57 protein-coding genes (2 of these 57 cut by a window edge) are annotated in these 57,671 nt (G+C 35.0%); 8 read left to right on the forward strand and 49 right to left on the reverse strand.

The features are described 5' to 3' along the window. The 6 genes from H9636_RS01990 to H9636_RS02015 all read right to left on the reverse strand — a co-directional run. On the reverse strand, window positions 1-392 hold the 5' portion of the coding sequence (locus tag H9636_RS01990) for a ComF family protein (protein ID WP_191705982.1). Its footprint begins 214 nt before the window's first position; 392 of the gene's 606 nt are visible here — the first part of the coding sequence; its start codon is at window positions 390-392; its stop codon lies beyond the left edge, outside the window. After that, window positions 389-1,825 (reverse strand): DEAD/DEAH box helicase, encoded by a 1,437-nt coding sequence (locus H9636_RS01995; RefSeq protein ID WP_225230024.1) that lies wholly within the window; start codon window positions 1,823-1,825, stop codon window positions 389-391. The genes H9636_RS01990 and H9636_RS01995 overlap by 4 nt, the downstream gene beginning before the upstream one ends. Before the next feature lie 125 nt (window positions 1,826-1,950). Beyond that, window positions 1,951-2,796, reverse strand: a complete 846-nt coding sequence (locus H9636_RS02000; protein ID WP_191705983.1) for a DegV family protein — start codon at window positions 2,794-2,796, stop codon at window positions 1,951-1,953. Between the two features lie 197 nt (window positions 2,797-2,993). Further along, window positions 2,994-3,515: a nuclear transport factor 2 family protein gene (locus H9636_RS02005; protein WP_191705984.1), complete on the reverse strand. Its 522-nt coding sequence runs from the start codon at window positions 3,513-3,515 to the stop codon at window positions 2,994-2,996. 346 nt (window positions 3,516-3,861) lie between these two features. Continuing rightward, window positions 3,862-4,536, reverse strand: a complete 675-nt coding sequence (locus H9636_RS02010; RefSeq protein WP_191705985.1) for a response regulator transcription factor — start codon at window positions 4,534-4,536, stop codon at window positions 3,862-3,864. A 47-nt stretch (window positions 4,537-4,583) separates the two neighbouring features. Continuing rightward, window positions 4,584-5,738 (reverse strand): sensor histidine kinase, encoded by a 1,155-nt coding sequence (locus tag H9636_RS02015; protein WP_191705986.1) that lies wholly within the window; start codon window positions 5,736-5,738, stop codon window positions 4,584-4,586. A 169-nt stretch (window positions 5,739-5,907) separates the two neighbouring features. On the opposite strand from H9636_RS02015, the gene H9636_RS02020 reads away from it, so the two are divergent. Continuing rightward, window positions 5,908-6,540: a YigZ family protein gene (locus tag H9636_RS02020; RefSeq protein ID WP_191705987.1), complete on the forward strand. Its 633-nt coding sequence runs from the start codon at window positions 5,908-5,910 to the stop codon at window positions 6,538-6,540. A gap of 203 nt (window positions 6,541-6,743) precedes the next feature. Continuing rightward, a complete protein-coding gene (locus tag H9636_RS02025) occupies window positions 6,744-7,808 on the forward strand; it encodes an LCP family protein (RefSeq protein WP_191705988.1) in 1,065 nt (354 codons plus the stop codon). A gap of 154 nt (window positions 7,809-7,962) precedes the next feature. Here H9636_RS02025 and H9636_RS02030 read toward each other — a convergent pair whose 3' ends face one another. Further along, window positions 7,963-9,024 (reverse strand): glycosyltransferase family 4 protein, encoded by a 1,062-nt coding sequence (locus H9636_RS02030; RefSeq protein WP_191705989.1) that lies wholly within the window; start codon window positions 9,022-9,024, stop codon window positions 7,963-7,965. A 581-nt stretch (window positions 9,025-9,605) separates the two neighbouring features. Here H9636_RS02030 and brnQ point away from each other — a divergent pair. After that, window positions 9,606-10,910 carry a branched-chain amino acid transport system II carrier protein gene (gene brnQ / locus H9636_RS02035; protein ID WP_191705990.1) on the forward strand — a complete coding sequence of 435 codons (1,305 nt, stop codon included), beginning with the start codon at window positions 9,606-9,608 and terminating at the stop codon, window positions 10,908-10,910. A gap of 51 nt (window positions 10,911-10,961) precedes the next feature. Here the strand turns inward: brnQ and H9636_RS02040 are convergent, their stop codons facing one another. The 3 genes from H9636_RS02040 to H9636_RS02050 form a co-directional block, all read right to left on the reverse strand. Beyond that, window positions 10,962-11,543 carry a TetR/AcrR family transcriptional regulator gene (locus tag H9636_RS02040; RefSeq protein ID WP_191705991.1) on the reverse strand — a complete coding sequence of 194 codons (582 nt, stop codon included), beginning with the start codon at window positions 11,541-11,543 and terminating at the stop codon, window positions 10,962-10,964. 222 nt (window positions 11,544-11,765) lie between these two features. After that, entirely contained in the window at window positions 11,766-13,301 is a 1,536-nt protein-coding gene (murJ, locus tag H9636_RS02045) for a murein biosynthesis integral membrane protein MurJ (protein WP_191705992.1), read from the reverse strand. Continuing rightward, window positions 13,298-14,398 (reverse strand): glycosyltransferase, encoded by a 1,101-nt coding sequence (locus tag H9636_RS02050; protein ID WP_191705993.1) that lies wholly within the window; start codon window positions 14,396-14,398, stop codon window positions 13,298-13,300. Before H9636_RS02050 ends, murJ begins: the two co-directional genes overlap by 4 nt. Before the next feature lie 306 nt (window positions 14,399-14,704). Between H9636_RS02050 and H9636_RS02055 the strand changes: the two genes are divergently transcribed. Next, window positions 14,705-16,162, forward strand: coding sequence for an O-antigen ligase family protein (locus H9636_RS02055; RefSeq protein WP_191705994.1), 1,458 nt, complete (start codon window positions 14,705-14,707; stop codon window positions 16,160-16,162). 436 nt (window positions 16,163-16,598) lie between these two features. After that, window positions 16,599-18,059: a carbon starvation CstA family protein gene (locus tag H9636_RS02060; RefSeq protein ID WP_191705995.1), complete on the forward strand. Its 1,461-nt coding sequence runs from the start codon at window positions 16,599-16,601 to the stop codon at window positions 18,057-18,059. A 123-nt stretch (window positions 18,060-18,182) separates the two neighbouring features. Here the strand turns inward: H9636_RS02060 and H9636_RS02065 are convergent, their stop codons facing one another. The 3 genes from H9636_RS02065 to H9636_RS02075 form a co-directional block, all read right to left on the reverse strand. Continuing rightward, window positions 18,183-18,914 carry a WecB/TagA/CpsF family glycosyltransferase gene (locus H9636_RS02065; protein ID WP_191705996.1) on the reverse strand — a complete coding sequence of 244 codons (732 nt, stop codon included), beginning with the start codon at window positions 18,912-18,914 and terminating at the stop codon, window positions 18,183-18,185. Between the two features lie 77 nt (window positions 18,915-18,991). Next, window positions 18,992-20,263: a nucleotide sugar dehydrogenase gene (locus H9636_RS02070; protein WP_191705997.1), complete on the reverse strand. Its 1,272-nt coding sequence runs from the start codon at window positions 20,261-20,263 to the stop codon at window positions 18,992-18,994. A gap of 647 nt (window positions 20,264-20,910) precedes the next feature. Beyond that, complete coding sequence (locus H9636_RS02075; protein ID WP_191705998.1) at window positions 20,911-21,384, reverse strand: IDEAL domain-containing protein; 474 nt, start codon at window positions 21,382-21,384, stop codon at window positions 20,911-20,913. Window positions 21,385-21,870: 486 nt separating this feature from the next. Between H9636_RS02075 and H9636_RS02080 the strand changes: the two genes are divergently transcribed. Continuing rightward, complete coding sequence (locus tag H9636_RS02080) at window positions 21,871-23,472, forward strand: hypothetical protein (protein WP_191705999.1); 1,602 nt, start codon at window positions 21,871-21,873, stop codon at window positions 23,470-23,472. Continuing rightward, window positions 23,469-26,318, forward strand: coding sequence for a DEAD/DEAH box helicase (locus H9636_RS02085; protein WP_191706000.1), 2,850 nt, complete (start codon window positions 23,469-23,471; stop codon window positions 26,316-26,318). The genes H9636_RS02080 and H9636_RS02085 overlap by 4 nt, the downstream gene beginning before the upstream one ends. Window positions 26,319-26,773: 455 nt before the next feature. On the opposite strand, the gene H9636_RS02090 is transcribed toward H9636_RS02085, so the two are convergent. Further along, a complete protein-coding gene (locus H9636_RS02090) occupies window positions 26,774-27,190 on the reverse strand; it encodes a single-stranded DNA-binding protein (protein WP_191706189.1) in 417 nt (138 codons plus the stop codon). Window positions 27,191-27,443: 253 nt separating this feature from the next. Here H9636_RS02090 and H9636_RS02095 point away from each other — a divergent pair, with 253 nt between their 5' ends. Next, window positions 27,444-27,869, forward strand: coding sequence for a YwpF family protein (locus tag H9636_RS02095; protein ID WP_191706001.1), 426 nt, complete (start codon window positions 27,444-27,446; stop codon window positions 27,867-27,869). Between the two features lie 72 nt (window positions 27,870-27,941). On the opposite strand, the gene H9636_RS02100 is transcribed toward H9636_RS02095, so the two are convergent. The 35 genes from H9636_RS02100 to H9636_RS02270 form a co-directional block, all read right to left on the reverse strand. Continuing rightward, the gene (locus tag H9636_RS02100; RefSeq protein ID WP_191706002.1) at window positions 27,942-28,412 is read right to left on the reverse strand and encodes a hypothetical protein; all 471 of its coding nucleotides are present in this window, start codon (window positions 28,410-28,412) and stop codon (window positions 27,942-27,944) included. Window positions 28,413-28,567: 155 nt separating this feature from the next. Continuing rightward, a complete protein-coding gene (fabZ, locus tag H9636_RS02105) occupies window positions 28,568-29,005 on the reverse strand; it encodes a 3-hydroxyacyl-ACP dehydratase FabZ (protein WP_191706003.1) in 438 nt (145 codons plus the stop codon). Window positions 29,006-29,082: 77 nt separating this feature from the next. Next, complete coding sequence (locus tag H9636_RS02110; protein WP_191706004.1) at window positions 29,083-29,364, reverse strand: DNA-directed RNA polymerase subunit beta; 282 nt, start codon at window positions 29,362-29,364, stop codon at window positions 29,083-29,085. Window positions 29,365-29,417: 53 nt separating this feature from the next. Continuing rightward, window positions 29,418-30,257: a flagellar hook-basal body protein gene (locus H9636_RS02115; RefSeq protein ID WP_191706005.1), complete on the reverse strand. Its 840-nt coding sequence runs from the start codon at window positions 30,255-30,257 to the stop codon at window positions 29,418-29,420. A gap of 17 nt (window positions 30,258-30,274) precedes the next feature. Beyond that, window positions 30,275-31,111 carry a flagellar hook-basal body protein gene (locus H9636_RS02120; protein WP_191706006.1) on the reverse strand — a complete coding sequence of 279 codons (837 nt, stop codon included), beginning with the start codon at window positions 31,109-31,111 and terminating at the stop codon, window positions 30,275-30,277. A 47-nt stretch (window positions 31,112-31,158) separates the two neighbouring features. Beyond that, entirely contained in the window at window positions 31,159-32,157 is a 999-nt protein-coding gene (gene mreB / locus H9636_RS02125; protein WP_191706007.1) for a rod shape-determining protein, read from the reverse strand. A gap of 219 nt (window positions 32,158-32,376) precedes the next feature. Then, the gene (locus H9636_RS02130; RefSeq protein WP_122971477.1) at window positions 32,377-32,634 is read right to left on the reverse strand and encodes a sporulation transcriptional regulator SpoIIID; all 258 of its coding nucleotides are present in this window, start codon (window positions 32,632-32,634) and stop codon (window positions 32,377-32,379) included. A gap of 294 nt (window positions 32,635-32,928) precedes the next feature. Further along, on the reverse strand, window positions 32,929-33,588 hold the full coding sequence (locus H9636_RS02135; protein ID WP_191706008.1) for a M23 family metallopeptidase: 660 nt from the start codon (window positions 33,586-33,588) through the stop codon (window positions 32,929-32,931). Between the two features lie 67 nt (window positions 33,589-33,655). Beyond that, the gene (gene spoIID / locus H9636_RS02140; protein WP_318240982.1) at window positions 33,656-34,444 is read right to left on the reverse strand and encodes a stage II sporulation protein D; all 789 of its coding nucleotides are present in this window, start codon (window positions 34,442-34,444) and stop codon (window positions 33,656-33,658) included. 347 nt (window positions 34,445-34,791) lie between these two features. Then, entirely contained in the window at window positions 34,792-36,105 is a 1,314-nt protein-coding gene (gene murA, locus H9636_RS02145) for a UDP-N-acetylglucosamine 1-carboxyvinyltransferase (protein WP_191706010.1), read from the reverse strand. A gap of 405 nt (window positions 36,106-36,510) precedes the next feature. Continuing rightward, window positions 36,511-36,753, reverse strand: a complete 243-nt coding sequence (locus tag H9636_RS02150; protein ID WP_191706011.1) for a DUF1146 family protein — start codon at window positions 36,751-36,753, stop codon at window positions 36,511-36,513. 75 nt (window positions 36,754-36,828) lie between these two features. Beyond that, window positions 36,829-37,236 carry a F0F1 ATP synthase subunit epsilon gene (locus H9636_RS02155; protein ID WP_191706012.1) on the reverse strand — a complete coding sequence of 136 codons (408 nt, stop codon included), beginning with the start codon at window positions 37,234-37,236 and terminating at the stop codon, window positions 36,829-36,831. 23 nt (window positions 37,237-37,259) lie between these two features. Further along, window positions 37,260-38,675, reverse strand: a complete 1,416-nt coding sequence (gene atpD, locus H9636_RS02160) for a F0F1 ATP synthase subunit beta (protein ID WP_191706013.1) — start codon at window positions 38,673-38,675, stop codon at window positions 37,260-37,262. Window positions 38,676-38,791: 116 nt separating this feature from the next. Continuing rightward, window positions 38,792-39,655, reverse strand: coding sequence for an ATP synthase F1 subunit gamma (gene atpG / locus H9636_RS02165; protein WP_122971470.1), 864 nt, complete (start codon window positions 39,653-39,655; stop codon window positions 38,792-38,794). A 50-nt stretch (window positions 39,656-39,705) separates the two neighbouring features. After that, window positions 39,706-41,214: a F0F1 ATP synthase subunit alpha gene (atpA, locus tag H9636_RS02170; RefSeq protein ID WP_122971469.1), complete on the reverse strand. Its 1,509-nt coding sequence runs from the start codon at window positions 41,212-41,214 to the stop codon at window positions 39,706-39,708. A 28-nt stretch (window positions 41,215-41,242) separates the two neighbouring features. Further along, window positions 41,243-41,779, reverse strand: coding sequence for a F0F1 ATP synthase subunit delta (locus H9636_RS02175; protein ID WP_191706014.1), 537 nt, complete (start codon window positions 41,777-41,779; stop codon window positions 41,243-41,245). Beyond that, window positions 41,776-42,297 (reverse strand): F0F1 ATP synthase subunit B, encoded by a 522-nt coding sequence (gene atpF / locus H9636_RS02180; RefSeq protein ID WP_191706015.1) that lies wholly within the window; start codon window positions 42,295-42,297, stop codon window positions 41,776-41,778. Before atpF ends, H9636_RS02175 begins: the two co-directional genes overlap by 4 nt. Window positions 42,298-42,508: 211 nt before the next feature. Then, complete coding sequence (gene atpE / locus H9636_RS02185) at window positions 42,509-42,721, reverse strand: F0F1 ATP synthase subunit C (protein WP_036200106.1); 213 nt, start codon at window positions 42,719-42,721, stop codon at window positions 42,509-42,511. A gap of 70 nt (window positions 42,722-42,791) precedes the next feature. Further along, window positions 42,792-43,505 carry a F0F1 ATP synthase subunit A gene (atpB, locus tag H9636_RS02190; RefSeq protein ID WP_191706016.1) on the reverse strand — a complete coding sequence of 238 codons (714 nt, stop codon included), beginning with the start codon at window positions 43,503-43,505 and terminating at the stop codon, window positions 42,792-42,794. 30 nt (window positions 43,506-43,535) lie between these two features. Continuing rightward, entirely contained in the window at window positions 43,536-43,907 is a 372-nt protein-coding gene (locus tag H9636_RS02195) for an ATP synthase subunit I (protein ID WP_191706017.1), read from the reverse strand. 642 nt (window positions 43,908-44,549) lie between these two features. Continuing rightward, window positions 44,550-45,179 (reverse strand): uracil phosphoribosyltransferase, encoded by a 630-nt coding sequence (gene upp / locus H9636_RS02200; RefSeq protein WP_191706018.1) that lies wholly within the window; start codon window positions 45,177-45,179, stop codon window positions 44,550-44,552. 236 nt (window positions 45,180-45,415) lie between these two features. Beyond that, window positions 45,416-46,675, reverse strand: coding sequence for a serine hydroxymethyltransferase (gene glyA / locus H9636_RS02205; RefSeq protein WP_191706019.1), 1,260 nt, complete (start codon window positions 46,673-46,675; stop codon window positions 45,416-45,418). A 165-nt stretch (window positions 46,676-46,840) separates the two neighbouring features. Beyond that, window positions 46,841-47,398 (reverse strand): TIGR01440 family protein, encoded by a 558-nt coding sequence (locus tag H9636_RS02210; RefSeq protein WP_191706020.1) that lies wholly within the window; start codon window positions 47,396-47,398, stop codon window positions 46,841-46,843. A 7-nt stretch (window positions 47,399-47,405) separates the two neighbouring features. Continuing rightward, on the reverse strand, window positions 47,406-47,843 hold the full coding sequence (gene rpiB, locus H9636_RS02215) for a ribose 5-phosphate isomerase B (protein ID WP_191706021.1): 438 nt from the start codon (window positions 47,841-47,843) through the stop codon (window positions 47,406-47,408). Window positions 47,844-48,210: 367 nt separating this feature from the next. Then, window positions 48,211-48,651, reverse strand: a complete 441-nt coding sequence (locus H9636_RS02220; RefSeq protein ID WP_191706022.1) for a low molecular weight protein arginine phosphatase — start codon at window positions 48,649-48,651, stop codon at window positions 48,211-48,213. Window positions 48,652-48,670: 19 nt separating this feature from the next. Beyond that, window positions 48,671-49,183, reverse strand: a complete 513-nt coding sequence (locus H9636_RS02225; protein WP_191706023.1) for a manganese efflux pump MntP — start codon at window positions 49,181-49,183, stop codon at window positions 48,671-48,673. Between the two features lie 130 nt (window positions 49,184-49,313). Continuing rightward, a complete protein-coding gene (locus H9636_RS02230) occupies window positions 49,314-50,351 on the reverse strand; it encodes an L-threonylcarbamoyladenylate synthase (protein WP_191706024.1) in 1,038 nt (345 codons plus the stop codon). Window positions 50,352-50,445: 94 nt separating this feature from the next. Beyond that, window positions 50,446-51,078 (reverse strand): stage II sporulation protein R, encoded by a 633-nt coding sequence (locus H9636_RS02235; RefSeq protein ID WP_191706025.1) that lies wholly within the window; start codon window positions 51,076-51,078, stop codon window positions 50,446-50,448. A gap of 45 nt (window positions 51,079-51,123) precedes the next feature. Next, the gene (gene prmC, locus H9636_RS02240) at window positions 51,124-51,987 is read right to left on the reverse strand and encodes a peptide chain release factor N(5)-glutamine methyltransferase (RefSeq protein ID WP_191706026.1); all 864 of its coding nucleotides are present in this window, start codon (window positions 51,985-51,987) and stop codon (window positions 51,124-51,126) included. After that, window positions 51,974-53,050: a peptide chain release factor 1 gene (prfA, locus tag H9636_RS02245; RefSeq protein WP_191706027.1), complete on the reverse strand. Its 1,077-nt coding sequence runs from the start codon at window positions 53,048-53,050 to the stop codon at window positions 51,974-51,976. Before prfA ends, prmC begins: the two co-directional genes overlap by 14 nt. Window positions 53,051-53,232: 182 nt before the next feature. After that, on the reverse strand, window positions 53,233-53,805 hold the full coding sequence (locus H9636_RS02250) for a thymidine kinase (protein WP_191706028.1): 573 nt from the start codon (window positions 53,803-53,805) through the stop codon (window positions 53,233-53,235). Between the two features lie 290 nt (window positions 53,806-54,095). Beyond that, on the reverse strand, window positions 54,096-54,296 hold the full coding sequence (rpmE, locus tag H9636_RS02255; RefSeq protein ID WP_122971454.1) for a 50S ribosomal protein L31: 201 nt from the start codon (window positions 54,294-54,296) through the stop codon (window positions 54,096-54,098). Window positions 54,297-54,497: 201 nt separating this feature from the next. After that, window positions 54,498-55,781 (reverse strand): transcription termination factor Rho, encoded by a 1,284-nt coding sequence (rho, locus tag H9636_RS02260; protein WP_191706029.1) that lies wholly within the window; start codon window positions 55,779-55,781, stop codon window positions 54,498-54,500. A gap of 192 nt (window positions 55,782-55,973) precedes the next feature. Further along, complete coding sequence (gene glpX / locus H9636_RS02265) at window positions 55,974-56,936, reverse strand: class II fructose-bisphosphatase (protein ID WP_191706030.1); 963 nt, start codon at window positions 56,934-56,936, stop codon at window positions 55,974-55,976. A gap of 97 nt (window positions 56,937-57,033) precedes the next feature. Then, on the reverse strand, window positions 57,034-57,671 hold the 3' end of the coding sequence (locus H9636_RS02270; RefSeq protein ID WP_191706031.1) for a UDP-N-acetylglucosamine 1-carboxyvinyltransferase. The gene runs 643 nt beyond the window's last position; the window shows 638 of its 1,281 coding nt (coding positions 644-1,281); its start codon lies beyond the right edge, outside the window; it ends in the stop codon at window positions 57,034-57,036.

Raw genomic sequence — 57,671 nt, forward strand, 5'->3', positions numbered from 1 at the left:
TTTTCAAGATAGTGGGTAAAAGGAACATTCGCCTCGTTTAACAATTCATCGACTGGAGAAAAAGTTCTTTCCTTTAGTTTGAGAGGATGCATTGGTATCGGTACGATAATGGCATTTTGTTTTGATAAATGATGGTGAATTTGTTCTCTAAAGACTTTAGCTAGAATGATATCATGTAGAAATTTATAACGGTGAAGGTAGTCTTTCATTGCTTCATTGTATTGATAAAGGGAGGTGACTGCTTTTTCTTTATTTTCGTAAGGCTTGAATTTGTTTTCACAATCTGTGCATATCGTTTTAGGAAAATGATTTGTTAATAGTAACTTCCAAGTAACAGGCTCATTTAATGGTGTGTTACATAAAAGACAGTTCATTACTTCAGTGCCCTTCATTTAAATCCCTCCCCAAAACCTTCTCTATTAAGACGTATAATTTCATTTCGGGCTTCATCCATTTCCGCCGTAATTCCGTGATGAAAAAATACAATATCCCCTGTTGGAAATTGACTATTCCGTCCAACACGACCGCTTATTTGTATAAGAGCACTAGAAGTGAAAATTTTGGACTCCGCTCCTACTACAGCAACTTGAATATTTTTAATCGTAATTCCTCTCTCTAAAATAGTTGTTGTGAGTAAACCCGGCACTTCTTCCTTTCGGAGTTTTAATACTTTCTCTTTTCGCTCTTCATCTTCCGCATGAACACTTACAATTCGTTTATCTAGTTGTTGAAAGAGGGACGTCGCCATGTGCATTAGACGGATTGTAGGAAAGAAAATTAAAAAGGGTTCTTTATTAGTAAGACGGGCTTTCGTCCACTCCTCCAGTTTAGTAGGAATATCTCCCTTTTGAATTTTTTTGTCGTAAGACCATAATGACTCATATCTAGGTACTGGTAACGGATATCCATGATATCTTCTTGGAATAAAAGAAACTCCCCATTTTTCACGTTTCACTCTTGATAATATTTGAGGAGAAGGTGTTGCAGTAACTAATGTAATCGGGGCATCTTCTTTTTTCGCTTTAACCACCGCTTTCTGTAGCGTACGATCATACGTATAAGGAAAGGCATCGGCTTCATCCACAATAACGACATCAAATGCATTTTCAAAACGGTAAAGTTGATGGGTTGTCGTAATGACAAGTTGTGGAAATCCTTGTTGAACAGGTACACTTCCATACAATGCATGTAAATTAGTTTTAGGAAATACTTTTTGAAAACGCGGATACAATTCTAATACGACATCCGTTCGAGGAGTGGCGATACAAACCCGTTTTCCTTGATTAAGAGCAAATTCAACAGCAGGGAAAAGAATTTCAGTTTTTCCCGCCCCACAAACCGCAAAAATTAAATGATGCCTCCCTGTCTTTATACTCTCTTGTAATTGTTGGGCTGCTTCATGTTGCGCTTCTGTATATTTCCCCTCCCATACAAGCTTATGGGATAGAGGATAGTGTGAACTTGGTCCATTCCACGTTAATAAATCAGTACAACTTGTTACCCTTCCCATATTGATACAATGTCTGCAGTATACACATACCTTTTCACAGCGCGCACAATTATAGTGAACGATTTCATGCTGATTTGTATTGTGACATCGATTACAACGATAAATTTGGCGTTGTAAAAAACCTTTCCGGAAAAAAGAAATACCAGGTTTTATGTTGAAAAATTGATGTTCGATATACTTTTCGATCTTTTCTTGTGAAAAAGGAGTATGATTCCTTGTCCAAATACGTCCTATGAAAAAATCTCGAATTTTTGGTTCAACCACTATCCCTTTATAGTTAAATTTTTGTTGTACTTTACATAACCGATTTCTCAATAGAATCACTCCTTCATTTCTTAATAAAAAAACTTTAATTTGGCAAATTTTCAAAACAAAAAACAGCCTCTACTAACTAGTAGAGACTGTTTAACCATTGGTTACTTTATTAAATCATTTCAACGTTAAATCTTTTTTACCCATCCAAGTCCAAGGGAACCTTCACCTAAATGAGTTCCTATAACCGGGCCAAAATAGCTTAATCGGAATTCGACATTTGGATACTTTGCAGCTAATTCATTCATCCAATCACGTCCTTCACTTTCGCAATTAGCATGAATAATCGTTGCGATTAGCTCGTCCTTTTCTGAGGCATCCTTTGCAAGTAATTCTTCCACACGTCGTAGCGCTTTTTTCTTCGTACGAATTTTCTCAAATGGGACAATCACTTTATTTTCAAAATGCAGGACTGGTTTTATTTGCAATAATCCACCTACTAAAGCAGCAGCAGCGGAAAGTCTCCCACCTCGTTGTAAATGAGAAAGATCATCTACGACAAAATAAGCACGCATCATTCTTCTCATTTCTTCTAATGTGCTTAAAATTTGATCTGCTGTAGCTCCTTGCTGTGCCATTTCAGCAGCTTTTAGTACATAATATCCTTGAGGGGAACAAGAGATTTCACTATCAAAGGCATGTACCTTTATACCATCTACCATTTGACCAGCTTGGACCGCTCCTTGATATGTACCACTGATGCCACTTGATAAGTGGATGGAAATTACTTCATCATAATCCTTTGCTAATTGTTCAAACAACTCAACAAATTTTCCGATTGGAGGCTGTGTTGTTTTCGGAAATTCTTTAGCTACACGGACTTTATCATAAAATTGTGAAGCGGTAATCTCAACTTCTTCTTCATAACTACCATCATCTAAGTTAACGCTAAGAGGAATCATTCGAATGTTGTAGCGTGCTCTTTCTTCGGGCGTTATATATGCTGTACTATCTGTAACGACTGCAATTCTCATGAATATCCCACTCTCCTAATAAAAAATATATTACCTTATTACAAAATGTATGTGAACTCCCCAACCCTAATAATTGTAGATTATTGGAAAACTATAATTTTAAACTTCTTGCGTTCCCAAAAAAGAAAGCGCTCCGTATACTTAAACAATTGTACACGAAACGCTATGATATTAAAGATATTTTCAAGAAATAACTATTAAGATTCGTTGCCAATATAATAAACGCTCGTTACTTTCCATTTACCATCTTCTTTTACAAAAACAGTAACTTGACGTCCACTACTTGCAAGTTCAGTATTTGTTTTAATCTCTGTCATTTTAATATCAAGATTTGCATATACTTGCGCTTCTTCTTCGTTATATTTCACAATCGTTATATCTGAAGGTGTTCTTTTAATATTATATTGGCCAAAAGCAGTTTTTGCTGCTTTAATATCTTCATCGTATTCAAAACCTTGTGGATTTTTAGAAAGGGTTTTCGTATAACGATCGATATCCTTTTCGTTAAAGGCTGTTATATATTCATTAAAAGCTTCAATAATCTGTTTTTCTTCCTTTTCTGGTATATCGGCTGCCTTTTCAATTTTATCACCGAGTACTTCAAAACCTACCGTATTTTCATTAGCAGATTCACTCACTGTTTTTTCGTTTGTTTCTTCTTTATTATTACAGGCAGCTAGCATAAACAAAGCTAATACCAGTATCAACCATTTTTTCATAAACTTTAAACCTCCCGCGCGAATATTGTAGCATAGTTGTCAAACTATGGCTAATTTCGTAAAAAATCATCGAATTTGTAACCAAATTTTATCATTTGTTACTGATTATCCGTTAGTAAGACGTTTCCTAGTCCTTTTAGTTTCCTTAACTAGGAATAAGAAGGTCAATTCATAAAAACAGCTATTCCATATTTAATTGGACTTTTATTTGTACGTTGTTTACGAATAGTCTACTTAATATAAGAGGTAATACTAATAAGCCCAGTCTCTACTAAAATAGACAAAAAAATTCCAACCAACAATAAGTGTTGATTGGAACCGTGTATTTTTAAATATTAGCTATAAATTATCTTACCTCTACCCAACCATTTTTAATTGCCGTTACAACTGCTTGTGTCCGGTCATTAACATTCATTTTTTGTAAAATACTTGATACATGGTTTTTTACCGTTTTCTCAGAAATAAATAATGTTTCACCGATTGTACGATTGGATTGTCCATCTGTTAACAGCTGAAGTACTTCACATTCTCTTTTTGTAAGTAAATGGAAAGGACGGCGAATTTCTGTTTGGTGGAAGTTCCCTTTATTTTCATGTTCGCTTAAGCGACGGAACTCAGCTACTAAATTTTTCGTTACTTTTGGATGTAAATACGAACCACCTCTAGCCACTACTTTAATTGCTTCTACGATTTCATCTGCATCCATTTCTTTTAACATATACCCGAGGGCTCCAGATTTTAACGCATGTGTCACATAACTTTCATCATCATGGATAGATAGCATAATTACTTTTGCATCAGGAAATTCAGTAATTAAATCTGCTGTTGCTTCCACACCATTTTTTCCAGGCATATTAATATCCATAAGTACTACATCAGGGAAATGATTACGGTAAATATTCACTACATCCGTACCATCATCACCTTCTGCAACTACCTCAAATGAATCTTCGAAATCTAAAATTCGTTTAACTCCTTCTCGGAATAATTGGTGATCGTCAATAATTATAATTTTCGTCATAAAATCCTTCCCCCTACAATAAATAACATCTTCGATTATTTCTCAATTTAATTGTTTATTTCTGGAAATGGTATTTTAAAGAAGACTGTAGTCCCTTTACCGATTCCACTTTGAATTTCCATATTACCTTTTAATAGGTCAATTCGTTCTTTCATTCCGATAATACCAAAAGATTGGTCTTTTACACTAGTTTTATCGAAACCTTTTCCATTATCTTTTACTAAAATATTAACATTTTTTCGAAGCCACTCTATTTTTACCCAAATTTCCGAAGCATTGCCATGTTTAATAGCATTATTTACACTTTCTTGTACTAAACGAAAAATTGATACTTCGTAATCTGAGGGTAGTCTTTTTTCATTACTATAAGATTGGAAGTGTATATTAAGACCTTTATTATAGTCCATAATAGTCGACAAGTACTTTTTCAAAGTTGGTACAATGCCTAAATCATCCAATGCCATAGGACGTAAATCGTAAATAATTCGACGTACTTCCGATAAGGCATCCCTTACAGTCGTTTTTAATTCTGCTATTTCTTGAATTGCGGCTTCAATGCCCTTTTCTCTGTAAGTTCTTTCAATTATATCAGAACGCATTAAAACGTTAGCCATCATTTGGGCAGGACCATCATGTATTTCCCTGGATAAACGTTTTCTTTCTTTTTCCTGTGCTGCAATTATTTTAATACCAAAATCTTGCTTTATTTTAGCTTGTTCCAATGCAGCACTAACATTTTTCAAATCGGATGTTAAATAGTTCAACACTACGTTCACTTGATTTACAATGTGATCAGCACGATCAATTGTTTCGTATAATGTTTTTAATCTAAACTCTAAATCGTCTCTTTTTTCACGTAAACTCTTCTCTTCGGATCGAGTTAAAGATAGTCTAATTTGAAGATCATTAGCCGCTTCATAAGCTTCTCTTACTTCTTCTTCCGAGTATTGATTAAAAAACTTGCTTACCAATACAAGACGTTGTTTAGCCATTTGGGTTCTTTTCTCTAAATGATCGCTTTCATCTATGATTATTTTTATTTTCTCTTTAATAATCTCTAGTTCTGCCTTCATTTCTTCAAAGCTTCTACGGCTTTGTTCACTTATAATGAATATATCATTTTTAGAATTCGTGATGGTTTCAATCATGCGATTGAATATGACGTCAAGTGAACCTATGTCAACTTTATCGTTTGAAAACATACCTTTTCCCCAATCTAATTGGTGTTATTATTAAAACAATAAAAGTTTTTTTAAATTGAAAACCAGTAGATGTAATTGTTTATAGATATTATAACATTTTAATATTATTTTTTAAGTAAATATCTTACTATAGTATATTTCATTTTTGTTAAAAAAAGGAGAAATTATAATGCGAAAAGACTATAAAACAGTAAAAGGCTTCGGAGAGAGGGAAATTGTTCTCTCCAAATCTCGTTTTATCGCCTATGTAAATAGGGCTGAATCGGAGGAAGAAGCAATTGAATTTATAAATTCCATTAAAAAAAAGCATCCGAATGCAACACACAATTGCTCTTGCTATATGGTTGGGGAGCATGATCAAATTCAAAAAGCAAATGATGATGGGGAACCTAGCGGAACTGCTGGCGTCCCTATGCTAGAGGTTCTAAAAAAACAAGGTTTAAAAGATACAGTTGTTGTTGTGACACGCTATTTCGGCGGAATCAAACTAGGTGGCGGAGGATTAATTCGCGCATATGGGAAAGCAACAACGGAAGGAATCGAATCAGCACAAGTTGTAGAGCGAAAGTTGCATCATGTGATGAAAATTTCCATAGATTATACTTGGTTAGGAAAAGTCGAAAATGAAATTCGAAACTCTCATTACAATTTAAGTGACATTCAATATGCCGACTCTGTTCATCTATTGGTGGATGTATTACAAAAAGATGAACAAACATTTACTAATTGGATTATTGAAATCACAAATGGTCAATCTTCTATTAAATGTGTCGATAAAAAATTTGTAGAATTCACCATCTAAACCTATTAAAATTTGTTTTACTGTCATTCGACATCATAGTATAATTAGTCGTATTGAATTATTTTTATTTTGCAGATTATGAGTTTTGTATTTTAACTATGCTGAAAGTTTTACCAACAATACCTTACTATTCGGTTCGACATACTAAAAATGAATCCAATCGTAATGAAAATTGTGATTCCAACGTTTAGAGGAGAGTTTAGATGAAAAAATCAAGATCAGATATATATATTCAAAAGAGGAAACCGAAGAAGAAATTTTCTCGTTTTCTCAAAGTATTTTTAATAATAGCTGCCTCGCTTATCCTATGTGTAGCATGTTACGGTGTGTATTTAGTAAAAAAGGCAGAAAATGCTGCGAATAAATCCTACGAAAAAATTAACGATCGGGAATATTCCGAAATGCGTGAAGCAAAAGTGGAACCCCTTGAAGACAATGTCTCCATTTTATTTATCGGTGTTGATGACAGTGAGGCAAGAGAACAAGGATCCGACCATTCTCGTTCTGACGCTCTTATATTAGCTACATTAAATAACGAATCAAAAACTGTTAAAATATTAAGCATCCCCCGTGATTCTTATGTTTATATTCCCTATGTAGGTCATAATGATAAAATTACCCATGCCCATGCATTTGGTGGAACACTTGCGACAATTGAAACAGTTGAAGAATTATTCGATATTCCAGTTGACTACTATGTCAGAATGAACTTTAATGCTTTCATAGATGTTGTCGATAGTTTAGGAGGAATCGATGTTGACGTTGATATCCCTTATGCCTTTTATGAAAGAGATGAAAATGACAAGAAGACGATTTATTTAGAACCTGGTTATCAACATTTAAATGGTAGTGAAGCACTTGCTTTAGCAAGGACTCGTAAACACGATAGCGATATTATGCGTGGTAAACGTCAACAGGATATTATAAAAGCAATTGCACAAAAAGCAACTTCAGTAACATCCATTACAAAATATGATGATGTCATCGATGCCATTAGTAACAATATGAAAACAGATATGACATTTAGTGAAATGAAAACATTTATTAATTATTTCTCAGAAGGAGTTCCTGCAATTGAATCGTTATCATTAGAAGGCTCCGATGATACATCTTCAGGTACATACTATTACCAACTAAATGAAGAATCAATAAATGAAATTTCACAAATATTAAAAGGAAGTCTTGGTTTAATTCCAGATACATCTAATCTCTCTGAAAATAGTACTGAGACTGACATTACTGAAACGACGTCTAATTCAAACCCTTAAGCTATATATTTAAAACTCCCAATGAATAGATTTGGGAGTTTTTTTTGAATATCACACCCTCTAAAAGAACATTGAATAATTTCAACATAAAAAGCTACTACCTCGAACGTTTGGACGTTCTAAAGTAGTAGCTTTTTATGTTGTATAACTATACTCATTTATTAAATAATTTTGCCAAGTTGATTAATGGACGATAATTCTTTCCTGCCAGACCAATCACTTCAACAAACAATTCAATCAGTACTAAAATGACTGCAATTAAGAAAATGGCGCCCCAAAGCTTTGCAACAGAAATCGTCACTGCAGCAAGTCCAAATAATGTGGCAATACCATAAATTAATAGAACTGTTTGACGATGAGAAAATCCTAAACCAATTAAACAATGGTGTAAATGGGATTTATCTGGAGCAGTCCACTTTTGTTTATTGCGAAAACGACGGACAATTGCAAAGAATGTATCAGAGATTGGTACACCTAGCATAATGACTGGAACGATAAATGAAAACATAGTTAAACTTTTGAATCCAAGTAAAGAAAGAACTGAAATCATAAAACCTAAAAATAAGGCTCCGGTGTCACCCATAAAAATTTTAGCAGGATAAAAGTTGTAGAATAAAAATCCGATTGTACTACAAGCTAATATAGCAGCTGTGGCAACAACAAACATATCTCCCATAATAAAAGCCATACATGATAAGGTTACAAGGGCGATTGTAGAGACTCCAGCAGCTAGACCATCTAAGCCATCGATTAAGTTAATCGCATTCGTAATTCCAACGATCCATATAATTGTGAAAGGAATACTAAGTAATCCAAATTCTAATTTACCGCCAAAAGGCAAATTAATAAAATTAATTTGTATATCTCCAACAAATACAATAATCAATGCGGCAATTAACTGTCCAAAAAATTTAGCTTTTGCTGAAATTTCAAACACATCATCTAACATGCCTGTTAACACAATTATCTTTGCACCTAAAATAATCGCAATTGGCATTAAATATGAATTATCCCCACCTGGTAAGGGTCTTAATATAGCTAGTCCCACTAAAAATGCAATAAATATTGCTAAACCACCAAGTCGAGGCATGATACGTGTATGGACTTTTCGATAGTTTGGCGCATCTACTGCACCGATACGGAATGCTAAACGTTTCACAAGTGGAGTAATTAAAATGGCAACGATAAATGCCATGACTAAAGACACGTAAATCATGTCTCTCCTCCTCAAGAGTAAAATATATGCAGTCTAAATCTAAAATATTATACCATGAAATAGTACTAATAATAACTACATTTCATTACAAAGAATAAACAAATTGATTAAATTACATTTACAGGTTGCATCAGTTACCTTTCATATTATTTTCACCACTCTTAAAGATCTTCATACCACTTTACAATGAAGAAACCATCAAATTAATTTGTTTCTTTGAACCATATTAAGGAATTTCAATATTAAAAGAAACCTTTGAATTTTTAACTTTAAGTAAAAATAATATGAATTTTTTCAATAAAACGAACTAAGCTATTTATTTTGACGTTTTCTAAAAATGAAAGTTACAAGCATATCATAAAATTTACAAAAGGTTTTAAAAATGAAGATGTTCCTTACTAAAATTGGATGCCTCCAATTCATTTACCTTTTTCATCCTATTTTCCTACAATCCCTTTAACAAAATAAATAAACTATTTAATTTACCGACAAGATGTGATAAAATTCATCATTGTGTACAAAAATATAATAAATTTTTTGAAAGTTTTTGCTTTTCAATTTAGAAAGGAATTTGTAGTGCAATGAAGTTTATTAAAGAAAATCTTGCAGTAGGATTTATGCTTTTCGCATTATTCTTAGGTGCTGGAAATATTATTTTCCCTCCGGAATTAGGACAAAATGCAGGTACGGAATTTTTACCATCCATCATCGGTTTCCTAATAACAGGGGTTGGGTTACCATTAATCGGAATCGTAGCAGTTGCTAAAAACGGTGGTGACTTACAAGTTGTTGCAAACCGGGTTCACCCCGTTTTCAGCCTTATTTTCACTTCAGTTATTTATTTATCCATTGGTCCACTTTTCGCGATTCCGCGTACAGGGGCCGTCACATATGAAATTGGTATTGCTCCATTTTTACCGGAGACGGTTCAATCTAGTTGGTTGCCATTGTTTATTACATCAGTACTTTTCTTTGGAATCGTACTTTATTTATCATTAAATCCAACGAAATTAGTAGACCGTATTGGAAAAGTGTTAACACCTGCTCTATTAATTATTATTGCGTTGCTTGCAGTAAAGTCATTTATGACACCGATGGGAGAATTCGGTGCACCTCATGGGGTTTATAAAACGAATGCATTCTCTGAAAGCTTTATTCAAGGTTATTTAACAATGGACGTTTTAGCTTCCCTTGTGTTTGGTATTGTTATCGTTCAATCGTTACAAGCAAAAGGAATTACGGATCGCTCAAAACAAGTAACGATTACAATCTTCTCTGGTATTATTGCCGCAATCGGCTTAGCTTTCGTCTATGTATCATTAGAATATATTGGAGCGACAAGTACTGATACTATTGGTTACTTAGGTGACGGAGGAAGCATTATTGCAGAATCTGCCCGAGTACTATTTGGTAACGCAGGTAATGTGATTTTGTCTTTAGTCATTATATTGGCTTGTATTACAACGGCAGTTGGACTCGTATCCGCAAATGCTACTTTTTTCAATAAATTATTTCCTAAATTACCATATAAATTCTTAGTCGTTATTTTTACTTTCTTTAGTCTTTTCATTTCAAACTTCGGACTAGAGAAATTAATTTCAATTACTTTACCAGTTTTATTATTTATTTATCCGATTGCCATTGTGTTAATGTTCCTAGTTATGTTTGACAAACTATTTAACCGCGCACCGATTGTTTATATCCTCGCTTTAATCGCGACGGCACTAGTAAGTATTTATGATGGAATTAAAGCAGCTGGTTTTAAATTCCCATGGTATGAAAATATTTTAGAATTATTACCTCTTTACGACCAAAGTATCGGCTGGTTAGTTCCTGCAATTATCGGGATGCTCATTGGATGGTTCATTCAATTACTATTTAAATAAGAAAAACCTCTCCATATTAGGAGAGGTTTTTCTTGTACTATGGTAGTCCAACTATCTTGCATAGGTTAGTAATTCTTCTTTTACGAAATAAATCGATAGAAGTTCTTCCGTTAATTGATCAACGGTTTTTTTATTTGTTAATAAAAGTGTAAATGTTAAACGTTCAATAGAGCCAACTAAGCTTTGTGAAATAATATGTATGTCCATTTGTTCTAACTTACTAAAATATTGTTTTTGTCTCTCAAGAATATGTTCAAACTTCTCAACTAATCTTTCCTTCACTAAATAAGATTCTTCCGATTGATACAATCCTATTTTTGTTAGTAAAGGATTTTCTGAAAAATATTGTAAAAGGTTTATGATTACTTGATGAAAATGTGCCACATTTTGACCCGGATGTTCTTCAAATAAACGAAATAAATTAAGTTGGAATTGTTCATTTAAATCAATAAATAAAGAATCTTTACTATCAAAGTATAAATAAAATGTAGGTTGTGTCACATTAGCTGCTTTAACAATATCACTAATTTTCGTCTGATAATAACCATTTGATGCGAAAAGTTCAATCGCCTTCTCACGTAGTAATTGTTTGCTTCTTTCACCGTTTGAATTCACTTTTCTTCCACGCGCCATTATACCTAATCCACCTATCCTATTAGAATACTTACAGACAAATAATGATTCCAATCTTTAGTAATAGTATATAATAGTTATAGGGGATAATAAAGACTTTAGACTTATATAAAATTACAAAAGTTCTATTTATCCGTTTTAATCAACTTTGATATATTATTTTCTTTAGTTCAATTAACCTAATACTATCAATAAAAAAACTCCTTATAAAAGGCGTTTTTTTTAGGACGTTTTAAAAATTTTCTTTTTAATAACGGTAAAGTAATCCTTCACTTCTTTTATTCCAAACAAGAAATAAGAGCCTACCGTAATGACAACAAATACGAATACTCCAATAATAAATGTTAGCCACTTATTATCGAATGTGAGATACTTGCTTGATAAATAAAGAATAATACTAATCATAATAAAGGAAGCAAGTGACTTAAATAAATAGGAATTTTGATTAGAAATAAATTTTAAATTATATTTTTTGTTCGCATAAATCATTAACATTATTGTATTCGTAACCGAACTAATAAATGTTCCCCAAGCAATGGCATTAACTCCAGTCCCCTCAGCAAATAAATACATCACTACAATATTAACAACAAATACATTGAGAATACTAAAAATGACTGGTGCAATCGAGTCACCTTTTGCATAATAAAAACGAGTTATATATGTATTTGCTGCTAAAAAGAACATGGATAATACAAAAATTTGTAATACAGGCGTGGTAATAGCTGTACCTTTCTCTGTAAAATTTCCATATTCATAAATGACTTGAATTAAATTTTCTCCGTAAATAAAAGAATAGATTGAAACAGGTATTAAAAGTAATAATAAATAATGCAATCCTCTACTATATAAACTTTTAATAGATGCATGATCATTTTCCGCTTCTTTTCGGCTCAAAATCGGGTAAATAACCGTCGTTACAGCTGTTATTAAAATTGATTGAGGAAATTGGGTTAACCGAGAAGCATAGTTCACAACGGAAATAGCATTTTCTCCAAGGCCGAGGAATCCAACAAAAAAACGTTGTAACATGGCATAAATTTGTATCGTCCCCCCACCTAATGCAATCGGAATGACCATTAACCACAATTGCTTTGTTGTGTAATCCCTCTTAAAGGAAAGCCCAACTTGGTGCGTGTCCAATTTTCGATAGCCAACAATTAGAAAATAAATCATAACGAAAGCACTTATGAAAGCACTAATACCATAAGCAATTGGCCCAACAAATAGCGATAAACCAACAGCTATAAGTAAGAAACTGACATTATAAATCAGAATGGAAATACTTGATAAATGAAATTTATTATGAATATTCAATAGACCACTATACCAAGATGCTAAACATAACAAGATGGAAGAGGGCATCATCCAATAAAATAAATGCTTCGATAATTCTAAAGCTTCTCGACTAATCCCATAGTCTGAATCGCTGTAAAATAAATTAATAATAGGTGCTGTAAACAATAAAACAATCAGTGTCAACACCGACACTGATATGAGTACAATTGTAAAAGATTGTTTGACAAATAATGATTGGTCCGTTGATTTTTTATTATAAAGGGATATAACGGCGGTAGTAAAAGCACCTCCAATTACTAAATATAAAAAGTTCGGTAACATATAGGCTGTAAAAATACTATCCGAAGCAAACGATAGACCATATTGATAACCAATGACCATTTCCCTAAGAAAACCGAATAGGCGAGCAGCAATGTTAATGATTGCAACGGCTCCAACAATTTTTAAAAATTTATTCATGAATTGGAACCACCCTTTACAATTGATTCATAAAGCGCCATAACTCGCTTTGTAATTTCCTTTACATCGTGAATAAGCAATACTTCTCTTGCAGCTTCTTCATTATAATATTGGTCTTTCGGCGTTTGTAAAGCCCTCATCATTTCATCTGTTAATGCAGCGGGGTTTTTAGGTTCCACTAGATGGCCTGTCCCATTTTCTAATAAAGAAACGAGACCACCAACACGTGAAGCAATAACAGGTGTACCTGAAGCAATAGCTTCCAATGCTACTAACCCAAACCCTTCTATATGGGATGGTAATACAAACACATTACTAGCTTGGAACCATTTCACTAACTCTTTTTGTTCTAACGGATCAACTAATTTAACGGAATCATCAATAAAAGGTTGAATTTGATGAAGAAAGTTTTCATCCCGTCTTGACCCTACTAGAACTAACTTAACCGATTTCTCGGTTCTTTTTTTCACTTGTTGAAATGCTAATAACAATTCTTCTATTCCTTTTTGTTTAATCACATTTCCTACGAATAAATAAATAAAATCTCTTTGATCCAGTCCTAGTTGCTCTCTTACTACAGACAGATTGCCAGGTTGGAATATTTCCCGATTAACTCCCATACTACAAACCGTGATTTTCTCTCGAGGCATTTTATACTCTTCTTCTATTTGTTTTGCCAATACGGGCCCTACTGCAATGATAGCGCTACATTCCTTTAAAATCTTTTCAGTCCATTGTCGTATTGTTGCATTTTTCTTTGCCATACGTTCAATATCCCCACCATGGGCTGTCACAATATATGGAATATGAAATAACTTTTTCAAAAGGTAAGAAAACAATCCTGATGGAAAAACATAATGGGCATGAGTAAGGGATATTTGTTTACGAAATTTCATCGCCTTCTTCATAATATTTACTCCCCATTTACCATACTTTACAATCGTATTCATTTTTCCTGTCGCTGGATCGTTATTGACCGCTAAGATAACATCTAAATTTTCATTACGAAGAGCATCTACTTGGTTTTTTACAAATATCCCAAACGATAAATGTTTACTAGAAGGATACATATTACTTATTACGAATATCTTTTTCATCAGTCCTTCACGCCTTTTCATTAATTCTTAACATATTTTTACACAATTATTGAAAACAACTTAATAATTTGCTTATAAAATAAACATGTCTCTTTTTCTTAATACTTTATTAATACATAATGAATAAAAATTGGGACAACTTAAAAATTTTTTTATTAAATTTCAAAAAACTGTAATTTCAGTTTACTCGCCTTATTTTTTTCTGTCCAACGTGTGCTAAAGCAATACTTTTCCTAAATATGTATAATGTTTAGAGAATGTAATAATTACTCACAATATTATTAAGATTAAGAAAGGAATTTTCAAATGCAACTTACAAAGCAAAACTTATTCTCAAAAGATTTCCTTCAAATTTTTATTTTATTAATTTTTACATTTGCTGTACTTGCTCTCCCTTCTAAAATAACGATTATATTAACAACTTTAGTTTTTATCATTTTCGCTTTTATAAAACCTTTCGAAAGTATTTTATACTTAGTTATTTATGTTGCCATTCGGCCATTTTTAATCGAGGTCAATACCGGTATGAAATATATCGGTGATATCATTACGTTTATTTTATTAGTAAAATGCCTGATTTCAAGTAAATTTGATATGAAGAATTTATTAAAATTCAAATTATTTGAATGGGCATTCTTTATCTTTTTAATATTTGGTGCGTTAATTGGATATTTCAATGGTGTTAGTGTTGGTGCAATTTTATTCCAAGTCCGTACATTTATCATTATGTACTTTATTTACTTCTTCTTATCTAGAAGTCAATTACCCATTAATTTTATGACAAAACTAGCTTGGACAGGTGTCGGTTTAGGTTGGTTAATATCATTACATGGCATCGTTGAAAAAATCTCGATTCGTCAATGGCTGCTACCTTACAATTGGAAACATATGGTGCTATCTACAGAGAATATTTCTAGAATTTATGGGTTAGCAGGAAACCCAAATTCATTAGCTCTTATATTAATGTTTTGTATTATTTCCGTTTTTGTATTGAAACATCTATTTAAAAATCATGAGCATAAAGTTTTCTTAAATATAAGTCTCGTGCTCTTTATGGGAATCTTTATTTTAACTTTCTCGAGAGGAACTTTAATATCTGCCTTTGTTTTAGGGGTTATTTATATTTTCTTATCTAGACGCTTCTATTTAATTAAACAAATAGCCATTAGTTTAGTAGCATCCGTTCTACTTGTTTACTTCCCTATAATTGGAGGGGTGAATTTAGCACAATCGATGGGTGTGGAAGCTCCGGACGGAATTGCAGGGGGTATTGGAGACCGTTTTAATCAAACAATCGATGAAAAAAATATTGAACTAATGGTTTCTAATGGGCGAGTTTTTTATATAAAGAAAGGGTTTGAAATTTTTAGTGACCATCCTATTACAGGTACGGGATTCGGTACATTCGGTGGTGCTGCTACCCTTTCCTATGGATCACCTATTTATGAAGACTATGGAATCGATTTATCGATTTATTACGATAATAAAATTTATTCCGATAACCAATATATTCAAATCATCGCTGAAACCGGGACAATCGGCGTCATTTTATTTGGGATATTTTTAATTTCAATGGTTCTCCTGTTTTGGAAACGAAAGAATACAAGTTTCGGACAATTTATGATTGCTTTATGGATATCAACCGGATGTTCAGGGGCATATTATAATATTTGGGAATTGAAAATTTATACTTTAATCTTCTTTATTATTATAGGGGTATTTGCAGTACAACATAACCTTTACAAACAATACGATATAAAGTAATTCTCGATAAAATCCATTTAAAAAGACACTTATGAAGATAAGGAACAGTTTAACTGTTTCCCCACTCCGAATAAGTGTCTTTTGTAGTCTTTTAGCCATATATGGTGTTAGACATTCACAAAGTGTGACAAAGTATATATCTATTCTACAATTGAATCCTTTTCACTGCAATGTTTACGAACTTTCTAAACAATTCTAATTATGATTTGTGATTAGATTCGAACTTATTTCAATCGAAATGATCATCCCTTTTCTCAAATCTCTTATTTATCGAATTAATTATATTTTTTCATCTATTACGCGAATCTCCAAAAATATAATCCTCCCAAACTGTTCTATATGAAATTTTCAAAATACCATTGTTGTTATATAACATATTATGATATTATCTTATTATGAAAATTGAGAATATTTAAAAAGGGATGGGGGTTTATAAATGGTTACATTTCTAATATGTATTGCAATTTTAATTGTAGGCTATTTTACATATGGCAAGTATGTAGAAAAAATCTTTGGTTCTAAATCAGAACGACCAACTCCTGCATATGTGAATGCGGATGGTGTTGATTATGTTCCAATGTCAACTTACAAAAATTCATTAATCCAGTTACTGAACATTGCGGGGACAGGCCCAGTATTCGGACCTATTGCTGGGGCACTTTACGGTCCCGTAGCATTTATTTGGATTGTTGTAGGTTGTATATTTGCTGGCGCTGTTCATGATTACTTAACAGGTATGATTTCAATCCGAAATAAAGGGGCACATGTACCAGAGTTAGTTTCGAAGTTTTTAGGGAAGTTTATGAAGCATGTTGTAAACGTTTTCGCACTTTTACTTTTATTATTAGTTGGTACCGTTTTCGTTACGTCACCAGCGATGTTAATTAATAATTTACTAGATGGAAAGGTAGCCCTTGCTATTATTGTAGGTGTTATTTTCTTCTACTACATTTTAGCAACGTTATTGCCGGTGGATAAAATAATTGGTCGGCTTTATCCTTATTTCGGCGCGCTTTTAGTTCTTTCGGCTCTAGGAGTAGGAATTGGATTAATCGTAACTGGTGCACCAATTCCAGAGTTAAGTTTTCAAAATATGCACCCAAATGATTTACCTATTTTCCCACTATTATTCTTTACAATCACTTGTGGTGCTTTATCTGGATTCCATGCTACTCAAACACCGATCATTTCCCGTACGACACAAAATGAAAAACAAGGTCGTAAAATTTTCTATGGTATGATGATTGCAGAAGGTATTATCGCCATGATTTGGGCCGCAGCAGCCATGAGTTTGTTTGATGGCTACGGCGGTTTAAATGAAATGTTAGCTGCTGGAGGACCTGCAGCTGTAGTAAGTGAAGTTTCATTATTAATGATGGGTTCCATTGGAGGTACATTAGCGATTTTAGGAGTTGTTGTTTTACCAATTACATCTGGGGATACAGCATTCCGCGCAGCACGTATGATCATTGCGGACTATTTCAAATTTGGTCAGTCAAAACTATTAAGCCGTTTATGGATTGCCATTCCATTATTCGTCATTTCATACGCTTTAACGAAAATTGACTTTAATATATTATGGCAATACTTCTCTTGGGCTAACCAAGTAACAGCCGTTATCGCCCTTTGGGTCGGTGCAATGTATTTATTCTTAGCAAAGAAGAACCATTGGATTGCCACAGTACCAGCTACCTTTATGACAGTAATGGTCAATGTGTATATTCTTTACGAACCAACAATGGGATTCGGCATACCACTGAACGCTTCTTATATTGGAGGGATTGTAGCAACGTTGGCTATTGTAGCTGTCTTCTTTAATACAGCCCATAAAAAACGAGGAACATCTTTCCTATTAGATGAAGATGTCTCTCGATTTAACGTAAATGAAGTGAAATAAATAAAACACCTTCACCAGTTGATTAAACACTTTTGGTGAAGGTGTTTTTCGATTTCAATTAAATAACTCATAAGGAAATATCCCACATTTACAATATATTTTTCCTACTAGTACAACAGTAATTTAAATTTTATGTTGTTTTCGAACCGAATGTCTTACTACTTCAACAAGAAAACGAGGTAAAGCTAATTGGCGTTTAAATCGCTTCGGTTCCTTTAATAACCGGTAAAACCATTCTAAACCAAGGTGTTGAAATATTGCAGGAGCTCTTTTTACTGTTCCAGCTAAAACATCGAAACTTCCTCCAACTCCTTGAAAAATTGTTGGGTAAAGTTGATTACGATATTGGTTTATCCAGTTTTCTTGTTTTGGGCTACCCATTGCGACAAATAATATGTCCGGTTTTACTGCATTTATATTCGAAATGACTTTTTCCATATTGTTTTCATAACCATCTTGTGTTCCAACAATTTTAATACTCGGGTATAATTCCTTTAATTTTTTTGCAGCCTTATCTGCTACTCCACACTTACCACCGTATAAAAAAATTGATTTATCTTTGTTCGATGCCTCTTCACAAATACGCATCATCATTTCAACACCGGTTACGCGTTCATGGATTTTCCCTTTTTGGATTTTAGATGCAATGATAACACCAATACCATCAGGGATTTGAATTTCAGCATCATTTAGCAATTTTTTTAATGTTTCATTGTCTTTTGCATTCATTATTTTTTCAGGGTTGATTGCAACAATTAATGTTTTTTCTTTCCTCTCGATTCGACTGAATATTTCTTGAATAAGTCTATCGTACTTTTCAGTATTCACTTGAATCCCAAGTACTTTTTCTTTCATATTTGTACAACCGTCCTTTTAGACAAAGAAGGCAGCTTAAACAAATTTCTGCCCCAATGTGATGGTTTGGTAATCTTTTATATAAACTTCGCATCGCCTAATAAATAATATTGAAAACCTGCATTTTGCCAAACTTTTCGATTTAAACAATTTTTCGTGTCAAATACTATTTTATTGTTTGTTGTAATCGTCAACGGATCAAAGGTTTTGAATTCATGATGATCGGTTAAAAATAAAAGAATATCCGCGTCCCTTGTAGCCTCCTCTAAATATTGAGTTTGTGTCTCATGATTATTTTCCTTAATATGCGGATCAAACGATACAACTTCCAATCCGAGTTGTTGTAAATAATCAATTACGGTAATCGATGGGCTTTCACGTATATCATTTACGTTTCCTTTAAATGCTAAACCTAAAACCGCTACCTTTCCGCCTTCAATTTTATTGTCTTTTAAAATGGATAATGTCTTTTGAGCCGTATAGGCAGGCATACTATCATTTATATGTCGCGAAAGGTGAATAAGCTGTGCATCATCCCCACCTATTTCTACAAGAAACCATGGATCAACAGCAATACAATGGCCACCTACACCTGGTCCAGGAAAATGAATATTGACCCGCGGATGTAAATTTGCAAACTGAATCGCCTCCCAAATATTGACCCCAATATTATCTGCTATTTTGGAAAGTTCGTTAGCAAACGCAATATTCAAATCTCGATATGTGTTTTCCATCACTTTAACGAGTTCTGCAGTAGTTGCGTCAGTTAAGTGAATCTCCCCTTGTACGAAGCTTTCATATAATTCTTTTGTTAGCTCGGCAGATTTTTCATTGATCCCACCTACGATACGATCATTTTTTACTAACTCCTCGAATATTTTCCCAGGAATCACTCTTTCGGGAGAATGGGCCACATAAATGTCTGTGCCAATTTCTAACCCTGTTTCCATCAATTCAGGAATCATAATGTTTTCAACTGTTTTCGGTGGAACTGTCGACTCCAAAATAACTAAATTTCCTTTCTTCACATAAGGAACAATCGATTTTGTTGCTTCTTTAACATAATCTAAGTTTGCGGTTTTATTTGAATTTATAGGTGTCGGAACAGAGATGATAAATGCATCTGCTTCTTGTGGTGTAGTAGATGCAGTAAAAGTTCCTTCTTCTAATGCTCGGTCCAACAATTCTTGTAAACCTTGTTCTTCTATGTGTAACTTTTTTTCATTAATATTCCGAACAACTGACGGGTTGATATCTACACCATGTACTTTCATGCCATAGTTCGAGAACATTACTGCTGACGTTAATCCAATATACCCTAATCCAACGACACAAACTGTTTTTGTCATCATAGCCCACTTTCCTTCCGTATAGAGAATAGCGTTGATTTATCGCTAAATCATACTAAAAATAAAGATGAAGTTGGAATTAATCATTCCTTCCACCAAAACATGCATAATAGTATACAAATCCACATTAAGTTTTAGAATCTGAAAAAATGATTTAGCTTTGAATCTGCTTTTGATTATGCATCTTTACTAAAGTGTCTAATTTGAATTTTCTATTTCTAATAATTAACTCACTAATACTCAACTCCATTCTACCCTCTCTTTTCCTTATTAGTCTTTAACAGTAGGCTTGATTAACTTTATTTTCTCATTTCAAAATGACATTCTCTACATACTTAGAATTTCTTAATATAGTTTTTACAGTTTTAACATTTTCAATAATTGGAAATAATGGGGATGTAGAGGAGGGAGTTATATTGAAAGTATTAAAACAACTGTCCATATCAAAGGAAGATTGGTTATTTGGGATTGTCGGTTCTGGGATTGTGTTAGCCATCATTCAGTTATTTCTATTGATTTCATAATGTTCCCTTTACATTTTCCCCTGATAAAATAAAGCACCTTTGATTTTAATCAAGGTGCTTGTTTTATATTGATATTGATGGACAATCATTAGTGATAGCAAGGCACTGATTCTTATCTTGATACTAATTTGACTCGTTTAATTTCTTTTTTTCATTTAATAGTTGATAAAATCTTTTTTCATCGCGCATTTCTAAAGCTTTATCAATTAATCGATCTAAATTTTGTTCTTCTAAATGACGAATCATTTTTTGAACTTCTGATTCCTCTTTATCGCTAGGAAGGATATTTAATTGGTCTTCATTGTTTGATGCCTTTTCCAAAATAGGACTTAAATGTTCGTGTACGTTGGATATTAGAAGTAGTTGATATAATGGTAAACGAATAAAGCGATTTCCTCTTTGGAAAACAAAAATCTCCGAAAGGTTTTCGATTTGCTTCGTATCTAAATCAATAATCATTTCCTTACCTTCAACAGGAACAAAATGATACAGCTCGTCATCCTTTACAATTGAGAAATATTGATAAGCAAACACTAAACGCAATGTCTTTCCATTTACTTTTGTATAAAAAGGCTTCATAAACTGCACTTGAATCATTCTATCCCCTCCCAATTAAGTATTTTCCGTAAATACCGATTGAACAAATAACCGTGTTGAAAGCGATTGCTTCTATATTGGAATAGAGTAGGACATACCCTTTAAAGGAACAACAGAGGATGTATTTTTTTCTGTTACTCTAACATACGAATTCATTCGCTTATTAATGCTATAGTCCCCATACTTTTCTTGTTTCAAACTTGTTTTTGTTTACTAATTTTATCGATTTTTGTCGTTTCGCTATTTACAGAATCTAAATTAAGTCTAAAAAAATTCCGTATATTTATCATTTTTAATTATTTAATAAATTCGTGAGAAATAAGATATATTTATCCTTTTGCTTATCATTCCTATATTTTCAAGTTATAATGAAAGGAAAGACTTTTTTAGCGGATGTGTATTTGAACAATTAACTTCCGCATTGAAAAGACATCGATTTATTTTTCCTATTGGAAAAATGATTGTGTATTTCTAAGGGGCGATTATATGGTGTTATCTGTTTCAACACTAGCACGAGAACAAAAAAATTTTATTATAAATCAATTAGAACACATTGAACATAATCTACATCCATCCGTAACGGAAGACGAGGAACTAATACGCCGAGCGTTATTTGCAGTCCGAAATAAATCCGTTACCTTTGAACGTTACGTACCAACTACTTCAACTTTATATACAACCGTACAAGATGTTAGGCCGACCCATGTCATCGTTCAATTTAAAGAAGGAGAAATTCAATGTAACTGTCCTCAAGAACAATGGTGCCGACATAAAATAAGTGTCATTTTATCTTTATACCAGTACATTGATTCCGTTCAAGATTGGGCTTCAAAATGGCGTTCTAAAAAGAGTGTGAATCTACATTTGTTAGCTTCTGAACGAACACCTGAAAATTGGCTTGCGATGGTGAATGAAGTGATGTCCCATCAATTACAAGCTGGACGGCAAATTGAAAAATATCTCATTTCAAACATTGCAGAAAATGCCCACTCAAAATTGAAAAAACATACTCCTTTCGAACGAGAGTGGCAACCAATATACAATCTTTTTATCGAAATCGCTATTTTAAACAAACTATGGCAGCATATTTTAGAAAACCAATCAAATGTCAATAATGATTATTTTGAATATTTCTTTGATAGAAGATTTGAAGTTATTCAAAATACTATTCATGAAATATCAGGAAAATCTCGACTTTTTGCAACGGACCCTTTCTTCGATGCCCTTCAAGTATTAGTTAGGGAGTTACTCCTTGAGCGAAAGCATCACATCGGTAGAAGATTAAATATTTATTTACTGTTCTGGGATACGATTTTTATTGAAAAAAGAAGAGCAGAAGAAGAATTGAGCATACTACAACAATATGCTGAGGGAACTTTAGGTAATAAAAACGGGAAATTAAGTGATGATGTCCCACTTCCAACGGTTTTAAATGTTTTCCACATTATACTAAAAGATTATGATTCGTTAATGAAGAATTTAACTACTATTCAACCGAATCAAATGAACATATACTTTGGTCTAGCGAAATTTTCTTATTCACGAAACGAAGAGAGGGCATATGAACTTATATTAAAAGCGATGCTTCCTCATTTAAATGAATATATAAACGATTACTTATTACCTTCCCAACGCCAAGTTTATGTGAGAAGAGTCCATACATTATTTGAACATATACATTTAACGGAACAAGAAGAATTAATGTTATTTTCCGCCTTTGGGGTATATGGGGTTCAACCTTATTCGCAATATTTATTGAAGGTAAAACGATACGAAGAGTGGGCTGCACTTCATCAATTATATCCATCTTCCATCTCTTATTTGGAAACTTGTGGACTGAAGGAAGTTTTAGAAGTAGCTCCAGAAGTAACATTACCTTTATATCACTATTATGCATTAGAGGAAGTAAATCAAAAATCAAGAATGAATTATAAACAAGCTGTTCGGATTTGGAAGATGATGAAATCGGCCGCAAAAAAATGTGGTAAAACTTACTTTTGGACAGACTATATTCAATCTATCCGTGAACAATATAAACGTTTACGTGCATTGCAAGAAGAATTAGAGAAAGGAAATTTACTGGCATGACGGAAATTCAATTAACACCTTTTACGAAAACAATTCGTGTCACTTTTGAAGAACTGCAACCAGGTTTCTTTTCTGTTATTGCGTTCCATGAGGATGGTTTACGAATACCACCCGCCAACTGGTCCAACCAGTTATTTTATCGCTATGAACCAAATTATTATGGTTTAAATGCAAACTTTAGTGAAAATGGAATTCATTTAGCTTTAGTAGAACTTGTTGATTTAATTTCACCAGCCTATAAACATCCGTTTATTCAATTGATAGGAATAGATGAAAAATCAAAAAAACTTCTTGCTTCCTTACATGCTATTCAACTACTGTGGAACAATAGTGCTCTATGGGATTATGTCGTTTTAACTGAACAGGATTCCAATGAAAAGATGATTTCCTTTCAATTACCAGAAAGTTTTAAGGAAGATGAATACGTAAAAAATATTTACGGACAATTAGAGGACATTTCACTATCTGAATGTGAGTCCATTTTAACGACGGCTGTTCAACAAAAATTAGCTTATGCAGGATTATCCACCAATGATATTCCTTCACTATTACCCTTTTTCAGTAATGGTGGTTGGCCATTAAATAAAGATCGTTCTATTGGAGATATAAAAGTAGCTTTACGATTAAGGGAACCCGAAGAAAGTTCCTCTGAATGGCTATTAGAAACTGTATTAATCTCGAAAAAGACGTTAAAAGTTTGGACACCAGCTGTACGTAAACGACACTTACCAATTGAAAGGGCTCTTCCAGATAAATGGCTTCCCTATGCTCAAGAGATAAAAAACATGCAGTATCAAATGTTAGAGCTAATGGACCTAGATGGTTATAACGTAGTCCCAGATTCTTTTATACATATTATGCTAGAAGATCGGGATGTACGTAATTTACTACGTGGTGATTTTGCTAAGTTAGGTGCTCTTGGATTTGAAATTATGTTACCAACTTGGTTAAAGGAATTAAAGCAAACCAAAATGCGCGTTCGCGTAAGTGCAAGTAACCAATCACAAAAATCTGTAGCGGGATTAGATGATATTTTATCTTTTAACTGGCAACTCTCCTTAAATGGAGAACATATATCTGATGATGAGTTTCGAAAAATTGTGGATGAAAGACGGGAATTTGTACGCATCGGTAATGAATGGTTCCGATTAGATGCCAATTGGATGAATGAGATCCGTGAACTAATGGACAAAGCAGAAGAAGAAAATTGGACAGTACGTGAATTGTTATTCCGTGAGTTACCAGATGAGTTCTCAGCGTTAGAAGAGGACGAAGAAGATGCACAACGAGATGACCCATTATTTACCTTTGAAATGCAACGATCTTTAAAGGAATATGTAGATCAACTTCAACACAAAAAAGGGTTACCATCCATCTTGCCGCCGAAAGGGTTACAAGCAGAATTACGTCCATACCAACAAGAAGGATTTGAATGGCTGTCCTTTATGCGAAATCAAAATTTTGGGGCGGTGTTGGCAGATGACATGGGTCTTGGTAAAACTGTACAACTCATCAGTTATCTATTATATACGTATGAAACTTTGGATGAACAACGACCAACGATTATTATTTGTCCAACTTCCGTTTTAGGTAACTGGCAAAAGGAATTAGTCCGTTTCGCCCCTTCATTAAAAGTTCATACACATTATAGTTCGTCTCGTTTAAAAGATGAATCGTTCCATCAAATGATCGTTAATGAAAAGCCAAATATTGTTCTCTCCACTTATGGTACAATCTCGCAAGATATCGAGTTTTTACAAAATATCCATTGGGCAACTGTTACATTAGATGAAGCCCAAAATATAAAAAATATGCAAACATTACAATCCCGTGCGATTCGCAAATTAAAGGGAAAACATCATATCGCTTTAACTGGAACGCCAATAGAAAACCGTCTTTCCGAATTATGGGCAATATTCGATTTTATTCATAAAGGATATTTAGGCAGTTTCGGTAGATTTCAAGAACAATTCATTGTTCCAATTGAAAGGGAAGAATCTGAACGCCATAAACAAATTTTAAGGACAAAAATTCGACCTTTCCTATTAAGACGGACTAAAAATGATCCAGACTTAATGTTGAATTTACCTGATAAACAAGAAACAAAGGAATTTTGTGCTTTAACTAGTGAGCAAGCCGCGCTTTATGAAGGATATATCGAGGACACGATGGCACAGCTGAATACGATGTCTTCTTTTGAAAAGAAAGGCCGTATTTTACAAATGTTAAGCAAACTAAAACAATTATGTAATCATCCTGCCCTTTATTTAAAAGAGCCCTTTGATGAAGCAAAAGTGATGTTAAACCGTTCCGTTAAACTAAAACGAATCGTTCAATTAGCTGCTGAAATTGTAGATAATGGTGAGCAATGCTTAATTTTCACCCAATATATCGGTATGGGACATTTACTGCAATATTGTTTCTCTGAGCTATACGATATCGATGTGCCATTCTTAACAGGAAGCACGCCAAAACAACAAAGGGATCAATTAGTGGACGGATTCCAAGCAGGAGAATTTCCAATCTTCTTATTATCTTTAAAAGCTGGGGGTACTGGTTTAAACTTGACTGCTGCTAACCATGTATTACATGCTGATCGTTGGTGGAATCCTGCGGTGGAAAATCAAGCAACAGACCGTGCTTACAGAATTGGACAAACTCAATTTGTTCAAGTCCATAAATTTATTACAATTGGTACAATTGAAGAAAAAATTGATAAAATGATCGAGATAAAGTCTGCCTTATCGGAGGAGCTAATTCAATCAAGTAACTGGCTATCAGAATTACAAGAGGATGAATTAATGGATTTACTTATGTTAGATACAAAGGAAAGCACCATCATATAAAATCATGGGAATAAATAAAATATGATCAATAGAAAAGAGTCGAGGATAAACAATCCTCGGCTCTTTTTAACAGTCTCTCGTTATCCATCTTCACTTTCCAAATCCATATTTAATTGTACATTTCTCTACTTTTCTACTATGTAGAGTTTAGGAGGAATGGGACCACTACTGTGCGGTCAAGCAGTAGTGTCTTATAATCACCTCCCTTCTCTTTTTTTCGAATATAGAATTGCGTTTGATAGGAAGGAAATTTAGCTAAGTAAAGTTCTTTTAACTTTTGGTACTAATGAATTGTTTGTTTTTTTGTAAAATTCCTTTAAGAGGGTTCGTATATAGCGTTTCAACAATCATCTTTCAAGAGATACTTAGAGATTCTTTACCATTCTTCATACCTTCAACAACATTATGACTTCCACAAGATTTCTAATACCTGCCCTTAAATATTCCCCAATTATTTAAGGTACAGAAACAAGTTCGCCATTTTCTGGGAGTACAAATTCTTTTTCCAATTCAAAGCCTTCCTCCATTCCTTGATGGGGGACATTATTTTGCGGCGATTTTAAAATAAAGAAACGGACATCATCGACAACAACTTCTATTGTGTATACTTTCAAATTATCCCGATTCATATAGGATCTTGATTGTAATCGGCCGTTAATACCAACCAATGACCCTTTACCACAGTATTTTACAATTCGTTCTGCGAGCCTTCCCCATGCTATACAAGGAATAAAATCTGCATCCACACTACCTTGGTTATTTCGAAAGTTTCGATTGACGGCTATAGAAAAACTTGTTTGTACTCGACTTTCCGAGATTTGTCTAAGTTCAGGATCTCGAGTAAATCGGCCGACTAGTCCGACTTGGTTCATATCCTTCACCTCCTTTCCTCCACGCCTTTATAATAACTAGACAACTTTATTTTGGCAAAATCTGAAAATTCGAGTTTGACCTATTTCTAAAGATGAAACCAACATTTTCAACAGAGCAAAAATTTATCAAAATTCGATTCAGACTAGAGGGAGTAAGAAAAAACTACTTTATATTGAAAGGGGCAAATAATAAATTTCGCAATTTTTCTATGTTATACTTAAATTAACTATATTGTAGTTGGGGGGAAAGTGAATGAAGACTTTTAAAATGCTTTCGTTTGATTTGGTTAATGAAGATGGAGGGCTAAATATCCCCTTGATTGATGGAATCGTCATCAACCAAGAAAATAGTCGTAAATCGTGGATACTAGAACTCTTTATTTCAAAAAATTACCAATCCATTTTTGAAACATATAAAGATTCTGGGGATTTAATCGAAGTACAGGTTATTATATCCTTTCCAGATAATGAACCAGCTCCATTTAAAGTAGTCGTGACGGATATTCGTGAAATTGGAAATCGGATTTCAGTACTATTGAAAGGTACTATAAAAACGAAACGTAATAAATATGCTGAACAGTTGTTAAAAAATTTACTAGATGAAAATTTAACGAATGATGAATTGCTTACACGGTTTAAAAAGGGAATGCGTGAAAGACCACGATTAAAGGAGTCTTAAATTTGGATGACAACAAAAAAATCGCCTCAAGTGAGACGATTCTTTTGTATTGTATCCTGTTAGTGCATATGATTATTCATCTTGATTATCACGGTCTTTAAGATCTTTTTCATCTTCAATGATATCTTCTTGGTTACCTTCTAAAATGCGTTCATCGTTATTGTTTACTTCACCAGAAACACCATTTTGTCCAGCACCATTACTATTTTGTACACCGTCTTGGTCCTCTGTGTTGTCTGTGCCATTTTCGGCATTAAAGTCTTCACCTTCAGGGCCACGGTTAGCATCATTATATGAATCTTCACCTACAGCATCATTTGTACCGTTATTTACATCATTTCCGTTATCATAGGAGTCGTTTTCAAGGACGTCATCTGCACCTTCTTGGACGTTATCGACACCTTCATTTACGCCTTCTTGTACTTCGTTAACACCTCTATTGATGTCTTCTCCTACTTCATCGGCAGCATCTTCTCCGTTATTGTTACATCCGACTAACAATGCTGTTCCTAAAATAAATGCAAAAACCGGTTTTTTCCACATAAAAAATTCCCTCCTTTCAACTTTTACACTCCATCACATAAGGAATGTGATTATTCATAGAGTGCCCGAGAAAGGAAGGAAATATCCGAAAAAAAGATGTAACCTATTTTTGCTATTCTTCTTAATCTTTACATTGGTTAAAAGTAGAAATCCATTTATTTTGGTTGAACTGGACCGATTGCAAACAAAATATCTGCTTCACAAACAAGTTCGCCTTCTACCGTTGCAACAGCATGTCCTTTCCCCATTGCACCGCGTAGTTTTACAAATTCAACTTCTAGTTTTAATTGGTCGCCAGGTACTACTTGACGTTTAAAACGACAATTATCAATTCCAGTTAAAAAAGCAAGACGGCCTTTATACTCTTCAGATTTTAATAATGCCACTCCGCCAACCTGAGCCAATGCCTCAACGATTAATACTCCCGGCATAATTGGATATCCTGGAAAATGGCCATTAAAAAACTCTTCATTAATTGATACATTTTTTAATCCTACTGCTCGTTTTCCTTCTTCAACTTCAATAATACGATCCACTAATAAAAATGGATAGCGGTGTGGTAAAATAGCCTGAATTTGTTCAGCAGTTAGCATTTCCCATTCCCCCTTAAAAATTGTATGTATTTTCATTCGTTACTGAACTAATAAAGGTGAAAAGAATAGTTATTTTACTATTCTTTCCCTTCTATTAAATCAATGATGTGTTGCCATGTTCCCCATTTTAGCACATTCATTGCTTCTCCATCACCTATAACACCAAAACCTATCATCAATCCAGAAACTGCGGCAATAATAAGTAAGATTAGGACAAGGAGTATTCTTAACCAAATAGGAAAAAGACGAAAACTATACCATCTTATAGGTTTTTCAGAAATGGTTTTGTCCCTTTTTTCTTTTTTTTCTTCTTGAGGAACTTTCGGCTTTTCTGATTCTTTTTTTAATACATTAAACATTGCCGTTCTCCCCTTAGAAAATATAGTGAAAGATTCATTTTACCATCAAGAAATTATCGAATTCCATTAATTAACCCTAACATTTGATCAGCAATTGAAACAGCACGTGAATTAAATTGATAATTACGTTGCGCATTAATTAAATTTGTCATTTCAGTGGAAAGATCCACATTGGAAGACTCTAATGCACCGTTTGTTATTCCAACTTCAACCCGTGCGCCACCTTGTAAATTCGTTAATACATCTTCTTCATTATAACCTAATTCTCCGAAATTGGCAGGGAGTGCAATATATGTACCAGAAACATGTTCTAACAATTGAGGAGTATGTAGTTCCGTAATCCCTAACTCAACATTTAAAGTTTCCCCATCAGATAAATTTACGCGTAAAGTGCCATCACTCGATAAATTAAAGTTCGTTACATTATCAGGGAAATAAATCGCGTTGCCGCTACTATCTGCAACTGGGTACCCATCACCGTTCACAAGCATAACTTGACCATTTTCTACAGGAGACACATAAAAATCACCTTGTCTAGAATAGACAAGACGCTGCCCATCTTCACCATTTGGCATTAAAATATTAAAGTATTGTTTTTCCTTTGTGAAAGCAAGATCTAAATCACGATTCGTTTTTTGAAGTGATCCTTGTGAAAAATTTGTTTGAATTTGACCGATGTATGCACCAACCCCATAACGGATTCCGACCGGTGAATTACGAACCGTTCTGTCCATTTCTTCATTATTAAACTGTTGATATAAAAGTTCAGAAAAGGTCGCCTCATTTGCTTTATAGCCAGCTGTGTTACTATTAGAAATATTGTTACTAATTGTATCAATTTGGCTTTGCAACTGTCCTAACGTGTTGGTTGCCGTTATCATTGTACGTAGCATAAATAATCCCCCTAGCTTTAAACTCTTCCAATTTCATTTACTGCTTTGTCCATACTTTTATCGTAAGCTTGAAGAACTTTTTGATTTGCTTCAAAGGCACGATAAGCAGTTAATAAGTCTGTCATGGATTGAGCTGAATCAACATTTGATCCTTCAAGGAAACTTTGTTGCATCGAGAATGTTACATTATTTTGCCCATAAGCTGAAGGAAGTTCAGTATCGTCTACAGTACGAAATAATCCGTTATCTTGTTTTTCTAGTACATCTGGATTTCCAGAAAAAGCAACACCAAGAGATGCAACTATTGCGTCCTCAACATAAATATCTCCATTTTGTGAAAGGGTAAAGTCGTCACTTGGTAATTGAATACGTTCTCCAGTAGCAGATAAAACATACAGTCCTTGACTATTTACTAAATAACCTTGTCCATCTAACGTAAAATTACCATTACGTGTATAAGCTTCCCCACCATCTGGATGCTCGAGCCGGAAAAAGATTGTCCCCGTTTGACCTGACTGTTCATCAACAGGCATTTCACCGTTTATTAACGCGACATCGGTTTTTTGGCTCGTTTCATAAATAGAACCCTGTGTATAATTTCCTAACGTTTCTTGTAAGTATACACCCGTATTTAACGAACCAATTGGATCTGTCTCGGTAAAATTCAATCCATTTTTTGTAGGTATATTAGTATTCCCTACTGCTGATAAAAGCATGTCCGGAAAGGAACGAATGGTCGATTGATCTGCTTTAAAGCCAGGTGTATTAGCGTTGGCCATATTGTTTGTAATAATTTCTGTTTTTCGCTGTTGGGATACCATTCCTGTCGCGACAGTATAAAAGCCTTTAAACATACCTATCACCTCTATTTAAGTTAAATGACATGTGTATTGTGACGCAACTAAATTCTTGAACCTGGTGAACGGTCGATATTGTCTAACATTAAGCCTGTCCCAACTGCTACACAGTCCATTGGGTTATCAGCAACGAAAACAGGTACTTTCAATTCTTTTGTTAATAATTGATCCATTCCGTGTAATAGGGCACCACCACCAGTAATGCACACACCACGATCAATAATATCAGCTGATAATTCAGGTGGTGTTTTTTCCAATACATTTTTCGCTGATTGGACAATTAAAGAAACGGACTCATGTAGTGCCTTTTCAATTTCTGAAGAATGGATTGTAATTGTTCTTGGTAATCCTGTAACCATGTCACGACCACGAATTTCCATTGACTCCTCACGGCTACCAGGATAAACTGTACCAATATTAATTTTAATTGCTTCTGCTGTTCGTTCCCCAATTAAAAGTTTGTATTCTTTTTTTATGTATTGCAAAATATCATTATCAAAAACGTCTCCAGCTACTTTAATGGATTCACTAGTAACGATATCTCCCATTGAAAGAACTGCTACATCAGTTGTACCACCACCGATATCAACTACCATGTTACCGCTCGGTTGGAAAATATCCATTCCAGCCCCAATTGCAGCTACTTTCGGTTCTTCTTCTAAGTACACCTTCTTACCGCCTGATTTTTCTGCAGCTTCACGAATCGCTTTCTGTTCTACACTTGTAATGTTCGTTGGGCAGCAAATTAGAATACGCGGTTTAGAGAACATCCCTTTTAAGTCTAACTTATTGATAAAATATTTTAACATAGCTTCTGTTACATCAAAATCTGCAATAACACCATCTTTTAATGGTCGAATAGCAATGATGTTACCTGGTGTTCGTCCAACCATTTGACGGGCTTCTTCTCCAACTGCTAGTACCTTTTTGCTATTTTTATCGATTGCCACAACGGACGGCTCATTTAATACAATTCCTTTTCCTTTGACAAAAATGAGCACGTTCGCAGTTCCTAAATCGATTCCAATATCTTTAGAAAACATGATATAATTCCCCTTCCTACCTTATCCAACATAATTCGACTTCAGTTTTCTACATTAATCTAGAATATTTTATCATATTCGAATATTAATTACATCTTTATTTATGTATGATTAAGTGTTTGTCAATCATATATTTTTAATTACTTATTTTCCAATTCCTTTATACCTACATAGTAAAAAAGCACTTAGTTGACTTATACAGCCAAACTAAATGCTCTTTCAATGGTTTTGTCGGGATTGCCACTTCTTACGTGTCGCCTCGCCTCCTCGTAAATGACGAATTGATTTGTGATATGCTAATATTTCTTTCACTTCATTTGCTAATTGTTCATTGACTAAGAATAATCGTTCAGTTAGATCTTTATGAACTGTACTTTTAGAATAACCCGTCATTTTCGCAAGGACACGAACCGTCTCACCTGTTTCAATAAGTAGCTCTCCTAGCCTAACGCAACGATGCCGAATGTGCTCGTGCACGTTCTCTTCCTTTCTATCGGATATAAGAATGTGCCGTTTTGCTAACGAAAAGGTGTTTTTTTCAACGTGTTCATATTATGAGTGTTTCATTGACGTTTGCAACTAGCGATTTAACGTTTATTCACAATATGAGTTTTTTCACAATTTCAGAACCATATTTATTAAGAAAACAACAAAAACGCCCAATATCCTTAATTAGACGTTGAAAGCTTTTAGAAGTTTCAATGTTATAAAGGATATGGACGTTTTGTCATCATCAATACTTGTACAAAATCTGATTCGTTTGTTAAATCATTAGAAAGCTAAAAAGTTTCTTGGGTTTACATGCTCTCCATCTTGTAACACTTCAAAGTGTAGATGGTTTCCAGCTGAAGGATTCCATTCATTTTCAGTTGTAGTGCCTAATGGTTGACCTTGAACGACTGTGTCGCCTTCTTTTACAAGAATATCCGTTACAGAGCTATAACGTGTTTCCATTCCATTTGGATGTGTAATGACAATCTGATTTCCAGTAAATGCATCAAGTTTTACTTCTTTCACTTCACCACTCATCGCAGCAAGTACTTCAAAAGGTTCATTATTAACAGCCAATGATACGCCAGAAGAAGTTGAGAATGTTTGATTAAACACTAAAAGTGCATTTTCTCTTGTTGCTTCATCTGCAGTCACATCGTAAAAGTCTTGTAAAACTTTTACATTATCTAATTGTTTTTCATCGAAAGGATATTTCAATGTTTCTGTTTTAGCGTTTGTTTCAATGACTGTTGAATCATCTGAAGCAGTTCCATTTTGGGCAACTTCTTTTTCCTCATCATCACCAATAAGTGCTGTATAACTGAAAATCAGACCAACTAAAACTACAGCAATTCCTGCATAAATTGTCGGCCAAAACCATGGCTTTTTCTGCCAACTGTTTTTGTTAGGAGAAGGCTTAATTTGTTTTTCTTCTCTCATGTTCATCACCTCAAGTAGAAGTGTGAACAAATTTTTACATTTCTAATCACATTTTGGAAAAAAATCCTTATTTTTTACAATTTAATTTTTCAATACTCGTATTTTTATAGTAATATTCAATAATTTCATGGGCAGTTGAGCCATGATCAGCCATTGCATCAGCACCGTATTGACTCATACCTACACCATGACCATATCCTTCTGTTTTAACAACGATTTCACCATCGACTACATCAATTTGAAAATCTGTAGAACGCAAATTTAACAGTGTTCGTATTTCCCTGCCTGTCCATTCATTTTTATCGTTTAATACCCTTTCGACTCTTCCAGTATTGTTTCGTTGCAAGCGTAACTGTTTCACATCATCTATTGTCCAATTCGTCTTTAATCGCTTATTCCATTCCTCAAGGGAAAAAGTCGTGATTTGTTCGTAATTCTCTGCATATTGAAAATCGGTACTTGCAACGGATTGTAAATAAGGAATTTCTGTTCCACTATAGTTTTTTGAGCTTTCTGTCATACCATTACTCATAGAATGAAACATCGCTGTAATTAGTTCTCCATTGTAATAAATCACTTCGCCTTCAGTACTTTTAACTGCCTCTTTCACTTTTTTTTCAAATTCCTCATAAGACTTGTCCCAATTTTCTTTTCTCGTATCCTCGTCATAAAAAACTTGCTTTGCAACAGTAGGTTCAATAGGTGTTTGTCCATAATTTGTATTTTTTAACACATAGGTCCTTGCAGCAATTGCTTGTGCTTTTAATGCTTCTATATGGAAACTTACAGGCATTTCGGCTGCAACAACTCCAATAACATACTCCTCTAAATCAATCGGAATATCACTTCCACTCACTTGAATTGTTATTTCACAAGCGTTATTAATAGAGGAACCTCCTCGTTGTACGACTTTTTTTTCATGACTTTTAAAGAGAAAAGGAAAGAAAAAGAGTCCAGCAATGAAACAAATGATTGTTACGACTATTATCTGGTTTTTGAAATTTTTTATTTTTTTCATACATATTATTTATGATAGAGAGTTATAAAATATTTCAACTTTTTAAATAAAAATTTATAAACATATAACTAAAAACGACAAAACTCAAATGTATGAATTTTGTCGTAATTTTGTAATATTTATCTGTACTAAAACATATGTTTAATTTAAAAAAGAAATTTACAATGATGAGTTAATGATAGGTATTAGATTTCAACAACTTGTTCTTCTGCCACAACTGCTTCTTCATCAGACTGATCTTCGATTCTTTCAATAATCGCACCTAAAGAAGCAAGTTTTTGATGGAAATTAACATAACCACGATCTAAATGGTGTAATTTCGTAATTCTAGTAACTCCTTCAGAAACGAGTCCAGCTAAAATTAATGCTGCAGCAGCACGTAAATCTGTGGCAGCAACTTCTGCTCCTTGCAATTTAACAGGACCTTCAATAAATACAGAGCGTCCTTCAATTTTCACTTGTGCATTCATGCGTCTAAACTCTTCAACATGCATAAAACGGTTTTCAAACACTGTTTCCGTAATAATACTTGTTCCTTCAGCAGTAAGCATTAATGCCATCATTTGAGCTTGCATATCTGTTGGGAAACCAGGATGTGGCATCGTTTTAAGATCAACCGCTTTTAAAGGCTGTGTCGCACGAATACGTAAGCCCTCTTGTTCCTCAATTACCTCAACACCCATTTCACGTAATTTAGCTACAAGTGCAGTCATATGCTCAGGCACAGCATTTTCAATAAATACGTCACCACCCGTAATTGCCGCTGCAACCATAAACGTTCCAGCTTCAATGCGATCCGGGATAATATGATGAGTTGTACCATGCAATTCATTTACACCTTCAACTCGGATTGTATCCGTTCCAGCTCCAATGACACGACCACCCATACTATTAATGAAATTAGCTAAATCTACAATTTCAGGCTCTTTAGCAGCATTTTCAATAATTGTCGTACCCTTTGCTAATGCTGCTGCTGTCATTATGTTTTCAGTTGCTCCCACACTTGGGAAATCTAAATAAATTTCAGCACCTTTTAAACCATTTACTGTTTTTGCTTCAACAAATCCATGACCAAAGGAAATTGTAGCACCCATTGCTTCAAAACCTTTTAAATGCAACTCAATTGGTCTTGAGCCGATTGCACAGCCACCTGGTAATGCCACACGAGCATAACCATTCCGAGCCAGTAAAGATCCCATTACAAGTATAGAAGCACGCATCTTACTAACAAATTCAAACTGAGCTTCACTCGATAATTGCTTTTCTGCATTTATATGGATTTCATTTTTTTCTTCGTTGTATTCTACATTTGCATTTAGGCTTTTTAGTACTTCATTTATTGTATGAACATCCGCTAAATTCGGAACGTCTCTTATTATATTATGATTCTTTGAAGCTAATAATGATGCTGCTAGAATTGGTAATACGGCATTTTTGGCACCTTCTACTTTTACGATTCCTCGTAATTTTTGGCCTCCCGTAACAATGATTTTCTCCACAATTCGTCCCTCCGAATTCATTTGTCCAAAACTGTCAAAATCTGAAATATTCGTTTTTATATTTAAAACACACAAACTATCAATATAGTACAGCTTAAAGATGATATAAACAAGCATCTAAATCACTATTTTACACGAAAACACAATAATTTTCTACAATTTATAATACGCTAATTTAAACATAATGGTGAATTTCATGTCACTAATTACATAAAATTTCATTAAACATGCATAAAGTACTACAACATATTACAACATTATTACCCAGGAAATACAAAAATCTTTCAAGAAAATAAAGATTGTATGTTTACTATAATCTAAATATATGTTATGTAACGACAAACGAAAGATCATTTGTCCTTACAAGGCATATAATATGTACCTTAAAAAAGATAATGGTTAATTTTATGAAAAAATGAAAGGTAATTGTTGTGACCAATTTGTAATATCTAAAATAAAGTTTGAAACAGTTGATCCAATGACAATGCTTAATAAAATATAAATAAGCTGAATTTGAAACGTATGTCCCTTTTTAAACAGTTGTTCTAATCGAAAAGCTTGTAACGCATAAAAACTAATGACAATAAAAAAGATATGGGATATTAATCCAATGACTGCTTGTAAGCCCATCGATTGATAGAATTCCATGTTACAAGATTCCTCCTTGTTAAACAGTTAAAAAGCGGACAGTTGCCCGTCCGCTTTTATCTTTTGTAATGAAAATTACATATTACCCTCATGAACGCTGATACGATTAATCGCACGTTTTAAAGCTAGCTCAGCGCGTTGGAAATCAATGTCATCTTGTTTCATTTGAAGACGTTGTTCCGCACGTGCCATTGCTTCTTTAGCACGGGCAAGATCGATATTCGCTGCAACTTCAGCTGACGGAGCTAGTATCGAAATTTGATCAGGACGAACTTCAATGAATCCACCACTAACGGCAACAATTTCTTGTGAACCGTCTTCTTTTTTTAGTGTCACAGCACCAATTGTAAGTGGAGCAACCATAGGAATATGTCCTGCTAGAACACCAATTTCACCAGAAACTGTTTTAGCGATAACCATTGCGACTTCTGAATCGTACACTGGGCCGTCGGGAGTGACAATATTGACTTGAACTGTCTTCATATTTTTTCCTCCTCGTCCGAAAGTTATACCTCTACGCCCATGCTTTTAGCTTTTTCAATAACCTCTTCAATGCTACCTACTAAACGGAAAGCATCTTCTGGTAAGTGATCGTATTTACCTTCAAGGATTTCCTTGAATGAACGAACAGTATCTTTTACGTGTACAAAAGAACCTGGTTGACCAGTAAATTGTTCCGCTACGTGGAAGTTTTGAGATAAGAAGAATTGAATACGACGAGCACGTTCAACTGTTTGCTTGTCTTCATCAGATAATTCATCCATACCTAAGATGGCGATAATATCTTGTAATTCGTTGTAACGTTGTAAAGTCATTTGAACTCCACGAGCTACTTTATAGTGTTCTTCACCAACAATTTCAGGTGATAAAGCACGAGAAGTTGAAGCTAGTGGATCCACCGCAGGGTAGATACCCATCTCAGATAATTTACGCTCTAAGTTTGTTGTTGCATCTAAGTGAGCGAAAGTTGTAGCTGGAGCTGGGTCAGTATAGTCATCGGCAGGTACATAGATTGCTTGAATAGATGTTACCGAACCTTTATTTGTAGATGTAATACGTTCTTGTAAGTTACCCATTTCAGTAGCAAGTGTTGGTTGGTAACCTACCGCAGAAGGCATACGTCCTAATAGGGCAGAAACCTCAGAACCTGCTTGTGTGAAACGGAAAATGTTATCGATGAATAAAAGTACGTCTTGACCTTGTTCATCACGGAAGAATTCAGCCATTGTAAGACCAGTTAAAGCAACACGCATACGTGCTCCAGGTGGCTCATTCATTTGACCGAATACCATTGATGTTTTACTAATAACACCAGAGTCACTCATTTCGTGGAATAAGTCGTTCCCTTCACGAGTACGTTCACCTACACCAGCGAATACGGAAATACCACCGTGACCTTGAGCGATGTTGTTAATAAGTTCTTGAATTAATACAGTTTTACCTACACCGGCACCACCGAATAAACCTACTTTACCACCTTTAATGTATGGAGCTAATAAGTCTACTACTTTAATACCTGTTTCTAGGATTTGAACTTCAGTAGTTAATTCATCAAATTTAGGAGCTTCGCGGTGAATAGAATCACGACGAGCTTCTGCTGGGATTTCTTCTCCTAAGTCGATAACTTCACCAAGTACGTTAAATACACGTCCTAGAGTTACGTCACCAACTGGTACAGAGATTGGATTTCCTAAGTCTGTAACTTCTGCACCACGTTGTAAGCCGTCAGTAGATGACATAGCAATCGTGCGGACAGAATCGTCACCTAAGTGAAGAGCTACTTCTAAAGTTAAAGTAACTGATTCTTGATTTGGACGGTCAATCTTAACAGTTAAAGCGTTATAGATTGCTGGTAATTGGCCGTTGCTGAATTTAACGTCAACAACCGGACCCATTACTTGAATAACGTGTCCTATGTTCATTTCTTTGTACCCTCCTATCGAGTTTGGTGTCCGAGCGGCGTTATTATTCCGTCATGTTTGATAAATAACAATGTTCCGCTTTTCTTCCTTTTATAAACGACATTGGAGTGCTGAGCCTATTCTAAGGCTGCAGCTCCACCAACGATTTCTGTAATTTCTTGCGTAATCGCCGCTTGACGCGCACGGTTATATTCAAGAGATAATGCACTAATAAGTTCTTTCGCATTATCAGTTGCAGTTTTCATCGCTGTCATACGAGCAGCATGTTCACTTGCTTTACCATCTAATAAAGCACCATAAATTAAGCTTTCTGCATATTGAGGAAGTAGAACTTCTAGAATTGCATCGCCTGATGGCTCAAATTCATATGATGCATGAACGCCTTCACTTGCTGGAGCTAAATCAGTAATTGGTAATACCTTTTTCTCAGTAACTTCTTGTGAAATAACACTGACAAAGTGGTTATAGTACATATAAAGTTCATCATATGTACCATCAGCGAACATACCAACAGCTTTACGAGCGATTTGTTTAACGTCAGAGAAAGAAGGTTGGTCAGGTAAACCAATAATACTTTCAATTACGTTATAACCACGTTTTACGAAATAATCACGTGCCACACGACCGATTGCCAAAATCACGTATTCGTCTTTTGACTTATGACGCTCGTTTAATGTACGAGTTAACTGACGTAAAATACTTGAGTTATATGCCCCTGCAAGTCCACGGTCAGATCCAATTACTAAATAAGCTGTTTTCTTTACAGGACGAGATACTAACATTGGGTGTGTTGCATCTGAAGTACCTGACGCAATTGCAGCAACTACATCTTGTACTTTTTCCATATAAGGAACGTAAGCTTTTGCATTTTGTTCTGCACGATTTTTCTTAGAAGCAGAAACCATTTGCATGGCTTTTGTCATTGCGCTCGTTTTCTTCGTTGAACCAATACGATTTTTTATATCGCGTAAGTTTGCCACTGGTATTTCACCACCTTTTCGTTTTTAATCACAAATCACGGCTTAAGATCTTACTCTGATTTTGCAAAAGTCTTTTTGAATTCGTTAAGAGCAGCTGCCATTTCTTCATCAGAAGGAAGTTCTTTTGTAGTACGGATATGATCTAAAACGTTAGTGTGGTTTACATCTAACCAGCTGTATAATTCAGCTTCGAAACGAACGATATCTTGAACAGGGATATCATCTAAGAAACCACGAGTTAATGCATAAAGAATTGTAACTTGTTTTTCAACTTTAATTGGTTTGTTAAGATCTTGTTTAAGAACTTCAACCGTACGTTTACCACGTTCAAGTTTTGCAAGAGTTGCTTTATCTAAATCTGAACCAAATTGAGCGAATGATTCAAGTTCACGGTAAGCTGCTAAGTCAAGACGTAGTGTACCAGCAACTTTTTTCATCGCTTTAATTTGAGCAGAACCACCTACACGTGATACGGATAAACCAGCGTTGATGGCTGGACGTACACCTGAGTGGAATAAGTCAGATTGTAAGAAAATTTGTCCATCAGTGATTGAGATTACGTTTGTTGGGATGTATGCAGAGATATCCCCAGCTTGTGTCTCAACGAATGGAAGAGCTGTAATCGAACCATTTTTATACGTTTCGTTTAATTTCGCAGCACGCTCTAATAGACGGCTGTGTAAGTAGAATACGTCACCAGGGTAAGCTTCACGACCTGGAGGACGACGTAATAATAATGAAAGTTCACGGTAAGCTGCCGCTTGTTTTGATAAATCATCGTATACGATTAATACGTGTTTACCTTGTAACATAAACTCTTCAGCCATAGATACACCAGCATAAGGTGCTAAGTATAATAATGGAGCTGGTTGAGAAGCAGATGCAGTTACAACGATTGAGTAATCTAAAGCACCGTGTTTACGAAGTGTTTCTACTACGCCACGAACTGTAGATTCTTTTTGACCGATAGCAACATAGATACAAATCATATCTTGGTCTGCTTGGTTAAGGATTGTATCGATTGCAATTGAAGTTTTACCAACTTGACGGTCACCGATGATTAACTCACGTTGACCACGACCGATTGGTACAAGAGCGTCAATCGCTTTAATACCTGTTTGTAATGGTTCGTGAACGGATTTACGAGCCATTACACCGAAAGCTGGGCTTTCGATAGGACGAGTTTTTGTAGTGTTGATTGGGCCTTGTCCATCCACTGGTTGACCTAGTGGGTTTACAACGCGACCAATTAATTCTTCACCAACTGGTACTTCCATAATACGGCCAGTTCGACGTACTTCATCGCCTTCTTTAATGTCTAAGTATGGTCCTAAGATGATGATACCAACGTTACCTTCTTCTAAGTTTTGAGCCATACCCATAACACCGTTAGAGAACTCTAATAATTCTCCAGCCATGACATTGTCGAGGCCATGAGCACGAGCGATACCGTCACCAACTGTGATTACAGTACCAACTTCGCTTACTTCTAATTCAGATTGGTAGTTTTCAATCTGCTTTTTTATCAGCACGCTGATTTCTTCAGCCTTGATGCCCATGAATGTCACCTCTCACATTTCTTTTTAATTAACCAACTAACGTACGTTTTAATCCCTCTAGCTTATTTGCTACAGTGTTATCAAAAATGTAGTTACCGATTTGAACACGTACACCACCAAGAATGGATGGTTCGATTACGTTTGTAATAGTAAGTTTTTCTTTACCAACTAATTTACCGAAAGAAGAAGAGATTTCGTCTTTTTCTTGATCAGTAAGAGCACGAGTAGAGAAAACTGTTGCATTAGCAGCACCTTGTGATGCAGCTGCTAATTGTTTAAATTGTTGCGCTAAACTTTCTACTTCATTAACACGTTTCTTTTCAATTAGAAGTTCAAGCGTGCTAACGACGATTGGGTTCGCACTAGCAAAAATTTCTGCTACAATTTGTTTTTTACGTTCGATAGAGAACTTTGGAGTAGCAAGTAAAGAAAGTAACTCTGGAGTAGTTTCTAAAACTTTTACTAACTCCTCTAAATCTCCGTTCACTTCCGCAACGACTTGTTTTTCTTGCGCTAATTGAAACAATGCATTCGCATAGCGGCTAGCTATAGTCGATTGACTCATTTCGCTTCGCCTGCCTTCGCAATCGTTTCTTTAATTAGTGCGCTATTGTCCTCTTCAGAAATTTCTTTCCCAAGAACTTTAGATGCCGCAAGAACCGATAGTGAAACGACTTCTTCACGAACTGCAGCGATTGCTTTTTCTTTCTCAGTTTCGATTTCACGAACAGCTGATTCTTTTAAGCGGTTAGCTTCAGCACGAGCAGCAGTAATGATTTCATCACGTTGTACTTCGCCTTGTTTTTTAGCACTTTCAATGATTGTTTGTGCTTCAGTACGAGCTTCTTTTAAAAGACTTCTTTGTTCTTCTAAAAGTTTAGCTGATTCTTTGCGAGCGTTTTCAGCTGCATCGATTTCGCTTGCAACTAATTCTTCACGTTGTTGCATAATGCCCATTAACGGACCCCACGCGAATTTCTTTAGAAGAGCCATTAACACGATGAAGATAACTAATGTTGCGATTACGTCTCCACCATTAAAGTTGTGAGCTCCAGCACCAAGTACTAGGTAATCTAAATTCACGATTGTTTCACTCCCTTCAAGAGCTTTCAATATTGTCTCGTTTCAAAGCGGTTTGCATTAAAGCGAACTTATGAAACATTCATAAAATCTATGATTTCATTTCTTTACTTTCAATTTCAAAAAAACTTTTAAATCAAACTGTTTTCATACAAAAGGAATGGCGAAGTTTCTTCTTGTGGAATCATCTTCGCCACACAAATTGAGCCGACAATTATCGGTTCATTACGATGAATGCTACTACTACTGCAATGATCGGTAGGGCTTCTACTAACGCTACCCCGATGAACATTGTAGTTTGAAGAACGCCACGAGCCTCTGGTTGGCGAGCGATACCTTCTACTGTACGTGAAACGATAAGACCGTTACCAATACCTGCACCAAGTGCACCTAAACCGATTGCGATTGCTGCTGCTAATAAACCCATTGAAAATTTCCTCCTTGGAATTGTTTTTTATTTTTGTTAAGCAATTAATGTTTACACTAAAAGCTTTATATTAATGGTCTGCACTCACTTTGTGAGATAAGTAAACCATTGTTAACATTGTGAAAATGAAGGCTTGGATAAAGCCAATAAAGATTGAGAATCCTTGCCATGCCATCGTTGGAATGATAGCACCTATGAATCCTACTGCACCTGAACCTGCCATACCAGCAAGTAAACCAAGTAAAATTTCACCAGCATAAATGTTACCGTAAAGACGAAGACCTAACGTTAATGTATTAGCGAATTCCTCTACAATTTTAAGCGGGAACATAAATGACATTGGTTGAACAAAAGTTCTGAAATAATTTCCAGTACCACGCATTTTAATACCGTAGTATGTTGCTAGTACCATAACCATCGCTGCTAATGTTAATGTAACAGTAGGGTCAGCTGTTGGTGATTTCCACCATAAATCGCCACCTACGATGATTCCTGAAAATGGTAAACCTAACAAGTTTGCAACGGCGATAAACATAATTAATGTGATCCCTAAAATGTGGAATCGACCGCCTGTTTTCCAGTCCATGTTGCTTTGGATGATTCCCTTTACGAAATCCATAACCCATTCCATAAAGTTTTGCATACCAGTTGGTTTCAGCTTTAAGTTACGTGTAGCAATAAATGCAATTAAAAACACAATGGCAGCTGTTACCACTAGCATAAGAACTGTTGATAAGTTGAAAGTTAAAAAGCCTATCGTTAGCTCTGGAGCTCCATGATCCATTCTTGCATTCACCTCACTTTCTTAGTTACCTTAGTTGTTTCTTACTGAATATACGATAACTCCTATAAATAGGAACACGTACGGAATCATTAGCCCTATGACTGTGCTAATTAAATGAAAATATTGTGGCAACGTAATGGCGATAGCGACTGCTGCAATACCTGATCCAAAGCGCAAAGCTGAGCCGAGAGATACTGCTTTTCTTCCTTCACTTATGGAACGATCAAACTTGTCCATTCTTCGAACAAGAATCCAAAAGTTATATGTACCAAAGCAAGCACCCACCGCAATTCCAGCAAAAACTGTTGGATATGAGGTAAATCCCCATCCTAACGCACAAAGAGCAAGCAAAAAAAATAACGCTTTCTTCTGCATGGCAAAAATGTGATGCAAATCTAGCATTGGCAATTTATCTCCCAAATCTTTTTCGAGTAACGTTAAAATCGTTCACTACTAAAGGAATCAAGCGAGTATATGTATTACAAGCGGTTTCAATAATGATAAAATCATCTAATTATATAATTAAATCCTTATATTAATAAGAATTTAACTTTGTTCCGCTGCAAACATTTAAACTCAGACGCTTGAAAACGTTGCTAATTGACATTGACTAGTTTCAACTGTCAATCTAGTAGAAACTTGATATAACAAGTGTTTATGGTCAGTACTTGACTTAAAAAACCCTTGTCATTCTTACCCTTTGTAAGCATACAATAGTGATATTTTGATGTCAATTGGTTATAGTGAAAAACTTCACAACTCATGAATTCTTGTCAAATTGTTGACAAATTTGTGTAATAACTTTCAAATATCACTTGGTTATATTTTATTATTTTAGCAAAACAACCATTTCACCATTCTTTCTTCCAAAATATTCAAATCATATAAAATTCTTTTTCCTACAATATTATTCACTTATTCCTTAAAAACTAATCAACGGTTCACCATTGGGATCAATAAACCATTTAAAATGAAAATAATGGCCCTTCTCCATATAAAAGGGTCATTATTTTCGATTACATATTCTTAAAAACTAAGCAGTTTTTACTTTGTACCAAATAAACGGTCACCAGCATCTCCTAAGCCTGGAACAATATATCCGTGATCGTTTAATTTTTCGTCAAGGGCAGCAATGTAAATATCTACATCAGGGTGCTCTTCTTGAATAGCTTCAACACCTTCAGGGGCAGCAATTAAGCACATAAATTTAATACTTTTTGCTCCTCGTGTTTTTAATGAGTTAATCGCCTCAACTGCAGAGCCACCTGTAGCTAACATAGGATCAACTATAATAAAGTCACGTTCTTCCACATCAGCAGGAAGTTTTGCATAATATTCAACTGGTTTTAGTGTTTCTGGATCGCGATATAATCCAATATGTCCCACTTTTGCAGCTGGGATTAATTTTAATATTCCATCAACCATACCGATACCAGCACGTAGAATTGGAACAATTGCCATTTTTTTACCTGAAAGTACTTTTGTTTTAGCTTTTGTTACAGGAGTATCAATTTCAATTTCCTCAAGTGGCATATCACGAGTAATTTCAAATGCCATTAATGTTGCTACTTCATCCACTAGTTCACGAAATTCTTTTGTTCCAGTGTTTTTATCACGGATATAAGTTAACTTATGTTGGATTAATGGGTGATCAAATACATATACTTTGCTCAATGGGACTCGCTCCTAACTATTCATTTCATTCATTTACCATCTGTGATGTTTTCTAAAGACTAAGAAAAAATCACCTAATCTAAACTAGTATATCAAAAAAAGTTCTAACATAAAACTATATGTCAAATGCATTTATAGAACTTTCGATTTTAAAACATACGTTCCATAAACAGCTTAAGGTGTTTACTTTTGTAAAACACAAAAAGCTAGTGAGAGAACTCACTAGCTTTTTTATATTAAATATTTGTTACTAAATCTTCGTAAATTGGATATTTATCTGTTAAAACTTTTACACGATCAGCTGCTTCTTGTTTTACCCCAGCATCCTCTGGATTTTTAAGAAGTTTAGCAATAATTAATCCAACCTCTTTCATGTCTTCTTCTACGAAGCCACGACTAGTTACAGCAGGTGTACCGATACGGATACCAGAAGTAACAAACGGTTTTTCTTGATCATAAGGGATTGTATTTTTATTTACAGTAATCCCTACTTCATCTAATATCTTTTCAGCCACTTTACCAGTTAAACCAACTGATTTCACATTCACTAATAATAAATGGTTATCTGTACCGCCGGAAACAATTTCTAATCCTTCTGAAATTAATGTTTCAGCAAGAACTTTTGCATTCTTTTTAATTTGTTTTGCATATTCTTTAAATTCTGGTTGTAACGCTTCACCAAACGCCACTGCTTTAGCAGCGATGACATGCATTAATGGCCCACCTTGAATTCCAGGGAAGACCGACTTATCAATCTTTTTACCCCATTCTTCAGAAGTTAAAATTAAACCACCACGAGGTCCACGTAACGTTTTATGAGTAGTTGAAGTAACAAAATCTGCATAAGGTACTGGGGATGGATGTTCACCAGCTGCTACAAGACCAGCAATATGTGCCATATCTACCATGAAATAAGCTCCGACTTCATCTGCAATATCACGGAATTTTTTAAAATCGATTTCACGTGGATAGGCAGAAGCACCAGCTACAATTAACTTCGGCTTATGTTCTAAAGCTTTTGCGCGAACATCTTCATAATCTATTACATTTGTATCTTCCGTTACGCCATACTCTACAAATTTATATTGAATACCAGAAAAATTAACAGGAGAACCATGTGTTAAGTGACCACCATGGGAAAGATTCATTCCTAGTACTGTATCACCTGGTTCAAGAACCGTGAAGTATACTGCCATATTTGCTTGCGCACCAGAGTGGGGTTGAACATTTGCATATTCAGCACCAAAAATTTGTTTTACACGGTCGCGAGCGATGTCTTCAACAACGTCAACATGTTCACAACCTCCGTAGTAACGTTTACCAGGATAACCTTCAGCATATTTATTTGTTAATACAGATCCTTGTGCTTCCATAACCGCTTCGGAAACAATGTTTTCGGATGCAATTAATTCAATGTTTGCTTGTTGACGTTTTTTCTCTGCTAAAATTCCTTCTAGTACTGCTTTATCTTGTGCCGCTACTTTTTCATAAGCCATCGTTATAAATCCCCCTAAAGTTCTTTTATTTTTTTAATAAAAATCATTATAATTGGATTTTATCTGATTAACAGCAATAAACATCAATTGTTAATCTTTTTACATTAAGCGTGGATAAACACGCTCTATTAACATAAATGATTTAACTGAAACCTTTAAATATTTCTATTCAGTAGGTCTTACATAGATTGCCCGTTCTCCACCTATTAACTTTGGACGTGTTTTCGCTATTGTTACTACCGCTTCTCCAATTTTTCGGATGGATGTTCGAACGGGAATTGCTACTTCTTTTAAATGCATCCCAATAAGGGTTTGACCTAAGTCAATTCCGGCATGCGCTCGAACATGTTCGACGACTACTGGATTTTCTAATTGAGTATAGGCATAGGCTGACATCGAACCTCCTGCATGTTTTACAGGGATAACGGTTACGGGTTCTAAACCGTATATTAAAGCAGCACTATACTCCATCGTTAATGCACGATTAATATGTTCGCAGCCTTGGAAAACTAAATAAAGATTGTTTCTTTTAGCAAAACTTGCAAATTCCCGATAAAGCACTTCCGCTATTTCGATAGCACCCGATGTTCCGATTTTTGAACCAGCAATTTCAGAAGTTGAACAACCGATAACAAACAATTGATTCGGTTGGAACTGTACTTGTTGTTCCAGTTCGTCAAGCAATTGGGATAATTGGGACTGTACTTGTTGTAAATGAATCATCGATGAATTACCCTTCAAGCTCGGAAATTTTATCGATGCGTCGAGTATGACGACCACCTTCAAAATCCGTATTTAACCATGCCTTTACGATTTCTCTCGCTAGACCTGGACCAATTACTCGTTCACCCATCGCTAAAACATTTGAATCGTTATGGCAACGAGTAGCTTTAGCACTAAATACATCATGAACTAATGCACAACGAATCCCTTTTACTTTGTTTGCAGCAATTGACATTCCGATGCCGGTTCCACAAATTAAAATTCCTCGATCAAACTTACCAGTTGCAACACCATCAGCTACAGGGCGAGCATAATCAGGATAATCAACTGAATCATCGGACTTTGGTCCAAAATCTTCATAACTAATTTGAAGTTCGTCTAATAGTGACATAATTTCTTTACGTAAGTTATTTCCACCGTGGTCTGAAGAAATTGCAATTTTCACTATGTTCCCTCCTACGTGTTATTGTCATCAACAGTGTACCACTTATTACGAAAGATTAACATGGATTTTGAAAAGTTTCCTTTAATCTTTTTCATAAAACACGAATAATATATTGCATTTGTATTATAATGTTCATATTTTAATCGTAATTCCAACGTAAACACTGTAAATAATTCGTGTATTCAACAAAATCCGTTTCATTATTCTGATTTTTATTATAATTAACTTCTATGATTTGCGAAACGAATAAGTGCCATCATTCGTAAGTAGTTTATAACTTACTAGAATGATGGCACTTTTCATTTATGTAGTTTCAAACAATTTATTATTGGGTCTTTTACTAACTCACTTACATAATTATATCTAGCTATTTTTCTGAAAGTTTTACTATTAATTCGTCGATGAGCCGATTTAATTCCAGATACGTTTGTCTATAGGTAGCGATATCCCCACCAAATGGGTCTGATACATCTTTTGAACCGTATGGTGTCACGTATTCTTTTAAAGTAAAAGTTTTGTTTAGGGCATTTGGAAAAGTATGAAGAATCATATTTTTATGGGCCCAAGTCATTGTTAAAATTAAATCTGCCCATTCGATATCTTGTAGTTTCACTTGGGAAGTCATATGCTCAAAATTAATTTGATCATGTTCAAGCACAGCTTTTGCATTTTCGGATATTCCGCCCCCCTCTAATGCATAAATGCCAGCTGATTTAACTTGTACACCTTGCACATTTTTACTTCTCAAAATAGCCTCAGCCATAGGGCTTCTACAAGTATTGCCAGTACAAATGAAATAAATGTTCATGATGTCCACTCTTTCTATATTAAAGATAATCAATACTATTAAAAAACGTATAGATACTTATAACAATTAACGACAATCCTGCAATCCACTTCAACGAATCCCCTTTTATAGAAAAACGGCTTCTTGCGAGTTGCAAAGAAATGTAAGACAGTACAAAAGTCCATAATCCTGCACTGAAAATAAATAAAAATTTTTGTAAGTTAAGCATACCAAAAGAAATGCTGACTGAAAAGGTATCTAAACTGGCTGTAATCGCTAATATTGATATGGGAATTGCCATTATTTGACGATTCTTTGTTGAAAGGATTAATTGAAGCCCAATAGAAAACAATAGAATACTAGAAATTAAATTTGACCATTGTAATAGGATATGTACCATCCATCTACCGAGAGTAAAACCGATAATTGGGAATATCATATGTAATATAGCCGTCCATAAAGAAAGAATGAAACGTTGTTTTACGTCGGGAAGAAGTAAATAAAGTGCGACTACATCCAGTGCCACAATAAGTCCGGTAAGTATTTCCTGCAAAATAGTCCTCTTTCCTTTATTAGATTTCTACTATCATATGCCTCATCATCATTCTTTATCATTGTTTCTTGTCCACCTTTTTTAAAATTAAAAAAGGGTTTACTTTTTCAAGCAAACCCTTCATTAGAATCTATTCTTCATTTTTATACCACTTACTACCTGCAGCTTTTTCTAGCCGGTTCATTATAGCCGCACCGACACCTTCTGTAGTAGTCGTTGTAGCTAATATAATGGATGCCTCTGTCTTATCACACGCTCTCAAATCATCATAAAGTTTCGCACTCATTTGCTCTTTATTTTCTTCACTTCCATAGGAGAAAAAATAATCTGCCTTTAAATCTTGATAGGATGAAGGTGCAAGAAGGGCTACTTTATGTCCACATTCTTTTAACTTTCTCAATGCCTGTTCTACTTCTTTTTTATTAAGATCGATTAAGTATACCGGAGCATTTGGCGCATAATGGGTATATTTCATCCCTGGCGCCTTTGGTGTCGAATCGAGTTTTTGTTGTTCCTTTGTTGGTAGTATGACTTTACCAATTACTTGTTCTAACATTTCTTTTGTTACACCGCCTGGACGAAGTATGACTGGTGGGGTAACCGTTACATCTAGTACTGTCGATTCAATACCTAAACCTGTTGCTCCCCCATCTAATATAAGAGGAATGCGACCTTGTAAATCTTCTTCGACATGAACAGCTTTTGTAGGACTTGGCTTTCCACTTCGATTTGCACTTGGAGCCGCTACTGGTTTTCGTAACTTTCTTAATAACCTTAAAGCTACTTCATGGTTTGGCATTCGTAATCCAACAGTCGATAAACCTGCTGTAACATTGGATGCTAGTTTCCCTTTTTTCGCTTGCATTATCAACGTTAACGGGCCAGGCCAAAAACAATCCATTAGTTTCTTAGCAACATCCGGAATTTCTTCTATATAATTTGGAACTTCATCAATCGTTCCAATATGTACAATTAAGGGGTTATCAGACGGACGACCTTTTGCTTCAAAGATTTTTTTCACAGCCAACTCATTCGTTGCAACAGCACCAAGTCCATAGACTGTCTCTGTAGGAAAGGCGACAACTTCCCCTCTATTTAACAAATCGACCGCTTGTGAATAACTGATTTCGCTATTACTATTATCCACAAGCATTCTGAGCGTTTCCATCATTGCCCCTCCTTCTCTAATTTCGAAATTTTCTAACAGTTTATACACATTTTGTGGATAATACTCTAAAAAATGTGCATAAGTAATTGATTACTTAACTAAATAGCTTTTTAATCCATTCCCATACGATAAATGTCACTTTAGTCTTTTCCTTACTATCTTCTTTCTCATCACTATCTTTTTGTTCCGTTTTTTCTTTGTCGTCGTCTTTATCTGCAGAACGCTCACAAATATTTGGGAAAATACTGCACCACCAGTTATCCCCTCTACCATCACCAATTGTCAAAACGAGCGATTGATAATACGATTGTGGGTAAAACATATTGGATTGTAATTTTGGTGGCATTAAATTATTACCTAAGTTCATTTTTACATTTGCATCTGCATAGTTTTTTTCTAAGTAAGAAGCTAGTTCTGTATATACTTCATCATTATCTCTATTCGCTAGTTCATTATTTTGGATTTGTGTGAAAAACGGTGTTAAATTTTCCACCATTTCAAGTTTTAATTGTTGATCTGCTTTTGTATTACTATTTGCCACAACTCGAATTTTCAAACTATCTTCAACTAAATTATTTCTAGCTTCATAGACTTTATCAAACATATCTGGTAGTAAAATGATAGAACACATAATAGCAATTGAACACGCTAGTAATCTTAATAGACTTAATACTTTATCGTATTTATTTTCTTTTTGAACTCTTGTAATCTCGTAATCGTTTAACATATTTAATTCCCTCCCTGACATCATAATTGTCAGGAAGAGAACTTTTTATACATTTATTTCACAAAAAATCATTCTATTTTTTTGATTTATATCTTTAACGATTTCCACCGTAGCATCTGGAAAGCTAGATTTAAAGAATTTTGCCACTGCTTCTCCTTGTTGATAACCAATCTCCACACCGATTAATGCAGGTTTATTTAAAAGTTTCGGCAATTGCTCTGAAAGCTTTCTATACAAAATTAGTCCCTCTTCTTCTGCAAAAAGAGCAGTATGAGGTTCATGATCCAAAACGATTTCGGACATTTCTTTTGCTTCGCCAAATGCAATATAAGGAGGATTTGATAATACAACATCCCATTTTTCATGTCCAATAGGTTCTGTCAAATCACCTAGACGAAACTCAATTTGTGCTTGTAAAAGTTCTGCATTTTTTTTCGCCGTTTTGATTGCCTTTTCAGAAATATCCGTGGCAACAACTTGCGCTTCTTGCCATTCCTTTTTCATCGTTATCGCGATGGCACCACTTCCAGTTCCAATATCACAAATTTTCACTGCAGAACGTTCTCCAAACAGCTTTTTCATTCGGTCTAATGCTCCAACAATTAGCTCTTCCGTTTCAGGACGAGGGATTAAAACTGACTCATCCACTTGGAACTTCCTACCGAAAAACTCTTCCGAACCAATAATATATTGTACCGGCCTACCATTGGCATGTTCGTCTACATATTTTTGAAATTCCGTTATTTTCTCTTCGCTAATTATATCGTGCATTCGCATCATTAATCCGGAATAATTTGTTTCATAAACATGTTGCATTAAAAGTCTTGCGGCATTTTCGTCACGACCATTTTCGACTAAAAAAGAAGAAGCCCCTTGAAGGGCCTCAAAAATCGTTTTATGCTTCATCATTTAAATGGGCAAGTTTTGATGCTTGCTCTTCCAACATTAATGCATCAATAATTTCATCCAACTTGCCTTCCATAATAATATCTAACTTTTGAAGAGTTAAGCCGATTCGATGATCAGTGACACGATTTTGTGGATAATTGTATGTGCGAATACGCTCAGAGCGATCCCCTGTACCAACCGCAGACTTACGGGTAGCATCAATCTCTTTTTGTGCTTCTTGCATATACATATCAGCAACACGAGCTCGAAGAATTTTCATCGCTTTTTCACGGTTTTTAATTTGAGAACGTTCATCTTGCATCGATACGACAACACCAGTTGGAATATGGGTCATACGCACTGCTGACATTGTCGTATTAACGGATTGACCACCTGCACCAGAAGAGGCAAATGTATCAACTCGAATATCTTTTTCATGAATTTCCACATCCACTTCTTCTACTTCAGGTAAACATGCAACAGTCGCTGTAGAAGTGTGAATACGACCTTGGGATTCTGTAGCAGGAACCCGTTGAACCCGGTGTGCGCCATTTTCATATTTAAATTTGGAATAAGCACCTTGACCGTTAATCATAAAGATCACTTCTTTATAACCGCCCATTGGGTTAGGTGTTGCTTCCATAATATCAATTTTCCATCCTTGCGTTTCTGCATAACGGGAATACATACGGAATAAATCCCCTGCGAAAATATTTGCTTCATCCCCGCCGGCAGCTCCGCGAATTTCCATAATAACGTTCTTATCATCGTTCGGATCCTTTGGAATTAGAAGTATTTTTAACCGTTCTTCTAATTCAGGAATGCGTGCATTTAGTTCGTTAAATTCTTCTTTTACCATTTCATGCATTTCAGGATCTTTTTCATTATCTAACATTTCTTTCGTATCTGCTAATTGTTGTTTTACATCTTTATATTCTCGATATACTTCTACCATTTCTTGAATATCGGATTGTTCCTTTGAATATTCACGAAGCTTTTTACTATCACTAACAACATCTGGATCACTTAATAATTCATTTAATCTTTCATATCGGTCTTCAACCGCTTGTAATCGATCAAACATAATTTCACCTCTAATTAAATTTCATATATGGTTTAAATTCCGCAATACCCCCGATAAATTTCGGGTATATGCTATTTATGATTGTCTAAATCTATTGATACATCGTTATATTTTATCTTTTTTAGTATAAAGAAATTGTTTCTTTATCGCTACATTTATGCGAAAGCCAATTTAATTGTTCCTTATAGCGGTGGGTTCACATGGCATTTGCGGCAAACGGGATAATATGTATCATTTCCGCCAATATGAATTTGCTCTCCCGTGTACACCGGTTTATTATTTTCATCAACTCGCAAATTCATTGTCGCCTTTTTATGACAGAACCAACAAATTGTTTTCATTTCCTCAATTTTATCGGCGTAAATCAACATATATCGGCTACCTTCAAACAGCTCATTTTGGAAGTCATTTTTCAAACCGAATCCCATAACTGGGATATTTAATCTGTCGACGATTTGTGTTAATTGTAAAACATGTTCCTTTGTTAAAAATTGTACTTCATCAACTAATACGCAATAAAGTTTCTCCGAATAATTTTTTACATATTCAAATAAATTTGTATCGTCAAACACTGGAATTGCCTGACGTCGAAGGCCGATTCGGCTGGACACATACCCTACTTCATCTCTTGTATCAATTCCAGAAGTAAAAATTAATACTGGCTTATTTTGTTCTTCATAGTTATGTGCAACTTTTAGAATTTCAATAGATTTCCCACTATTCATCGCACCATGTTTAAAAAATAATTGCGCCATACCAATAAACCTCTTTCTAAGTTGTGATCTGTTAACTTTTGAAGTTCTACTTAGTTGAATATTTTACTTTATACAATGAAAAAGCCCTGAGATGAACTCCCAAGGCGTTCTATTTGAAAGATCCTCTAAAATCATCCATGAACTTACTCTCAACATTCATAGTATATCTTATCTTATAGTTCTTCTACAATTAATCCATGAAAGTCAGACAATTTATTTTATATGTATCGTGACAAGCTTTACTATAAAAAATGCCTGCAAGCTGAGCTTGGCAGGCATTTAAAAATTTCTTATTTAAGACCGTATTTTTTGTTGAAACGATCCACACGTCCGTCAGCAGACGCGAATTTTTGACGACCAGTATAGAATGGGTGACATTCGCTACAGAATTCTACAGTAATTTTTTCTTTTACTGAACCTGTTTCGAAAGTATTACCGCAAGAGCAAGTTACTGTTGCAGTTTTGTAATCTGGATGAATTCCTTGTTTCATATTCGTTTCTCCTCTCGCCCTGAACCATCTGGAACAGAGTTATTATTCGAACTGTGCCTTACATAACCCGAATATGCCAGTTAAATATGCACACGTTACATACTTAAAAGATTATAGCAAGAAATAATTTTGTTCGCAAGGAAAAGATAAAAAAAGTAATCAAACTAAAACATGAAACTGCCTATAAGGGAATACTTCTATTTATATTAACCCTTTTCCTTTTGTCGCTTTTTTCATGTCATTATTTAGTTTTTCAAAAAACTCTTCGTTTGTTTTAGATGTTCGCAACTTTTTCAGAAAACGTTCCGCAAAATCAGGTGCATCTGAAAACGTTTTACGAATAGCCCATAATTTTTCTAATTGATTTTCCGGAATTAATAATTCCTCTTTACGCGTACCTGAACGACGGATATCAAGAGCTGGGAATATACGACGCTCAGCCAATTGGCGATCAAGATGTAATTCTAAATTTCCAGTCCCTTTGAACTCTTCATAAATAACTTCATCCATACGAGAACCTGTATCGACTAAAGCAGTTGCTAAAATGGTTAAACTTCCACCTTCCTCAATATTGCGGGCAGAACCAAAAAATCTTTTTGGACGGTGGAATGCTGCTGGATCAATACCACCAGATAATGTTCGTCCACTCGGCGGAATAACTAAGTTATATGCTCTTGCTAAACGGGTAATGGAATCCATTAAAATAATGACATCCCGCTTATGTTCAACTAAACGACGTGCGCGTTCTAAAACAAGCTCCGCGACTTTTACGTGATTTTCAGGTACTTCGTCAAATGTAGAACTTACAACGTCCGCTTTTACAGAACGTTCAATATCCGTTACTTCCTCAGGACGCTCGTCGATTAAAAGAACGATTAATTCTGCTTCTGGATAATTTGTTGTAATTGCGTTGGCAATTTCCTTTAAAAGAGAGGTTTTCCCAGCCTTCGGAGGTGCAACAATTAAACCACGTTGCCCGAATCCAACTGGCGCAACTAAATCCATAATCCGGGTAGATAATTTATTTGGTTCAGTTTCTAATTTAATTTGTCTATCTGGATAAAGTGGAGTTAGTGCCGGGAAGTGAACCCGTTCTTTTGCGATTTCAGGATCTTCCCCGTTTACCGCATCGACTTGTAACAATCCGAAGTAACGCTCGTTTTCTTTTGGAGGACGTACTTTTCCGGATACCTTGTCCCCATTTCGCAGGTCAAAACGTCTGATTTGGGAAGCTGAAATATAAATATCCTCTTTAGATGGAGAATAGTTGATCGGCCGTAAGAAACCAAATCCTTCTTGGTTTACTATTTCAAGTACACCTTCCATAAAGAAGTAACCTTCTTGTTCAGAACGAGACTTTAAAATAGCAAAGATTAATTCTTTTTTTGTTAATTTACTATAATATGAAATCTTGTAATCACGTGCAAGAGCATACAACTCTTTTAACGTCATATTTTCCAATTGAGCTATTGTATGAGCAGACATAGCATATCTCCAGTCTTTTAAAGTTTTATCTTTTTGGTTATTGGAAGTGTTATTGCCGTAGGGTTCATAAGTATGAAAGAATAGTAGAAAAGATGCCTGATTGTGGAGAACGTTTGTGGATAAAAATAAAGCGGTTATCCATAAAATATCCGAAAATATTAAGTTTTAATCAGGCATCTAAAGGGTTGAAGTTTATTTTACGTATCTAGGTTTTTTGTTAAGATGGTGTCGACCTTCAACAAAACGTACTGTTCCCGTTTTAGCTCGCATAACTAAAGAATTCGTTAAACAGTATGAACCTTTATATTGAACGCCTTTTAAAAGCTCGCTATCTGTAACTGCAGTTGCTGCGAAGATAGCATCGTCACCTTTTACCAGATCGTCTAAGTATAATACTTGATTTAAATCAATACCCATTTTTTCACATCGTTCACGTTGAGCATCATCTTCTGGAATTAGTTTTGCTTGGAAATCTCCACCTAAACATTTAAGAGCAACAGCTGAAATAACCCCTTCTGGAGCACCACCGGTACCAAACATAATATCAATACCCGTTTCATCAAAAGCTGTATTAATCGCTGCACTTACGTCACCATCTTGAATGAACTTAATTCGTGCACCTGCTGCTCGAATTTCGTCAACAATTTTTTGGTGTCTTGGACGATCAAGTAAAACAGCAACTACGTCAGAAATGTCTTTATTTTTCGCCTTTGCAACCGCTTGTAAATTTTCCGTAACTGATGCGTTTATATTCACTTTACCAGCCGCTTCAGGACCTACAGCAAGTTTTTCCATATACATATCAGGAGCATTCAATAAATTCCCTCGATCTGCGATGGCTAACACTGTCATTGCTCCATTCGTACCCTTTGCAACAATGTTTGTTCCTTCAAGGGGGTCAACGGCAATATCCACTTGTGGACCACCATTACGGAGACCAAGTTCTTCACCAATATATAACATTGGTGCTTCATCCATTTCGCCTTCCCCAATTACAACGGTACCATGCATGGGAATTGTATCAAATAATGCACGCATAGCAGTCGTCGCTGCATCATCTGCTTCATCTTTTAAACCAAGTCCCATCCATTTTGCAGATGCAATTGCTGCTGCTTCTGTTACGCGTACAACTTCCATCGTTAAACTACGTTCCATTCTTCATTTGCCTCCTGTATTCGGCAGGTTTACCGAAACTAAATGTTTCATCTATTGTATCATATTTATTTTTTTGATTTTAGACTATTTATATCTATTATTTTGCTCTTTTAACACTACTTACTTCAATTGTTTCGCGTCGAATATCAGCACCAAGTGCACATAATTTTTCGATTAACGAACTATATCCACGCTCAATATGATATATATCTTGAATTTCTGTTTCACCTTCTGCGATTAATCCAGCTAAAACTAGAGCAGCACCAGCTCGTAAATCGGTTGCAGTAACTTTAGAACCATGAAGTTTCGTTGGTCCTTGAATAATGGCACTGTTTCCTTCTACTCGTGCATTTGCATTCATTCTCCGCAATTCATCTATATGTTTAAAGCGGGCGGAATAAATCGTATCAGTCACTTTTGAGGCACCTACTGCCTGTGTCATTAAAACAGATAGTGGTTGTTGAACGTCTGTAGGGAAACCAGGGTAAACAAGTGTTTTTACATCAACTGCTTGAAGTAAATCCGTTCGTGGGATAAAAACACTTTCCTCCCCCTCTTCAATTTTAACACCCATTTCACGTAATTTTGCTGTAACAGCTTCTAAATGAAGAGGAATAATATTATCAATTGTCACCCCATCACCAATTGCTGCCGCCATAATCATAAAAGTGGATGCTTCAATGCGGTCAGGTATAATAGTGTGATTTGTTCCATGAAGTTCCTCTACTCCATCAA

The sequence above is a fragment of the Ureibacillus galli genome (assembly GCF_014836845.1).
GTDB lineage: Bacteria > Bacillota > Bacilli > Bacillales_A > Planococcaceae > Ureibacillus > Ureibacillus galli.

Excerpts from the sequence above, each read along its gene's own strand:
- H9636_RS02025 (WP_191705988.1), top strand. The coding sequence starts at position 6,744 with ATGAAAAAATCAAGATCAGATATATATATTCAAAAGAGGAAACCGAAG.
- rpmE (WP_122971454.1), bottom strand. The coding sequence starts at position 54,296 with ATGAAACAAGGAATTCATCCAGATTACAAAACTGCAACAGTAACTTGC.
- H9636_RS02230 (WP_191706024.1), bottom strand. The coding sequence starts at position 50,351 with ATGGAAACGCTCAGAATGCTTGTGGATAATAGTAATAGCGAAATCAGT.
- H9636_RS02000 (WP_191705983.1), bottom strand. The coding sequence starts at position 2,796 with ATGAGAATTGCAGTCGTTACAGATAGTACAGCATATATAACGCCCGAA.
- H9636_RS02135 (WP_191706008.1), bottom strand. The coding sequence starts at position 33,588 with ATGAGAGAAGAAAAACAAATTAAGCCTTCTCCTAACAAAAACAGTTGG.
- prmC (WP_191706026.1), bottom strand. The coding sequence starts at position 51,987 with ATGATGAAGCATAAAACGATTTTTGAGGCCCTTCAAGGGGCTTCTTCT.
- H9636_RS02070 (WP_191705997.1), bottom strand. The coding sequence starts at position 20,263 with ATGACAAAAACAGTTTGTGTCGTTGGATTAGGGTATATTGGATTAACG.
- H9636_RS02030 (WP_191705989.1), bottom strand. The coding sequence starts at position 9,024 with ATGATTTACGTGTCTTTAGTCATGGCATTTATCGTTGCCATTTTAATT.
- H9636_RS02110 (WP_191706004.1), bottom strand. The coding sequence starts at position 29,364 with ATGTTTAATGTATTAAAAAAAGAATCAGAAAAGCCGAAAGTTCCTCAA.
- mreB (WP_191706007.1), bottom strand. The coding sequence starts at position 32,157 with ATGTTTTCTAAAGATATTGGAATCGATTTAGGAACTGCGAACGTGCTC.
- murJ (WP_191705992.1), bottom strand. The coding sequence starts at position 13,301 with ATGAATAAATTTTTAAAAATTGTTGGAGCCGTTGCAATCATTAACATT.
- H9636_RS02235 (WP_191706025.1), bottom strand. The coding sequence starts at position 51,078 with ATGTTAAACGATTACGAGATTACAAGAGTTCAAAAAGAAAATAAATAC.
- glyA (WP_191706019.1), bottom strand. The coding sequence starts at position 46,675 with ATGGCTTATGAAAAAGTAGCGGCACAAGATAAAGCAGTACTAGAAGGA.
- H9636_RS02075 (WP_191705998.1), bottom strand. The coding sequence starts at position 21,384 with ATGATTCAAGTGCAGTTTATGAAGCCTTTTTATACAAAAGTAAATGGA.
- H9636_RS02015 (WP_191705986.1), bottom strand. The coding sequence starts at position 5,738 with ATGTTTTCAAACGATAAAGTTGACATAGGTTCACTTGACGTCATATTC.
- H9636_RS02210 (WP_191706020.1), bottom strand. The coding sequence starts at position 47,398 with ATGATTCATTTACAACAAGTACAGTCCCAATTATCCCAATTGCTTGAC.
- H9636_RS02195 (WP_191706017.1), bottom strand. The coding sequence starts at position 43,907 with ATGCTAGATTTGCATCACATTTTTGCCATGCAGAAGAAAGCGTTATTT.
- atpE (WP_036200106.1), bottom strand. The coding sequence starts at position 42,721 with ATGGGTTTATTAGCAGCAGCAATCGCAATCGGTTTAGGTGCACTTGGT.
- atpA (WP_122971469.1), bottom strand. The coding sequence starts at position 41,214 with ATGGGCATCAAGGCTGAAGAAATCAGCGTGCTGATAAAAAAGCAGATT.
- H9636_RS02150 (WP_191706011.1), bottom strand. The coding sequence starts at position 36,753 with ATGGAATTCTATCAATCGATGGGCTTACAAGCAGTCATTGGATTAATA.
- H9636_RS02065 (WP_191705996.1), bottom strand. The coding sequence starts at position 18,914 with ATGAAAGAAAAAGTACTTGGGATTCAAGTGAATACTGAAAAGTACGAT.
- prfA (WP_191706027.1), bottom strand. The coding sequence starts at position 53,050 with ATGTTTGATCGATTACAAGCGGTTGAAGACCGATATGAAAGATTAAAT.
- H9636_RS02220 (WP_191706022.1), bottom strand. The coding sequence starts at position 48,651 with ATGAACATTTATTTCATTTGTACTGGCAATACTTGTAGAAGCCCTATG.
- H9636_RS02020 (WP_191705987.1), top strand. The coding sequence starts at position 5,908 with ATGCGAAAAGACTATAAAACAGTAAAAGGCTTCGGAGAGAGGGAAATT.
- H9636_RS02175 (WP_191706014.1), bottom strand. The coding sequence starts at position 41,779 with ATGAGTCAATCGACTATAGCTAGCCGCTATGCGAATGCATTGTTTCAA.
- H9636_RS02085 (WP_191706000.1), top strand. The coding sequence starts at position 23,469 with ATGACGGAAATTCAATTAACACCTTTTACGAAAACAATTCGTGTCACT.
- H9636_RS02005 (WP_191705984.1), bottom strand. The coding sequence starts at position 3,515 with ATGAAAAAATGGTTGATACTGGTATTAGCTTTGTTTATGCTAGCTGCC.
- H9636_RS02040 (WP_191705991.1), bottom strand. The coding sequence starts at position 11,543 with ATGGCGCGTGGAAGAAAAGTGAATTCAAACGGTGAAAGAAGCAAACAA.
- H9636_RS02155 (WP_191706012.1), bottom strand. The coding sequence starts at position 37,236 with ATGAAGACAGTTCAAGTCAATATTGTCACTCCCGACGGCCCAGTGTAC.
- H9636_RS02055 (WP_191705994.1), top strand. The coding sequence starts at position 14,705 with ATGCAACTTACAAAGCAAAACTTATTCTCAAAAGATTTCCTTCAAATT.
- H9636_RS02120 (WP_191706006.1), bottom strand. The coding sequence starts at position 31,111 with ATGTTTAAAGGCTTTTATACTGTCGCGACAGGAATGGTATCCCAACAG.
- H9636_RS02095 (WP_191706001.1), top strand. The coding sequence starts at position 27,444 with ATGAAGACTTTTAAAATGCTTTCGTTTGATTTGGTTAATGAAGATGGA.
- H9636_RS02250 (WP_191706028.1), bottom strand. The coding sequence starts at position 53,805 with ATGGCGCAATTATTTTTTAAACATGGTGCGATGAATAGTGGGAAATCT.
- H9636_RS02115 (WP_191706005.1), bottom strand. The coding sequence starts at position 30,257 with ATGCTACGTACAATGATAACGGCAACCAACACGTTAGGACAGTTGCAA.
- atpB (WP_191706016.1), bottom strand. The coding sequence starts at position 43,505 with ATGGATCATGGAGCTCCAGAGCTAACGATAGGCTTTTTAACTTTCAAC.
- H9636_RS02080 (WP_191705999.1), top strand. The coding sequence starts at position 21,871 with ATGGTGTTATCTGTTTCAACACTAGCACGAGAACAAAAAAATTTTATT.
- H9636_RS02060 (WP_191705995.1), top strand. The coding sequence starts at position 16,599 with ATGGTTACATTTCTAATATGTATTGCAATTTTAATTGTAGGCTATTTT.
- atpD (WP_191706013.1), bottom strand. The coding sequence starts at position 38,675 with ATGAACATAGGACACGTTATTCAAGTAATGGGTCCGGTTGTTGACGTT.
- rho (WP_191706029.1), bottom strand. The coding sequence starts at position 55,781 with ATGTCTGCTCATACAATAGCTCAATTGGAAAATATGACGTTAAAAGAG.
- brnQ (WP_191705990.1), top strand. The coding sequence starts at position 9,606 with ATGAAGTTTATTAAAGAAAATCTTGCAGTAGGATTTATGCTTTTCGCA.
- H9636_RS02010 (WP_191705985.1), bottom strand. The coding sequence starts at position 4,536 with ATGACGAAAATTATAATTATTGACGATCACCAATTATTCCGAGAAGGA.
- H9636_RS02050 (WP_191705993.1), bottom strand. The coding sequence starts at position 14,398 with ATGAAAAAGATATTCGTAATAAGTAATATGTATCCTTCTAGTAAACAT.
- fabZ (WP_191706003.1), bottom strand. The coding sequence starts at position 29,005 with ATGCTAACTGCTGAACAAATTCAGGCTATTTTACCACACCGCTATCCA.
- H9636_RS02100 (WP_191706002.1), bottom strand. The coding sequence starts at position 28,412 with ATGTGGAAAAAACCGGTTTTTGCATTTATTTTAGGAACAGCATTGTTA.
- glpX (WP_191706030.1), bottom strand. The coding sequence starts at position 56,936 with ATGGAACGTAGTTTAACGATGGAAGTTGTACGCGTAACAGAAGCAGCA.
- H9636_RS02090 (WP_191706189.1), bottom strand. The coding sequence starts at position 27,190 with ATGAACCAAGTCGGACTAGTCGGCCGATTTACTCGAGATCCTGAACTT.